This window comes from Kosakonia arachidis (assembly GCF_900116535.1).
GTDB lineage: Bacteria > Pseudomonadota > Gammaproteobacteria > Enterobacterales > Enterobacteriaceae > Kosakonia > Kosakonia arachidis.
Genome location: NZ_FPAU01000005.1, coordinates 57,487 through 115,157, shown reverse-complemented (window position 1 = coordinate 115,157; position 57,671 = coordinate 57,487). Strand labels below are relative to the sequence as shown.

55 protein-coding genes and 1 tRNA gene (1 of these 56 running past the window's edge) are annotated in these 57,671 nt (G+C 54.0%); 32 read left to right on the top strand and 24 right to left on the bottom strand.

Annotation, left to right across the window (positions count from 1 at the left end; translation table 11 throughout):
* From coaBC to slmA, 3 genes are all read left to right on the top strand, one after another.
* Positions 1-73: the final stretch of a bifunctional phosphopantothenoylcysteine decarboxylase/phosphopantothenate--cysteine ligase CoaBC gene (gene coaBC, locus BM427_RS18645; protein WP_090124030.1), read on the top strand. Its footprint begins 1,142 nt before the window's first position; only the last 73 of its 1,215 coding nucleotides appear in the window; the start codon falls outside the window, past its left edge; the stop codon is at positions 71-73.
* Positions 51-509: a dUTP diphosphatase gene (dut, locus tag BM427_RS18640; protein WP_167518547.1), complete on the top strand. Its 459-nt coding sequence runs from the start codon at positions 51-53 to the stop codon at positions 507-509. Before coaBC ends, dut begins: the two co-directional genes overlap by 23 nt.
* Before the next feature lie 124 nt (positions 510-633).
* Entirely contained in the window at positions 634-1,230 is a 597-nt protein-coding gene (gene slmA, locus BM427_RS18635) for a nucleoid occlusion factor SlmA (RefSeq protein ID WP_090124027.1), read from the top strand.
* A 204-nt stretch (positions 1,231-1,434) separates the two neighbouring features.
* Here the strand turns inward: slmA and pyrE are convergent, their stop codons facing one another.
* Together pyrE and rph are read right to left on the bottom strand one after the other, a co-directional pair.
* On the bottom strand, positions 1,435-2,076 hold the full coding sequence (pyrE, locus tag BM427_RS18630; protein ID WP_090124023.1) for an orotate phosphoribosyltransferase: 642 nt from the start codon (positions 2,074-2,076) through the stop codon (positions 1,435-1,437).
* A gap of 149 nt (positions 2,077-2,225) precedes the next feature.
* Positions 2,226-2,942, bottom strand: coding sequence for a ribonuclease PH (rph, locus tag BM427_RS18625; protein WP_090124020.1), 717 nt, complete (start codon positions 2,940-2,942; stop codon positions 2,226-2,228).
* A 122-nt stretch (positions 2,943-3,064) separates the two neighbouring features.
* Between rph and BM427_RS18615 the strand changes: the two genes are divergently transcribed.
* Positions 3,065-3,928, top strand: a complete 864-nt coding sequence (locus BM427_RS18615; RefSeq protein WP_090124017.1) for a YicC/YloC family endoribonuclease — start codon at positions 3,065-3,067, stop codon at positions 3,926-3,928.
* A 133-nt stretch (positions 3,929-4,061) separates the two neighbouring features.
* Here the strand turns inward: BM427_RS18615 and ligB are convergent, their stop codons facing one another.
* Positions 4,062-5,795 carry an NAD-dependent DNA ligase LigB gene (gene ligB, locus BM427_RS18610; RefSeq protein ID WP_090124014.1) on the bottom strand — a complete coding sequence of 578 codons (1,734 nt, stop codon included), beginning with the start codon at positions 5,793-5,795 and terminating at the stop codon, positions 4,062-4,064.
* A gap of 252 nt (positions 5,796-6,047) precedes the next feature.
* Here ligB and gmk point away from each other — a divergent pair, with 252 nt between their 5' ends.
* From gmk to BM427_RS18575, 7 genes are all read left to right on the top strand, one after another.
* Positions 6,048-6,671, top strand: a complete 624-nt coding sequence (gene gmk, locus BM427_RS18605) for a guanylate kinase (RefSeq protein ID WP_090124011.1) — start codon at positions 6,048-6,050, stop codon at positions 6,669-6,671.
* 54 nt (positions 6,672-6,725) lie between these two features.
* Positions 6,726-7,001: a DNA-directed RNA polymerase subunit omega gene (rpoZ, locus tag BM427_RS18600; protein ID WP_007369481.1), complete on the top strand. Its 276-nt coding sequence runs from the start codon at positions 6,726-6,728 to the stop codon at positions 6,999-7,001.
* An 18-nt stretch (positions 7,002-7,019) separates the two neighbouring features.
* On the top strand, positions 7,020-9,140 hold the full coding sequence (gene spoT / locus BM427_RS18595) for a bifunctional GTP diphosphokinase/guanosine-3',5'-bis pyrophosphate 3'-pyrophosphohydrolase (RefSeq protein WP_090124008.1): 2,121 nt from the start codon (positions 7,020-7,022) through the stop codon (positions 9,138-9,140).
* A gap of 4 nt (positions 9,141-9,144) precedes the next feature.
* Positions 9,145-9,834 (top strand): tRNA (guanosine(18)-2'-O)-methyltransferase TrmH, encoded by a 690-nt coding sequence (gene trmH / locus BM427_RS18590; RefSeq protein ID WP_090124006.1) that lies wholly within the window; start codon positions 9,145-9,147, stop codon positions 9,832-9,834.
* Positions 9,835-9,837: 3 nt separating this feature from the next.
* Positions 9,838-11,919: an ATP-dependent DNA helicase RecG gene (gene recG, locus BM427_RS18585; protein WP_090124003.1), complete on the top strand. Its 2,082-nt coding sequence runs from the start codon at positions 9,838-9,840 to the stop codon at positions 11,917-11,919.
* A 124-nt stretch (positions 11,920-12,043) separates the two neighbouring features.
* Positions 12,044-13,429: a nucleobase:cation symporter-2 family protein gene (locus BM427_RS18580; protein ID WP_090124002.1), complete on the top strand. Its 1,386-nt coding sequence runs from the start codon at positions 12,044-12,046 to the stop codon at positions 13,427-13,429.
* 120 nt (positions 13,430-13,549) lie between these two features.
* Positions 13,550-15,262 (top strand): AsmA family protein, encoded by a 1,713-nt coding sequence (locus BM427_RS18575; protein ID WP_090124000.1) that lies wholly within the window; start codon positions 13,550-13,552, stop codon positions 15,260-15,262.
* A 64-nt stretch (positions 15,263-15,326) separates the two neighbouring features.
* Here BM427_RS18575 and yicI read toward each other — a convergent pair whose 3' ends face one another.
* Both yicI and BM427_RS18565 read right to left on the bottom strand, forming a co-directional pair.
* Positions 15,327-17,645: an alpha-xylosidase gene (yicI, locus tag BM427_RS18570; RefSeq protein ID WP_090123999.1), complete on the bottom strand. Its 2,319-nt coding sequence runs from the start codon at positions 17,643-17,645 to the stop codon at positions 15,327-15,329.
* A 10-nt stretch (positions 17,646-17,655) separates the two neighbouring features.
* Positions 17,656-19,047: a glycoside-pentoside-hexuronide family transporter gene (locus BM427_RS18565; protein ID WP_090123997.1), complete on the bottom strand. Its 1,392-nt coding sequence runs from the start codon at positions 19,045-19,047 to the stop codon at positions 17,656-17,658.
* A gap of 289 nt (positions 19,048-19,336) precedes the next feature.
* Here BM427_RS18565 and BM427_RS18560 point away from each other — a divergent pair.
* Positions 19,337-19,431, top strand: a tRNA-Sec gene (locus tag BM427_RS18560).
* A gap of 31 nt (positions 19,432-19,462) precedes the next feature.
* Here BM427_RS18560 and BM427_RS18555 read toward each other — a convergent pair.
* Positions 19,463-20,245, bottom strand: coding sequence for a toll/interleukin-1 receptor domain-containing protein (locus BM427_RS18555; protein WP_090123996.1), 783 nt, complete (start codon positions 20,243-20,245; stop codon positions 19,463-19,465).
* 32 nt (positions 20,246-20,277) lie between these two features.
* Positions 20,278-20,469, bottom strand: coding sequence for a toxin-antitoxin system HicB family antitoxin (locus BM427_RS18550; RefSeq protein ID WP_090123994.1), 192 nt, complete (start codon positions 20,467-20,469; stop codon positions 20,278-20,280).
* A gap of 133 nt (positions 20,470-20,602) precedes the next feature.
* On the opposite strand from BM427_RS18550, the gene BM427_RS18545 reads away from it, so the two are divergent.
* A complete protein-coding gene (locus BM427_RS18545; RefSeq protein ID WP_090123993.1) occupies positions 20,603-20,911 on the top strand; it encodes a SymE family type I addiction module toxin in 309 nt (102 codons plus the stop codon).
* A 185-nt stretch (positions 20,912-21,096) separates the two neighbouring features.
* On the opposite strand, the gene cbrC is transcribed toward BM427_RS18545, so the two are convergent.
* Positions 21,097-21,684, bottom strand: a complete 588-nt coding sequence (gene cbrC, locus BM427_RS18540; RefSeq protein ID WP_090123991.1) for a PF03691 family colicin E2 tolerance protein CbrC — start codon at positions 21,682-21,684, stop codon at positions 21,097-21,099.
* Between the two features lie 296 nt (positions 21,685-21,980).
* On the bottom strand, positions 21,981-22,646 hold the full coding sequence (gene yieH, locus BM427_RS18535) for a 6-phosphogluconate phosphatase (protein ID WP_090123990.1): 666 nt from the start codon (positions 22,644-22,646) through the stop codon (positions 21,981-21,983).
* A 168-nt stretch (positions 22,647-22,814) separates the two neighbouring features.
* Here yieH and BM427_RS18530 point away from each other — a divergent pair, with 168 nt between their 5' ends.
* Entirely contained in the window at positions 22,815-24,152 is a 1,338-nt protein-coding gene (locus BM427_RS18530) for an NCS2 family permease (RefSeq protein WP_090123988.1), read from the top strand.
* A gap of 36 nt (positions 24,153-24,188) precedes the next feature.
* Here the strand turns inward: BM427_RS18530 and BM427_RS18525 are convergent, their stop codons facing one another.
* From BM427_RS18525 to rpmH, 7 genes are all read right to left on the bottom strand, one after another.
* A complete protein-coding gene (locus BM427_RS18525; RefSeq protein ID WP_090123986.1) occupies positions 24,189-24,755 on the bottom strand; it encodes an NADPH-dependent FMN reductase in 567 nt (188 codons plus the stop codon).
* Positions 24,756-24,775: 20 nt separating this feature from the next.
* Complete coding sequence (locus BM427_RS18520; RefSeq protein ID WP_090123985.1) at positions 24,776-25,516, bottom strand: 4'-phosphopantetheinyl transferase family protein; 741 nt, start codon at positions 25,514-25,516, stop codon at positions 24,776-24,778.
* 212 nt (positions 25,517-25,728) lie between these two features.
* Positions 25,729-27,093, bottom strand: a complete 1,365-nt coding sequence (gene mnmE / locus BM427_RS18515) for a tRNA uridine-5-carboxymethylaminomethyl(34) synthesis GTPase MnmE (RefSeq protein WP_090123983.1) — start codon at positions 27,091-27,093, stop codon at positions 25,729-25,731.
* A gap of 102 nt (positions 27,094-27,195) precedes the next feature.
* A complete protein-coding gene (yidC, locus tag BM427_RS18510) occupies positions 27,196-28,842 on the bottom strand; it encodes a membrane protein insertase YidC (RefSeq protein WP_090123981.1) in 1,647 nt (548 codons plus the stop codon).
* A gap of 2 nt (positions 28,843-28,844) precedes the next feature.
* Positions 28,845-29,102: a membrane protein insertion efficiency factor YidD gene (yidD, locus tag BM427_RS18505; protein WP_071531959.1), complete on the bottom strand. Its 258-nt coding sequence runs from the start codon at positions 29,100-29,102 to the stop codon at positions 28,845-28,847.
* Entirely contained in the window at positions 29,066-29,425 is a 360-nt protein-coding gene (gene rnpA, locus BM427_RS18500; RefSeq protein ID WP_035886831.1) for a ribonuclease P protein component, read from the bottom strand. The genes yidD and rnpA overlap by 37 nt, the downstream gene beginning before the upstream one ends.
* 14 nt (positions 29,426-29,439) lie before the next feature.
* Complete coding sequence (rpmH, locus tag BM427_RS18495; RefSeq protein WP_000831330.1) at positions 29,440-29,580, bottom strand: 50S ribosomal protein L34; 141 nt, start codon at positions 29,578-29,580, stop codon at positions 29,440-29,442.
* 604 nt (positions 29,581-30,184) lie between these two features.
* Between rpmH and dnaA the strand changes: the two genes are divergently transcribed.
* From dnaA to BM427_RS18460, 6 genes are all read left to right on the top strand, one after another.
* Positions 30,185-31,582, top strand: a complete 1,398-nt coding sequence (gene dnaA, locus BM427_RS18485) for a chromosomal replication initiator protein DnaA (RefSeq protein ID WP_090123977.1) — start codon at positions 30,185-30,187, stop codon at positions 31,580-31,582.
* A gap of 4 nt (positions 31,583-31,586) precedes the next feature.
* Complete coding sequence (dnaN, locus tag BM427_RS18480; protein ID WP_090123975.1) at positions 31,587-32,687, top strand: DNA polymerase III subunit beta; 1,101 nt, start codon at positions 31,587-31,589, stop codon at positions 32,685-32,687.
* A gap of 152 nt (positions 32,688-32,839) precedes the next feature.
* The gene (recF, locus tag BM427_RS18475; protein ID WP_090123973.1) at positions 32,840-33,913 is read left to right on the top strand and encodes a DNA replication/repair protein RecF; all 1,074 of its coding nucleotides are present in this window, start codon (positions 32,840-32,842) and stop codon (positions 33,911-33,913) included.
* 28 nt (positions 33,914-33,941) lie between these two features.
* Complete coding sequence (gene gyrB, locus BM427_RS18470) at positions 33,942-36,356, top strand: DNA topoisomerase (ATP-hydrolyzing) subunit B (protein ID WP_090123971.1); 2,415 nt, start codon at positions 33,942-33,944, stop codon at positions 36,354-36,356.
* A gap of 223 nt (positions 36,357-36,579) precedes the next feature.
* The gene (yidA, locus tag BM427_RS18465; RefSeq protein ID WP_090123970.1) at positions 36,580-37,392 is read left to right on the top strand and encodes a sugar-phosphatase; all 813 of its coding nucleotides are present in this window, start codon (positions 36,580-36,582) and stop codon (positions 37,390-37,392) included.
* A 117-nt stretch (positions 37,393-37,509) separates the two neighbouring features.
* Positions 37,510-38,736 carry a YidR family protein gene (locus BM427_RS18460; RefSeq protein WP_090123968.1) on the top strand — a complete coding sequence of 409 codons (1,227 nt, stop codon included), beginning with the start codon at positions 37,510-37,512 and terminating at the stop codon, positions 38,734-38,736.
* 1 nt (position 38,737) lies between these two features.
* On the opposite strand, the gene BM427_RS18455 is transcribed toward BM427_RS18460, so the two are convergent.
* Positions 38,738-39,067, bottom strand: coding sequence for a YceK/YidQ family lipoprotein (locus BM427_RS18455; RefSeq protein WP_090123967.1), 330 nt, complete (start codon positions 39,065-39,067; stop codon positions 38,738-38,740).
* A gap of 310 nt (positions 39,068-39,377) precedes the next feature.
* Here BM427_RS18455 and ibpA point away from each other — a divergent pair, with 310 nt between their 5' ends.
* Together ibpA and ibpB are read left to right on the top strand one after the other, a co-directional pair.
* Entirely contained in the window at positions 39,378-39,791 is a 414-nt protein-coding gene (gene ibpA, locus BM427_RS18450) for a small heat shock chaperone IbpA (RefSeq protein WP_090123965.1), read from the top strand.
* 111 nt (positions 39,792-39,902) lie between these two features.
* Positions 39,903-40,331, top strand: coding sequence for a small heat shock chaperone IbpB (ibpB, locus tag BM427_RS18445; RefSeq protein WP_007369405.1), 429 nt, complete (start codon positions 39,903-39,905; stop codon positions 40,329-40,331).
* A 41-nt stretch (positions 40,332-40,372) separates the two neighbouring features.
* On the opposite strand, the gene oxlT is transcribed toward ibpB, so the two are convergent.
* Entirely contained in the window at positions 40,373-41,635 is a 1,263-nt protein-coding gene (oxlT, locus tag BM427_RS18440) for an oxalate/formate MFS antiporter (protein WP_090124400.1), read from the bottom strand.
* 270 nt (positions 41,636-41,905) lie between these two features.
* Here oxlT and BM427_RS18435 point away from each other — a divergent pair, with 270 nt between their 5' ends.
* From BM427_RS18435 to BM427_RS18420, 4 genes are all read left to right on the top strand, one after another.
* The gene (locus BM427_RS18435) at positions 41,906-43,567 is read left to right on the top strand and encodes a putative transporter (RefSeq protein ID WP_090123964.1); all 1,662 of its coding nucleotides are present in this window, start codon (positions 41,906-41,908) and stop codon (positions 43,565-43,567) included.
* A 257-nt stretch (positions 43,568-43,824) separates the two neighbouring features.
* On the top strand, positions 43,825-44,172 hold the full coding sequence (locus BM427_RS18430; RefSeq protein ID WP_090123962.1) for a YidH family protein: 348 nt from the start codon (positions 43,825-43,827) through the stop codon (positions 44,170-44,172).
* Positions 44,162-44,512, top strand: coding sequence for a DUF202 domain-containing protein (locus BM427_RS18425; protein WP_090123961.1), 351 nt, complete (start codon positions 44,162-44,164; stop codon positions 44,510-44,512). The genes BM427_RS18430 and BM427_RS18425 overlap by 11 nt, the downstream gene beginning before the upstream one ends.
* Before the next feature lie 10 nt (positions 44,513-44,522).
* Positions 44,523-45,644: an anaerobic sulfatase maturase gene (locus BM427_RS18420; protein WP_167518546.1), complete on the top strand. Its 1,122-nt coding sequence runs from the start codon at positions 44,523-44,525 to the stop codon at positions 45,642-45,644.
* Between the two features lies 1 nt (position 45,645).
* Here BM427_RS18420 and dsdA read toward each other — a convergent pair whose 3' ends face one another.
* Positions 45,646-46,962, bottom strand: coding sequence for a D-serine ammonia-lyase (dsdA, locus tag BM427_RS18415; protein ID WP_090123959.1), 1,317 nt, complete (start codon positions 46,960-46,962; stop codon positions 45,646-45,648).
* A 160-nt stretch (positions 46,963-47,122) separates the two neighbouring features.
* Between dsdA and BM427_RS18410 the strand changes: the two genes are divergently transcribed.
* Positions 47,123-48,211 carry a cellulase family glycosylhydrolase gene (locus BM427_RS18410; protein WP_244316537.1) on the top strand — a complete coding sequence of 363 codons (1,089 nt, stop codon included), beginning with the start codon at positions 47,123-47,125 and terminating at the stop codon, positions 48,209-48,211.
* Here BM427_RS18410 and emrD read toward each other — a convergent pair.
* From emrD to tisB, 3 genes are all read right to left on the bottom strand, one after another.
* Positions 48,114-49,298, bottom strand: coding sequence for a multidrug efflux MFS transporter EmrD (gene emrD / locus BM427_RS18405; RefSeq protein WP_090123956.1), 1,185 nt, complete (start codon positions 49,296-49,298; stop codon positions 48,114-48,116). The two genes, BM427_RS18410 and emrD, sit on opposite strands and share 98 nt — an antisense overlap.
* 177 nt (positions 49,299-49,475) lie before the next feature.
* The gene (locus BM427_RS18400; RefSeq protein WP_090124394.1) at positions 49,476-50,309 is read right to left on the bottom strand and encodes a DMT family transporter; all 834 of its coding nucleotides are present in this window, start codon (positions 50,307-50,309) and stop codon (positions 49,476-49,478) included.
* Between the two features lie 119 nt (positions 50,310-50,428).
* Positions 50,429-50,518 (bottom strand): type I toxin-antitoxin system toxin TisB, encoded by a 90-nt coding sequence (tisB, locus tag BM427_RS18395; RefSeq protein ID WP_064562565.1) that lies wholly within the window; start codon positions 50,516-50,518, stop codon positions 50,429-50,431.
* A gap of 512 nt (positions 50,519-51,030) precedes the next feature.
* On the opposite strand from tisB, the gene ivbL reads away from it, so the two are divergent.
* From ivbL to nepI, 5 genes are all read left to right on the top strand, one after another.
* Positions 51,031-51,129 (top strand): ilvB operon leader peptide IvbL, encoded by a 99-nt coding sequence (gene ivbL, locus BM427_RS25490; protein ID WP_139109736.1) that lies wholly within the window; start codon positions 51,031-51,033, stop codon positions 51,127-51,129.
* A 103-nt stretch (positions 51,130-51,232) separates the two neighbouring features.
* Positions 51,233-52,921 (top strand): acetolactate synthase large subunit, encoded by a 1,689-nt coding sequence (gene ilvB, locus BM427_RS18385; protein WP_090123954.1) that lies wholly within the window; start codon positions 51,233-51,235, stop codon positions 52,919-52,921.
* A gap of 3 nt (positions 52,922-52,924) precedes the next feature.
* Positions 52,925-53,209, top strand: coding sequence for an acetolactate synthase small subunit (gene ilvN / locus BM427_RS18380; RefSeq protein WP_064562571.1), 285 nt, complete (start codon positions 52,925-52,927; stop codon positions 53,207-53,209).
* 126 nt (positions 53,210-53,335) lie between these two features.
* Positions 53,336-53,788, top strand: a complete 453-nt coding sequence (locus BM427_RS18375; protein WP_090123952.1) for a DUF1198 domain-containing protein — start codon at positions 53,336-53,338, stop codon at positions 53,786-53,788.
* Between the two features lie 100 nt (positions 53,789-53,888).
* Positions 53,889-55,073 (top strand): purine ribonucleoside efflux pump NepI, encoded by a 1,185-nt coding sequence (gene nepI, locus BM427_RS18370; RefSeq protein WP_090123951.1) that lies wholly within the window; start codon positions 53,889-53,891, stop codon positions 55,071-55,073.
* Positions 55,074-55,173: 100 nt separating this feature from the next.
* Here the strand turns inward: nepI and BM427_RS18365 are convergent, their stop codons facing one another.
* Both BM427_RS18365 and BM427_RS18360 read right to left on the bottom strand, forming a co-directional pair.
* Positions 55,174-56,088 (bottom strand): EamA family transporter, encoded by a 915-nt coding sequence (locus tag BM427_RS18365; RefSeq protein ID WP_090123950.1) that lies wholly within the window; start codon positions 56,086-56,088, stop codon positions 55,174-55,176.
* 109 nt (positions 56,089-56,197) lie between these two features.
* Positions 56,198-57,577, bottom strand: a complete 1,380-nt coding sequence (locus tag BM427_RS18360; RefSeq protein ID WP_090123948.1) for a carbohydrate porin — start codon at positions 57,575-57,577, stop codon at positions 56,198-56,200.
* Between the last annotated feature and the right edge of the window lie 94 nt (positions 57,578-57,671).

Sequence of the window (57,671 nt, the reverse complement as noted above, 5' to 3'; positions counted from 1 at the left end):
ACGCAAAGAACTTCTGGGACACCAATTACTGGACGAGATCGTTACCCTTTATGATGAAAAAAATCGACGTTAAGATTCTGGACCCGCGTGTCGGCAAGCAATTTCCGCTACCGACTTATGCCACCTCCGGCTCCGCCGGACTTGACCTGCGCGCCTGTCTCGACGACGCCGTAGAGCTGGCGCCAGGCGCAACAACGTTGCTGCCAACCGGTCTGGCAATCCATATTGCCGATCCGTCGCTCGCTGCGGTTATCCTGCCGCGTTCAGGACTGGGGCATAAGCATGGCGTGGTGCTGGGTAATCTGGTTGGTCTGATTGACTCGGATTATCAGGGGCAACTAATGGTTTCCGTCTGGAACCGCGGCCAAGACCGCTTCACTATTGTTCCGGGCGAGCGCATCGCGCAAATGGTGTTTGTGCCGGTTGTTCAGGCAGAATTTAATCTGGTGGAAGAGTTCGACGCGACTGAACGCGGCGAAGGCGGCTTTGGCCATTCCGGGCGTCAGTAAACCGCTCTATTTAACGCATCACACGGCGAAATAACGCGATAACATCACCGCAAACGCACATTGTTTGCGGTCGCCGTGTGGTCGCTCGCCTGACAAGTGTTTATTTTCAGGGGTATTTTAGAACATGGCAGAAAAACAAACTGCGAAAAGGAATCGTCGCGAGGAAATACTTCAGTCTCTGGCGCTGATGCTGGAATCCAGCGATGGAAGCCAGCGTATTACTACCGCGAAACTGGCTGCTTCCGTTGGCGTTTCCGAAGCCGCACTGTACCGTCATTTCCCCAGTAAAACGCGCATGTTTGATAGCCTGATAGAGTTTATCGAGGATAGCCTGATCAGCCGCATCAACCTGATTTTAAAGGATGAGAAAGACACTACCACACGCCTGCGCCTGATTGTGCAGCTAATCCTCGGCTTCGGCGAGCGTAACCCTGGCTTAACGCGCATTATAACTGGCCACGCGCTGATGTTTGAGCAGGATCGCCTGCAAGGGCGCATTAACCAGCTATTCGAACGTATTGAAGCGCAACTGCGCCAAGTCCTGCGCGAACGCAAAATGCGTGAAGGCGAGGCCTATGCCACTGACGAAACGCTGCTGGCAAGCCAGCTGCTGGCGTTTTGTGAAGGGATGTTGTCGCGCTATGTGCGCAGTGAATTTAAATACAGCCCAACCGACGATTTTGACGCTCGCTGGCCACTGCTTGCCGCACAATTGCAATAATCTCTTTTTATGCAGCCTTTGTGGCTGCATTCTCACTTTCCGGCAATCTGTGAAACGGCGATAACCGACAGCATTGACGAAAAACCGCTGAACTCGCCTGTTTATGGCCTTTAGCACTTCAGTTTATTCACTCTATGTGAACACGCAGAGCACAAAACGGTGATGACCCACGCCCGGCAGGGCGTTTCCTGCCGGGCATTAAGGTTACACGCCGTACTGTTCGCGATATGCGCGAACCGCAGCCAGGTGATCGGCCATCTCCGGCTTCTCTTCCAGATATGCAATCAAATCTTTCAGTGTGATAATTGAAATCACTTTGCAGCCGTAATCACGTTCCACTTCCTGAATCGCGGAGATATCAGCGCGGCCGCGCTCCTGACGATCCAGCGAAATCAGCACGCCAGCTAGCGTCGCGCCGTTGGCCTGGATAATTTCCATCGACTCGCGGATAGCAGTGCCCGCTGTGATGACGTCATCCACCAGCATCACACGGCCCTGTAACACGCTGCCGACCAGATTGCCGCCTTCACCGTGATCTTTCGCTTCTTTACGGTTAAAGCAGTACGGCACATCGCGTTCATGATGCTCCGCAAGCGCCACTGCGGTGGTAGTTGCAATCGGAATACCCTTATAAGCCGGGCCAAACAGCAGGTCGAAATCAATCCCGGAATCCACCAACGCTTCGGCGTAAAAACGGCCTAACAGAGCCAGATCACGCCCGGTATTAAACAGCCCGGCGTTGAAGAAATAGGGGCTTTTACGCCCGGATTTCAGCGTGAATTCGCCAAACTTCAGTACCTGCTTATTAAGCGCAAATTCAATAAACTGACGCTGATACGCTTTCATGGATTCGCTCCTCATCTCACTTTTCAATTTACAGATTACGCAAAATAGTTCGCGTAGCATCGCGAAGGCAACCAGAGACTGCGGCCAACAAAGAGGCTGCGTGAAGTATGACGCGCAAAAAAAAGGCGACTCTCAGTCGCCCTTAATAATTAATTCGCCAGCGACGCTTTCTGCGTCGCAATAATCGATTCGATTCCCCCTCTGGCCAGCGCCAGCAGGGTCAGTAACTCTTCATGGGAGAACGGTTCGCCTTCCGCCGTGCCCTGAACTTCAATCATGCGGCCATCTTCGGTCATCACCACGTTCATGTCGGTCCCGGCGGCGGAATCTTCCACATACTCAAGATCGCACACGGCCTCGCCGTTAACGATACCCACGGATACGGCGGCAACCATGCCTTTCATCGGGTTGGTTTTCAATTTCCCTGCCGCAACCAGTTTGTTCAGCGCATCCGCAAGCGCCACACAAGCACCGGTAATAGAAGCGGTACGGGTGCCGCCATCGGCCTGGAGTACGTCGCAGTCGAGCGTAATAGTGAATTCACCCAACGCGTTCAGATCAACCGCTGCACGCAGCGCACGGGCAATCAGGCGCTGGATTTCCATGGTGCGACCACCCTGTTTGCCTTTTGCGGCTTCACGCGCGTTGCGAGTATGGGTGGAACGCGGCAGCATGCCATATTCAGCGGTGATCCAACCCTGTCCCTGGCCTTTCAGGAAACGCGGTACGCCTTCTTCAATAGAGGCGGTGCACAGCACTTTGGTATCACCAAATTCAACCAGCACGGAACCTTCAGCGTGTTTTGTATAGTTACGGGTCAGGGTGACGGGACGTACCTGAGTGGCGCTACGGCCTGCTGGACGCATGATGATTTCTCCGGCTATTCGAATGTGGCTGCGCATTATACTGGCTTACCGTGGTTATTCCTATCCTGATAAGTCCACGAAAGCTATAATCCCCGCATCTCTCTTTAAAAACGGGAACGTCTATGATCCGCAGTATGACCGCCTACGCCCGGCGTGAAATCAAGGGTGAATGGGGCTCTGCCTCCTGGGAACTGCGCTCGGTAAACCAGCGTTATCTGGAAACTTACTTCCGCCTGCCGGAACAATTCCGCAGCCTTGAACCAGTTGTCCGTGAACGTCTTCGTACCCGTCTGACTCGCGGCAAAGTGGAATGCAACCTGCGTTTTGAACCCGATTCCAGCGCACAAGCGGAACTGATCCTCAACGAGAAACTGGCTAAACAGCTGGTATCTGCCGCCAACTGGGTCAAATTGCAGAGTGACGAAGGGGAAATTAATCCGGTCGATATCCTGCGCTGGCCTGGCGTGATGGCCGCGCAAGAACAGGATTTGGATGCCATTGCGGCACAAGTTCTCGCAGCGCTTGACGGTGCGCTGGATGACTTTATCGTCGCCCGTGAAACCGAAGGCCAGGCACTGAAAGTGCTCATTGAGCAGCGTCTGGAAGGCGTGAGTACCGAAGTCGCCAAAGTGCGCGCCCATATGCCAGAAATCCTGCAATGGCAGCGCGAGCGGCTGGTTGCTAAGCTCGAAGAGGCGCAGGTGCAACTGGAGAATAATCGCCTTGAGCAGGAACTGGTGATGATGGCGCAGCGTATCGATGTGGCCGAAGAGCTGGATCGGCTCGAAGCGCATGTAAAAGAGACCTACAATATTTTGAAGAAAAAAGAGGCCGTGGGTCGTCGCCTCGACTTTATGATGCAGGAGTTCAATCGTGAGTCGAATACACTGGCATCCAAATCGATTAATGCTGAAGTCACCAATTCCGCTATCGAGCTGAAAGTGTTGATTGAGCAGATGCGCGAGCAGATTCAGAATATCGAGTAGAGAACTCAGCTGTTTGATATATTTAATAACGCCCTGAAAAACGGGCGTTTTAGTAAAAATAATCTTTGAAGTGTGCCTGTAAGTATCCCGCTTAACCGGACCATTCATTTTCAGAAATCTTCCGACATACTGATTATGTTCCGGTGAAAAGATCGCTATGCGTAAAGCCGGATTCACCGACCACGGTAAATCCTTGTACCTTCTGTTTCGCCAGCCAGTCCGCCAGAGATGTAACTTCAGGCAGACTCAACCAACGCCGTATCTGACGGGCACGCTCGGCCCCCACGCCTGGCAACGCAAGCCATTCTTGTTCCGTCTTATCAACAAGTTCTTGCCAGAGGCTGATGCCCTGCGCATTTAATGCGGCCTTAGGTAAAGGGATGCCTAACGCATTAACCCAACGGATAAAAGGATATTGGCGTACCACGTTAAAACGATGCCAAAGCTTTAGCCCGCGAGCGGGAGAAATACCGGGCGTCGCCTGCAGTTGCTCCTTTGTTAATGCCAACCAGGAAAAGAGATGTTCGAAATGATGTGTCTGATGCAACATCCGCCAACCACTTTCTCCCAGCCCCTCGATCCCCAGTGCATTTGCAGAACTTAACCAAACCAGTCGCGCAATAAACTGTTCATGGCACTCTGCCGTGGTATAAAAACAGCTGTGCGATGAAAAAAGCGGTGCCGGTGGAACCGGTTTTTCGCGAACAAGGCTACGCCAAACCACGCGGTTAAGACGGGGAATACCCTGCCCGGCAAGGCTCACGGAAACCTGATCGCCTGGCGCAATATCCAGTTCATGCCAGCGTCGGACGGAACCAATATTTACCCTCTGGATGCGTTTATCATCCAGTTGCACAGGTTCAAGCTGTGCAACGACGGCAATTTTTCCGGTACGTCCAATGGCAAACTGAATGTTTTTTACGCTGGCGACTTCCTCTACCGGATCATATTTCCATGCCGCCACCCAGCTACCGTGCCCTGGCAGCCACGCCTTGCCCTGAGGTTCATCCCCCGAACGCACGACGATACCATCTGTCACGAAAGGCAAGGGGGAGGTAAACCAGCGGGCACGTATACGTTCCACATCCTGAACAGTATTGACTGGCACGCTGTAATCAAGCACCTCGTTAAATCCGCTCTTGCTCAGCACAACCAGCCGTTGTGCCAGCGTTGCCGGACCATCCGGCCAGGCCCAGACAAAGAAACCCATTTCCCGAAGCAGGTCTGAAGCGTCACGGCGCATCATCGCACCCGCAACCCTGGCTCGGGCATTTAAGCCGCCTGACTGTTTCTGGATATGGTTTTCACGATGCAGAAAGAGTTCGCCCTGCAAAATGCTGTTTGCCAGCTCACCGCTAACATTGTTGGGAATCGCCGGGATCGCGAGAGCTTTTGCCGTCCAGTCCTCACCCGCCAGCCCATTTCCTCGGCTGATAGCCTGTACCAGCTTGCCCTGGCGATAGACCAGCGTGAGCGCTACGCCATCCACTTTTGGCTGTACCCAGAGATCTTTTTTCCCTGACATCCACTGTTGCAACGCCTGCTTATTCGCCAGTTTTCGCACCCCGGTATGCGCAACCGGATGAGTGGTATTACCGCCAGGTGGTATTGATGAATTGGCGGATATTTCGAGCGAAAAGCAGCGCTGCCAATAGGCGAGCCGGGTGTTGAGCCTATCGTAAACATCGTCACTGACGTCGCTTGCTCCCGATTTCCAGTACGCCTCATTCCACTGCGCGAGCTGCTGCTGCAAACGGCTCACTTCCTCCTGCGCCCGCGAAGGCGACCAGACAGGGCAAGTTGCAAAGCTGAATATGCTCCATAGCAACAGACAAATTGCAGCTCCGGCTCTTCTCCACATAAACATTTCTCCCTCTTGATAGCGCAATCGTTATAACGCCAGAAAGGAACCGCTTTCGATCAATAAACAGAACGGTTGCGAGGCGGGTTCCGGAGATTCGCTACGGCGGTGAAAATTTGCAAACAAAACAGGAAAGCGGGCCGCAAAATGCCATACTGAGAGGGAAAAAGTGTGACAAATGCTACGTCACATAGCGCTGATGTGTATAATAGGCACGTATGTAAGTTTCCTTTCGCAATTCACATACAAAAGACTCTCATGGCTCAAGGCACGCTATATATTGTTTCCGCCCCCAGCGGCGCGGGTAAATCAAGCCTCATCCAGGCTTTGCTGAAAACCCAACCGTTATACGACACTCAGGTTTCTGTTTCGCACACCACGCGCGCACCTCGACCTGGTGAAGTGCATGGCGAGCACTATTTCTTTGTTACTCATGACGAATTTAAAGCCATGATTGATGATGACGCGTTTCTTGAGCATGCCGAAGTATTTGGCAACTTTTACGGCACTTCCCGCGCAGCCATTGAGCAAGTACTGTCGACCGGCGTGGATGTGTTCCTGGATATCGACTGGCAAGGTGCGCAGCAAATTCGCCGCCGCATGCCGCAGGCGCGCAGCATATTTATACTGCCGCCATCAAAGCTGGAGCTGGATCGCCGCCTGCGTGGACGCGGTCAGGACAGCGAAGAGGTAATTGCAAAGCGGATGGCGCAGGCCGTTGCGGAAATGAGCCATTACGCAGAATATGATTACCTGATTGTGAATGATGATTTCGATACCGCTCTGGGCGATCTGAAAACCATTATTCGCGCCGAACGCCTGCGTATGAGCCGCCAGAAGCAGCGACATGACGCTTTAATCAGCAAACTATTGGCAGACTGAGCCTGGTTTCAGTATCATGCCCAGTCATTTCTTCACCTGTGGAGCATTTTAAGTATGGCACGCGTAACTGTTCAGGACGCTGTAGAGAAAGTAGGTAACCGTTTTGACCTGGTGCTGGTCGCCGCGCGTCGCGCTCGTCAGATGCAGGTTGGCGGTAAAGATCCGTTAGTACCGGAAGAAAACGATAAAACCACCGTTATCGCGCTGCGCGAAATCGAAGAAGGTCTGATCAACAACCAGATCCTCGACGTGCGTGAGCGGCAGGAGCAGCAAGAGCAGGAAGCCGCAGAACTGCAGGCCGTTACCGCCATTGCTGAAGGTCGTCGTTAATTAACCTGCAGGTCACCCTTGTATCTGTTTGAAAGCCTGAATCAACTGATTCAAAACTATCTGCCTGAAGATCAAATCAAACGTCTCAGGCAGGCGTATCTCGTTGCACGTGACGCTCACGAGGGCCAGACACGTTCAAGCGGTGAACCCTATATCACGCACCCGGTAGCGGTGGCCTGTATTCTGGCCGAGATGAAACTCGACTACGAAACGTTGATGGCTGCGCTGCTGCATGACGTGATTGAAGATACCCCGGCCACTTACCAGGATATGGAACAACTGTTTGGCAAAACTGTTGCCGAGCTGGTGGAAGGGGTATCCAAACTTGATAAGCTCAAGTTTCAGGACAAAAAAGAAGCGCAGGCCGAAAACTTTCGCAAGATGATCATGGCGATGGTGCAGGATATCCGCGTCATTCTGATCAAACTGGCCGACCGCACACATAACATGCGTACACTGGGATCGCTTCGCCCGGACAAGCGCCGTCGCATCGCCCGTGAAACCCTCGAAATCTATAGCCCACTGGCACACCGTTTAGGTATTCACCACATCAAAACCGAGCTGGAAGAGCTGGGTTTCGAAGCGTTATACCCGAACCGTTATCGCGTGATTAAAGAAGTGGTGAAAGCCGCGCGCGGCAACCGCAAAGAGATGATCCAAAAAATCCTCTCGGAAATCGAAGGGCGTTTACAGGAAGCGGGCATTCCCTGCCGTGTCAGCGGACGTGAAAAGCACCTCTATTCCATCTATTGCAAGATGGTGATGAAGGAGCAACGCTTTCACTCCATCATGGATATTTACGCTTTCCGCGTTATCGTTCATGACCTGGATACCTGCTACCGCGTACTGGGCCAGATGCACAGCCTGTACAAACCGCGTCCCGGCCGCGTGAAAGATTACATCGCCATTCCGAAGGCGAACGGCTATCAATCCCTGCACACCTCGATGATTGGTCCGCATGGTGTACCAGTAGAGGTGCAGATCCGTACTGAAGATATGGATCAAATGGCGGAAATGGGGGTTGCAGCGCACTGGGCCTATAAAGAGCACGGTGAGAGCAGCACTACCGCGCAAATCCGCGCCCAGCGCTGGATGCAAAGTCTGCTGGAGCTGCAACAAAGCGCCGGTAGCTCATTTGAATTTATCGAGAGCGTTAAATCTGATCTCTTCCCCGATGAGATTTATGTTTTCACCCCGGAAGGCCGCATTGTCGAGTTGCCTGCGGGTGCGACGCCGGTGGATTTTGCCTATGCGGTACACACAGATATCGGCCATGCCTGCGTCGGCGCACGCGTTGACCGCCAGCCGTATCCGCTGTCGCAATCACTCGCCAGTGGCCAGACGGTAGAGATTATTACCGCGCCAGGCGCCCGCCCGAATGCCGCCTGGCTGAACTTTGTCGTCAGTTCAAAAGCCCGCGCGAAAATCCGTCAGATGCTGAAAAACCTCAAGCGTGACGACTCGGTAAGCCTCGGTCGCCGCCTGCTAAATCATGCGCTGGGCGGTAGTCGCAAGCTGGCCGAAATCCCGCAGGAACATATTCAGCGTGAGCTTGAGCGGATGAAGCTGGCGACGCTTGACGATCTTTTGGCTGAAATCGGCCTTGGTAACGCCATGAGCGTCGTGGTCGCGAAAAACCTGCAACAAGGGGAAGCGGTGCAAGCCGCGCCAACGCCGTCCAGTTCCAGCAGCAACGGTCATTTGCCGATTAAAGGCGCAGATGGCGTGCTGATCACCTTTGCCAAATGTTGCCGTCCAATCCCTGGCGACCCGATTGTCGCCCACGTCAGTCCGGGGAAAGGGCTGGTTATCCACCATGAGTCCTGTCGTAATATCCGTAGCTACCAGAAAGAGCCCGAGAAGTTTATGGCTGTGGAGTGGGATAAAGAGACCGCGCAGGAATTTATTACCGAAATCAAGGTGGATATGTTCAACCATCAAGGAGCGCTGGCCAACCTCACGGCGGCAATTAACACGGCCTCATCCAACATTCAGAGCCTGAATACGGAAGAGAAAGATGGCCGCGTGTACAGTGCTTTCATCCGACTGACGGCGCGCGATCGCGTCCATCTGGCGAATATCATGCGTAAAATCCGCGTGATGCCGGATGTGATAAAAGTCACCCGCAACCGAAACTAATTGTATGAATTCTCAACGTTATGCGCGTATTCGCGAAATGCTCGCCAGACGTCAGCCCGATCTGACAGTTTGCATGGAGCAGGTTCACAAGCCTCATAACGTCTCTGCCATTATCCGCACCGCAGACGCGGTCGGTGTGCATGAAGTCCACGCAGTCTGGCCGGGCAACCGCATGCGCACCATGGCCTCCGCCGCCGCTGGCAGTAATAGCTGGGTGGAAGTGAAAACACACCGTACTATTGGCGATGTTGTCGGTGTGCTGAAAGCGCGCGGCATGCAGGTGCTTGCCACGCATCTGTCGGACAAAGCGGTCGACTTTCGTGAGATCGACTACACGCGCCCGACCTGCATTCTGATGGGCCAGGAGAAAACCGGGATCACCCAGGAAGCCTTGGATCTGGCGGATCAGGACATCATCATTCCGATGATCGGCATGGTGCAATCACTCAACGTTTCCGTGGCCTCAGCATTAATTCTGTATGAAGCGCAGCGTCAGAGGCAAAACGCCGGTATGTACCAACGCGAAAACAGCATGCTGCCGGATGAAGAGCAGCAGCGCCTGCTGTTTGAAGGGGGCTACCCGGTACTGGCGAAAGTCGCAAAACGCAAAGGGCTGCCTTACCCGCACGTCAATTCGGAAGGTCAAATCGAAGCAGACCCCACGTGGTGGGCCACTATGCAGGCGGCAGGGTAACCGATGAAAGGTAAGCTGCTCGACACGGTGCCCTTAAGTTCGCTGACCGGCGTCGGCGCGGCACAGAGCAGCAAACTGGCGAAAATCGGCTTGCACACTGTGCAGGATCTGCTGCTTCATCTGCCGCTGCGTTACGAAGATCGCACCCAGCTTTACCCCATTGCTGACCTGCTGCCGGGCATCTACGCCACGGTGGAAGGCGAAGTGCTGAACTGCAATATCACTTTCGGCGGCCGTCGGATGATGACCTGCCAGATCAGCGACGGTTCCGGCATCCTCACTATGCGCTTTTTCAACTTCAACGCGGCGATGAAAAACAGCCTCACCGCAGGCCGCCGTGTACTGGCCTACGGCGAAGCAAAGCGCGGGAAGTATGGTGCGGAGATGATCCATCCGGAATACCGCCTACAGGGCGATCTCAGCACTCCCGCATTGCAAGAAACGCTTACGCCGGTTTACCCCACAACCGAAGGGATTAAGCAGGCGACATTGCGCAAACTGACCGACCAGGCGCTGGAACTGCTGGCGACCTGCGCCATCAGCGAACTGCTGCCGCCTGAGCTGGCACAGGGCATGATGAGCCTGCCGGAAGCGCTGCACACGCTGCATCGCCCGCCGCCGTCATTGCAGCTGGCCGAACTTGAAGCGGGTACACATCCAGCGCAGCGTCGTTTGATCCTTGAAGAATTACTGGCGCATAACCTGAGTATGCTGGCATTGCGCGCCGGGGCTCAGCGCTATCATGCGCAGCCGCTCGTTGCCAAAGATGAACTGAAGCATGGCCTGCTGGCATTGCTACCGTTTAAACCAACCGGCGCACAGGCGCGGGTCGTGGCAGAGATCGAGCGCGATATGACGCTGGATATCCCGATGATGCGCCTGGTACAGGGGGATGTCGGCTCCGGTAAAACGCTGGTTGCCGCACTGGCCGCGTTACGGGCAATTGCCAACGGTAAACAGGTGGCAATGATGGCTCCGACCGAACTGCTGGCTGAGCAGCACGCCAACAATTTCCGCAACTGGTTTGCGCCACTCGGTATCGAAGTAGGCTGGCTGGCGGGAAAACAAAAAGGGAAAGCGCGGCAGGCACAGCAGGATGCTATTGCTAATGGCGAAGTGCAAATGGTGGTCGGCACGCACGCTATTTTCCAGGAGCAGGTGCAGTTTAACGGCCTCGCGTTGGTGATTATTGATGAGCAACACCGCTTCGGCGTGCACCAGCGTCTGGCGCTGTGGGAGAAAGGCCAGCAGCAGGGTTTCCATCCGCACCAGTTAATCATGACCGCCACCCCGATTCCGCGCACGCTGGCGATGACTGCCTACGCCGACCTTGATACGTCGGTTATCGACGAGCTGCCACCGGGCCGCACACCGGTAACCACCGTCGCCATCCCGGATACGCGCCGCAATGATATTATCGATCGCGTGCGCAACGCCTGCATCGACGAAGGCCGCCAGGCATACTGGGTGTGCACACTGATTGAAGAGTCCGATTTACTGGAAGCGCAGGCGGCGGAAGCCACCTGGGAAGAGCTGAAGCTCGCGCTGCCAGAGCTGAATGTCGGGCTGGTGCATGGACGCATGAAGCCAGCGGAAAAGCAGGCAGTCATGCAGGCGTTCAAACAGGGTGAGTTGCATCTGCTTATCGCCACCACGGTCATTGAAGTCGGTGTGGATGTACCCAACTCCAGCCTGATGATTATCGAAAACCCGGAGCGTCTCGGTCTCGCGCAACTCCACCAGCTACGTGGGCGCGTGGGGCGTGGCGCGGTAGCGTCGCACTGCGTTTTGCTCTACAAATCCCCACTTTCAAAGACAGCGCAAAAACGCTTACAGGTGCTGCGCGACAGCAACGACGGTTTTGTTATTGCGCAAAAGGATCTGGAAATTCGCGGCCCCGGCGAGCTGCTCGGAACCCGCCAGACCGGTAATGCGGAATTCAAAGTCGCTGACCTGCTGCGCGACCAGGCGATGATCCCAGAAGTTCAGCGCGTCGCCCGCCATATTCACGAGCGTTATCCGCAGCTTGCAGAGGCATTGATCGAACGCTGGATGCCGGAAACAGAACGCTACTCCAACGCCTGAGTTTCAGGACCTTAGTCGATAGACAGAACATCCCTTATAAAAGTGTGATTTTAACATGGCAACCGTTTGCTTTTACCAAACAGTCCGATAAAATCAGCGCTTTTCCATCAGGGGATTGTCTGAGATGTCCTTAAATACCATCGAGTCCGAAAGTGCGCAACCGGTTGCGCAGACTCAACCCAGCGAGCTGATCTATCGCCTTGAAGACCGACCGCCGCTGGCGCAAACCCTGTTTGCCGCGCTGCAACACCTGCTGGCGATGTTTGTTGGCGTGATTACGCCCGGTCTGCTGATCTGCCAGGCTCTGGGGTTACCGGCTCAGGACACTCAGCACATCATCAGCATGTCGCTGTTCGCCTCTGGCGTCGCTTCCATCATTCAGATTAAAGCCTGGGGTCCGGTGGGTTCCGGTCTGCTGTCAATTCAGGGCACCAGTTTCAACTTCGTTGCGCCGTTGATTATGGGCGGCACGGCGCTGAAAACCGGCGGTGCGGATGTGCCAACCATGATGGCTGCGCTGTTCGGCACCCTGATGCTGGCAAGCTGTACCGAAATGGTTATCTCGCGCATTCTGCCGCTGGCACGTCGCATTATTACCCCGCTGGTCTCCGGTGTGGTGGTGATGATTATCGGCCTCTCGCTGATCCAGGTTGGCCTGACTTCCGTCGGCGGTGGTTTTGCCGCGATGGGCAACCACACTTTCGGCGCGCCAAAAAACCTGCTGCTGGCGGGCGTGGTGCTGGCAATTATTATTCTGCTCAACCGTCAGCGTAACCCGTACTTGCGTATTGCTTCTCTGGTGATCGCCATGGCGGTCGGTTATGTGCTGGCGCTGTTTATGGGCATGCTGCCGGAATATAGCGCACCCGCGAATGCCTTTATGGTGCCAACACCACTTTATTACGGCCTGAGCATTGACTGGAACCTGCTGCTGCCGCTGATGCTGGTGTTTATGATCACCTCACTGGAAACCATCGGCGATATCACCGCTACCTCTGACGTTTCCGAACAGCCCGTCGCCGGCCCGCTGTACATGAAACGCCTGAAAGGCGGTGTACTGGCGAACGGCATCAACTCGTTTGTTTCGGCGGTATTCAACACGTTCCCTAATTCCTGCTTTGGCCAGAACAACGGCGTCATTCAGTTGACTGGCGTTGCCAGCCGCTATATCGGTTTCTTCGTGGCGCTGATGCTGGTTGTGCTGGGCCTGTTCCCTGCAGTCAGCGCTTTCGTTCAGCAGTTACCTGAGCCAGTGCTGGGCGGCGCAACGCTGGTGATGTTCGGTACAATAGCCGCTTCCGGCGTGCGTATTGTCTCCCGCGAGCCCCTGAACCGCCGCGCAATTATGATTATTGCACTGTCGCTGGCCGTGGGCCTTGGCGTTTCCCAGCAGCCGCAGATCCTGCAATTCGCGCCGGACTGGCTGAAAAATCTGCTCTCCTCCGGTATCGCCGCAGGTGGTATCACCGCAATTGTATTGAATCTGATTTTTCCGTCAGAGAAAAACTGATCGCGCCACGGCAGCCGGGCTTACCGGCTGCCGCTGTCATCTCCTTTCATCATTCCGCCCTTGAGCATTGCGCATAAATCGTGCATAACTGCCTGATTGACACTTCGGGGATGGAAGATCATGAAATTTCTTGGAAAGCTGCTATTCGTTGTCGTTATCGCCCTGCTACTGGCGATAGTGGCCGCCTGGTTCCTGCTGCAAACGCGCTGGGGCGCGACTCAGGTCAGCAACTGGGTGAATAACAACAGCGACTATCACCTCACCTTTGACGTGATAGAACATCGCTTCTCCTCACCTTCCCATGTGTTACTGAAAAACGTCAGTTTCGGTCGCAAAGGCAACCCGGCGACGCTGGTTGCAAAAACGGTGGATATTGGCCTGAGCAGCCGCCAGTTGACCGATCCGCTGCACGCTGACACTATTTTGTTGCAGGATGGCACGCTCAATTTCTCCCCTTCTGCCGCGCCGCTTCCCTTCCAGGCCGATCGCCTGCAACTCAATAATATGGCGTTCAATAGCCCGACCACGGGCTGGGATCTGAGCGCGCAACGGGTGATGGGCGGCGTCTCGCCCTGGCAGCCGGTAGCCGGCAATGTGTTGGGTAGTAAAACACAAATCCAGATGAGCGCCGGTTCGCTGACGCTAAACGGCGTCCCGGCCAGCAACGTGCTTATTCAGGGCAGTATCGACAAAGATGTTGTTACCCTGACAACTATCGGCGCGGACATGGCGCGCGGCTCACTGACTGGCGATGCGAAGCGCACTGCCGATGGCGGCTGGGTGGTGAATAACCTGCGCCTGAACGATATTCGCCTGCAAAGTGATAAAACCCTGCTCGATTTCTTCAACCCGCTAACCACGCTGCCATCATTACAGATTGGCCGTGTCGATGTGACGGACGCGCGTTTACAGGGGCCGGGCTGGGCGGTTACCGATCTCGATCTGAGCCTGAGCAATTTAACGCTGATTAAAGGCGACTGGCAAAGCGACGATGGCAGGTTGTCGATGAACGCCAGCGAATTTATTTACGGTTCTCTGCACCTGTTCGACCCGATCCTGAATGCCAACTTCTCTGCGCAGGGAATTGCACTACAACAGTTCACCTCGCGCTGGGAAAACGGCATGGTGCGAACCTCCGGTAACTGGTATCGCACAGGTCATGCGCTGGTGCTCGACGACGCCGCGTTCGCCGGGCTGGAGTACACGCTGCCGGAAAACTGGAAACAACTGTGGATGGACGATCTGCCGCCGTGGCTGAACACGGTCACGCTGAAAAAATTCAGCGCCAGCCGCAACCTGGTGATTGATATCGATCCGATGTTCCCGTGGCAGCTCACCGCACTGGATGGTTATGGCGACAACCTGCAACTGGTGCGCGAAGGAAAATGGGGTATATGGGGCGGTAGCGCTAAACTGAATGCCGCTGCGGCAACATTCAACCGCGTCGACGTGCGCCGCCCGTCGCTAGCGCTGAATGCCAACAGCAACATGGTCAATATTACCGAGCTGAGTGCTTTCACCGACAAGGGGTTGCTGGAGGCTAAAGCCGTGGTCTCACAAACGCCGGATCGCAGCGTCAATGTCAGCCTGAACGGACGCGGCGTACCGCTGAATATGCTCCAGGAGTGGGGCTGGCCAGCGTTACCCATTAGCGGCGATGGAAACCTGCAACTGACCGCCAGCGGCAGTGTACGTGCCGATGCGCCGCTGAAGCCCAGCGTCAACGGGGAGTTATCTGCGGTGAACGAACAGAAACAGCAGGTAAAACAGATCATGCACGGCGGTGTGGTTTCGGGCGGTGTGGTTGCACCACCGGCTGAACCAGCACCCTAAGGCCTGGCCAGCAACAACATCCCTCGGGGGAATTGCATGCCGGGCTGCCGCCCGGCAACGTCCTTCAAAGCGTAATATGCACTTCATTACCCTGTGGTGTAATTACCACGCCCAGTTCACTGCCGGACTGCGCTGCACCCTGTACACCAGCAATCTGCGCGATATTGCGCAGGCACAGTGTCCAGTTACATCCTGTACCGTCAGCCAGCAGCGTAATCACACCATTTGCACGTTTCGCCTGCAGACGGAAAATCACTATGCCGCTGGCATCCGGTACTTCGCACAATGCTTCGTGCCCGTCATCCAGAGCGAAAAGCTGGAATACTGTGCCCTCATGCCAGGCATAATCCGGGCGCTGATCGTTATTGCCCAGCGCCAGCAGTGTGTTGTCGCGCACGTAAACCGGCAGGCTCATAAAGCCGTGGCGCTGTTTATGCCAGCGGTTGCCTACCAGCTCGTCGTTATGCCACAAGTGCGTCCAGCGACCTTCCGGCAGGTAAAATTGTACATCACCCGCTTCGCTGAACACTGGCGCAATGAGCAATGCATCACCGAGCATATACTGCCTGTCGAGATAGTCGCAGGCTGGATCCTCCGGGAAGGCCAGCACCATGGCACGCATCATCGGCACGCCAGATTCATGTGCCTGCGCAGCCTGGCGATAAAGGTACGGCATCAGGCGACATTTCAACTGTGTGAAATGGCGCACCACATCGCAGGACTCTTCATCGTACGCCCACGGCACGCGGTAGGATTTGCTACCGTGCAGACGGCTGTGGCTCGAGAATAACCCGAACGCGCACCAGCGTTTGTAGACATGCGCTGGCGCAGTATTTTCGAAGCCGCCAATATCGTGGCTCCAGAACCCAAAACCAGAAAGTCCAATGGATAACCCACCGCGCAGGCTTTCGGCCATCGATTCGTAGTTGGCGTAGCAGTCGCCGCCCCAATGAACCGGAAACTGTTGCGCACCCACGGAAGCCGAGCGGGCAAACAGCACCGCTTCCTGCTCGCCGACTGTCTCTTTCAGGACGTTCCACACCAGTTCGTTGTAGATGTACGCATAATGGTTGTGCATCTTCTGCGGGCTCGCGCCGTTATGCCACGCCACATCGGTCGGAATGCGTTCGCCGAAGTCAGTTTTGAAGCAGTCCACGCCCATCGCCACCAGATCTTTGAGCTTATTGGCATACCACTGGCAGGCTTGCGGGTTGGTAAAGTCATAAATCGCCAGCCCCGGCTGCCATTTGTCCCACTGCCACAGCGAGCCATCCGGGCGTTTCAGCAGGTAGCCCTTCTCTTTCAATTCGTGGAAGACCGGTGATTTCTGCCCGATGTAGGGGTTGATCCAGACACAGATTTTCAGCCCGCGCGCTTTTAGCCGCTTCATCATGCCCGCCGGATCCGGGAAGGTTAGCGGGTCCCATTCGAAATCGCACCACTGGAAGGCCTTCATCCAGAAGCAGTCAAAATGGAACACATGCAGCGGCAACTGGCGTTCGGCCATGCCATCGATAAAGCTGTTCACCGTCGTTTCGTCGTAATTGGTGGTGAACGAGGTGGTCAGCCACAGGCCAAATGACCATGCAGGTGGCAGCGCCGGGCGACCGGTGAAGCGGGTATAGCGATCCAGTACCGCCTGCGGCGTCGGACCGTCGATAACGAAATACTCCAGGTATTCGCCCTCAACGCTGAACTGTACTTTGGAGACCTTCTCTGAACCGATTTCAAACTCCACGGCTTCCGGGTGATTAACCAGCACGCCATAACCGCGATTGGTCAGGTAGAAGGGGATATTTTTGTACGACTGCTCGGTGCTGGTGCCACCATCACGGTTCCAGGTTTCCACCATCTGGCCGTTGCGCACCAGCGCGGTAAAGCGCTCACCGAGACCATATACCGTTTCGCCTACGCCGAGATCCAGACGCTCGAACAGGTAGTTGCGCCCACGGTTGCTATCCTGCACATAGCCGTTATTTTTCAACTGGCTGCCGGTGATGCGCTCACCGTCGCGCAGAAAATCGATCGCCCAGTTATCGCCTTTTCCCACGCGAACGCGAAGCGAGCCGCTTTGCAACTCGGCAAAGGCTTCCGTGTTGTTTATCTCCACATTAACGTTTTGCTCAACGTTAAGTGGGAAGTGCGGGCCGTTATCCAGCGCGCCCTGAAAGTGCTCAATGCGTACGCCGATAATCCCTTCCTGCGGCGAGAAAAAGCGCAGCGTAAATAAAGGCGTATCCAGTTGCCAGGTGCGTTCACGCACGTCACGCGGGGCGGCATAGACCACCATCTCATTGCCCTGCTGTTCAACCTCAAATACCTGAACCGGTTGAATTACCGTCAACCCCGGCTGGATAAGCCAGTTGCCATCACTAATTTTCATCTGTCACTCCTTACAGTAATTCTTCCCGGGCAGAAACATGACCCACAACCTGATCGCCGCGATGCTCGCCACGCGCCAGTTGCGCCATGATCGATTTCAGGAACGGGGTTTTCAGCGTGTAAAAACGTTTGGCGATCACGGCGCTGAGCAGATAACAGAGCGCCGGAACCAGCGTGAACAGGGCAATAATGATACTGATGGTGGTGCTGTTCTGGCTCTGTGCTGCGGCATTGTAACCACCACCGGCCAGCGCCCAGCCAATCAACGCACCGCCTAATGCGAGGCCGAGCTTCAGCACAAACAGCGTACCGGCAAAGCTGATGCCGGTAAGGCGCTTGCCGTTGCACCATTCTCCGTAATCGACGGTGTCGGACATCATCACCCACTGGATTGGTGTCACCAGTTGGTGCAGCACGCCGATGACAAAAATAAAGATAAACATAGTGACACTGGCCTGGATTGGCACGAAAAACATAGCGATGCTGAGCACGGTGAGCGCGGCATTGGCCCACCAGAAGATAGTGACTTTGCATTTCCAGTCGGTCAGCGGTTTCGCCAGCGCGCTGCCAATCAGATTGCCGACGCAGTAGGTGGTGAGAAACACGGTAAAGATGGTGGCATCGCCCATTATCCAGGTGACGTAATACATCATCGCGCCACCGCGCACGCAGACGGCGAGGATATTGAGAATGGTCAGCAAACCGACGATGCGCCACTGGTCGTTCTGCCAGATGTCACGCAGATCTTCACGCATTGAGGTGGTGCTCGGCGGTGCCTGGATACGCTCTTTGGTGGTGAAGAAACAGAATGCCAGCATCATAAAGGCAACCACCGAGAGCACCGCAATCCCGCCCTGGAAACCGGCGACTTTATCTTCGCCGCCCATTAATTTCACCAGCGGCATCATCAGCACTGTGGAGAGCATTCCGCCTGCGGTGGCCAGCACGAAGCGCCAGGATTGCAGCGAGATGCGCTGTGTTGGGTCATTGGTGATAACGCCGCCGAGCGCGCAATAAGGGATATTAACCACGGTGTAAAGCAGGGTGAGTAACGTATAAGTTACAGCGGCATAAATCATTTTGCCGCTCATACTGAGATCCGGCGTGCTGTAGGCCAACACGCAGACCACGCCAAACGGCAGTGCGCCGAAGATGATCCACGGGCGGAATTTCCCCCAACGGCTGCGCGTGCGATCGGCAAGCAGCCCCATACACGGGTCAGAAATGGCATCTAACGCGCGCGCCAGCAGGAACATGGTGCCGACAAACCCGGCGGGAATACCGAAGATATCGGTATAGAAAAACATCATGTACAACATCACGTTATCGAAGACGATATGGCTGGCGGCATCGCCCATCCCGTAGCCAATTTTTTCTTTCACGGAAATAATCTGACTGTCCATTTATGTTTCCTTTACGCGTGAAAAGTGCACAGAGAGCGGTTTCACACGTTGTAAACGATTGGTTTTCAGCCGGGTATTGCGATTTCTTGTTATCAATTTACGTTTATTCTTTTCTGTGATCGCACCCCTTTTCGCCGGAGCGAAGCGGCTAAGCGATGGAAAAGATAAGGATTTATCTTAAACAGCCGATTTTACTGGCAGCACAATGAGAAAAATTCTGATGAGGGTATGTGGTAAATGACTGAAAGTAGCTATAATGCGCCCCGCCTCCATGTAGCAATGCAGGCGCGGAAGATCGTCATCTCCGGTGAGGTGGCTGGACTTCAAATCCAGTTGGGGCCGCCAGCGGTCCCGGGCAGGTTCGACTCCTGTGATCTTCCGCCAAAGTTGCCTAAACCATATCGTTGAATGCAGGTCATTTTTTATTTGATAGATATCTCAATGCATTTATCAAGTCATGCAATCCTTGATTAAAATCAGTTCTAAAATCGGCATATTTTCTTGTTTTTAAAAGGTCAGGAATAACACAATCTTGGTATAAAAGAGGAAGAACATTTACATTACCACTTTCTATTTCAGACCAATATTTTATCTGCCATTCGCGTTCTACCCATTTTGAATTTACAGAATTCTCAGATAAAATCACGATAATAAAATCGGCATCATGCAAACCTGAGGAGATTTTTTCAGGAATAGATTCTCCAACACTAATTTCCCATTCATCTAACCATGGGACAAATCCATTCGCTTCTAGATCCATACATAGTTTTTTAGCAAAAGGCTTATCAAAAGATGAATGTGAAATGAAAATCTTGGAACCAGTTTGTTTTCTCTCATATCGTTGTTCGACAAGTTTTTCTAAAAGATATGTCTCTACTAAATGTAACTCAGACAAATACTCTGTTAAATCCCCTTGCACAGATTGTCTTAATTCAAATAGTGCGCAAAGGCGATAAAGCTCATCTTTTCGACTCATTAAATCATTTATCGTCACATGCTCTAAAAAATAATGTGGAATATAACAGTGGGTTGGAGAAACAAAGAAATTACCAAAATAGACTATTGCATAATATCCGTCTTCTTCAACATCATCATATTCTTTTTCTACAAATGCATCATCATCATAATAAACAATCTTTCCTTTAAATTGACCACCTGTTATTTTCACAACACCATAATCGCCTTCTCCAATTACCATAAATACTCCACTAAATATTTTAACTAATTAAGTCACCCTTTTGGAGATATCCCCTTAGCCCGCAAAGCCTCCCTCGCCAGCTCTTTTAACCAACTGGCGAGGCTTACCCCTTCTTCTGCTGCTACAGCATCGAGCTGTTCCTTCAACGCCGGATCAATACGCATTTTGAACTGGGGTGACTGACCACCGCCTTTCGGTTTTTTCTCGCGTGATATGGTTGACATGGGGCCACCTATTTAACTATTCTCACCTTATAGGAGGCCACCTAAAAGCAATCCTTCCTATCATTGCGACGCCCCGAAAGTGCAGGAACACAACCGGAGCGTCTAACCATCCCCAACTATCAAGGAGTTGATAATGGCTGATCCGCATTCTACCCCAGACTTCACGCCCACCGGAACCGAGCACAGTGTAATTGTGCGCTATCGCCCGAATCAGGGCGACACCAGTACACCGTGCATTACTCTTTCCGGCAAATGGCTTCGCGATGCCGGGTTTGATACCGGGCAACATTTGCTGGTGAAGGTGATGCAGGGCTGCATCGTATTAATCAAACACAGCGAGAAGGAAGAGTGGCTGGCAAGCGAACTGGATAAAACCCGCAGACAGCTCAGGGAAGTGAAAAGCGTTATGAAAAACGCCTATCTGCAATCAAAGCCTAACTGAGCGCCCTTTCACTCTCTTCATGGTGGCTGCGCTAATGAAATGCAGTATGAGTATCAGGCATACTGCATCGCTTATTCAGCAATCAGAACGGCAAATGAACGCTTAACCCCATTTCCGCAGGTGAATTTATCGTGTTAGCGTTCGAGTCATTCCGATCTCTGTTGTTCCTTATTCCATGGCGTTGCTCAGGAAAAATCCGCCCATAGCCGAAGCTTGCCGCAATGTAAGCAACGGAAGAGATATCCCTGGCAGTCGCCGCCGTCGAGCAAGTGTTCCGGTAATTTCTCATAATCCATGCCGAAGGCATCGCAATCAGCCCGAATATCCGCGAACTGATCGAGTTTGTCGGCAATATCTTGCCAGCCGACGTAGCCGATAAATGCGCAGAAATCATTACAATGCGCCAGCCAGTACTCCTGCTGCCAGCCACAATAGCCCGGTGTTCTCTGTGTCAGCTCCTGCAAACTGGCTTCCGGCCACGGATTTTTGAAACCGGTAAATTCACCCTCGTTATCAAACAGGCTTTCCACACCTTCAATGCTGGACTTATCGTGAAAGCTGCCGCTAAATTTTTGCGCGGCGGAGCCATCCGCTATGCACCATGGGCAAAGGGTATCGACATCTGCGATGGTGTAAAACGGGTTGGTGTAATACACGTCCGTTAGCTGTTCACAGCAAGCGCAATTCACCGTTTTTCTTTGTGAAAAGACGCCCGTATCCAGGGGCTGAGGGTGGTACTTAAATACCGGGAGAGAACGGTTGGTCTGAGCCATAAAAACATCCTGTTTAGTGGTTTATACCCGTCATACTTCAAGTTGCATGTGCGTTGGCTTTTTTATTCGGCTCATCCCTGAGCCTTACCCCTTCGGGGCCGCTGCTTACAGCGTTCAAATCTGCTCCCGGCAGATTTGTCGCTCACCCCCGTCACTTACTGAAGTAAGCTCCTGGGGATTACTGAGAGACATCCTGTCTCTCACCGGAGGCCAACCTTCGGTTGGGCAAATTCGTTCCCGACGAATTTGTCGCTGCGTCGCCGCCTTCCTGCAACTCGAATTATTTAGGGTATAGATTAACGCGTAACATGCCACCCACGCGCACGCCAGAGTTCCGGCAGTTGCGCTAAATCAGTGAACATCGTCACTTTAGGGTGATCAATGGGTTTGTTATGCGGATCGGCACAGAAGTAATAGACTTCCATCCCTGCAGCGATCCCTGATTGTGCCCCAGCAGAGGAATCGTCCACCAGAATACAGTTCGCAGGATCAACATTCAGCGCTCTGGCTGCATGGTACATTAACGCCGGATCGGGCTTCCAGCGCTGGATGTCATAACCGCTAAACAGTTTTTCAGGAAAGTGATGTAGCATGCCTAATTTACCCAATGAGTGTTGCATTTTGCTGACCGGGCCATTAGAAACCACACACATCGGTACACTCACGACGTCCAGCAATGCGTTCGCCCCGGCAATCACCTCCAGTTCACTGTCGAACAGGCGCGCCACTTCCCCACGATAAATGGGCTCAAGCTCCTCTTTCGCCAGGCTTACACCTCGCTCCTCGGCGATGACATCGATAATTTCGTATAATTTCATACCTTTAAAGCGTTTGAAGACCTCTTCCAGATCCAGCGTGATGCCAAACGCTTTAAACATATGCACATAGGCGCGGGAACAAATCACTTCACTATCGACCAGGGTGCCGTCACAGTCGAAAAATATTGCATCAATGTGGGACATGCCATTTCCTGTTATTGCGAGTTTAACGTTTACTTAACGCAGATAGCGAAACGCAATCGTTGCCGTATAAGTAAATTCAATGAAAAAAAATGTGTGATAACCGTCAATATTGTCTCATTTTGGTATAGGATAGCGACGATTTTTCCCTCCTAATTCCGGAAATTGATAATGAGCCAACAACACACTACTCAGGCCTCAAACCAGGGGTTGCTTGACCGCGTGTTTAAACTACGCGAGCACGGCACATCGGCGCGCACCGAAGTGATCGCCGGTTTCACGACGTTTTTGACGATGGTGTATATCGTTTTTGTTAACCCCCAGATTCTGGGCGTCGCCGGAATGGATACCAGCGCAGTATTTGTGACCACTTGCCTGATCGCTGCATTCGGCAGCATCCTGATGGGGCTGGTAGCTAACCTTCCGGTTGCGCTGGCACCAGCAATGGGTCTGAACGCCTTCTTTGCGTTTGTGGTTGTTGGTGCTATGGGGCTTTCCTGGCAGATCGGCATGGGCGCAATCTTCTGGGGAGCGGTGGGCCTGCTGCTGCTGACTTTGTTCCGTGTCCGTTACTGGATGATCGCCAATATTCCGGTCAGTCTGCGTGTGGGTATCACCAGCGGTATCGGGCTATTTATTGGCATGATGGGGCTGAAAAATGCCGGTGTAATTGTGCCGAACAAAGAGACGCTGGTGAGCATCGGTAACCTGACTTCCCACAGCGTTCTGCTGGGCGTTCTTGGTTTCTTCATCATCGCTATTCTGGCGTCACGCAACATTCACGCCGCTGTGCTGGTGTCGATTGTTGTCACCACTCTGCTGGGTTGGCTGCTGGGTGATGTACAGTATCACGGTATTGTTTCTGCGCCGCCGAGTGTGACAAGCGTTGTTGGTAATGTGGATCTGGCCGGTTCCTTTAATATTGGCCTGGCGGGTGTGATCTTCTCATTTATGCTGGTGAACCTGTTTGACTCCTCCGGTACGCTGATTGGCGTGACCGATAAAGCTGGCCTGGTGGATGAAAGTGGTAAGTTCCCGCGCATGAAGCAGGCGCTGTTTGTCGACAGTATCTCTTCGGTGGCTGGCGCTTTTATCGGCACCTCTTCTGTTACCGCGTATATCGAGTCTTCTTCCGGTGTTTCTGTTGGCGGCCGTACCGGTTTGACGGCGGTTGTGGTTGGCCTGCTGTTCCTGTTGGTGATCTTCCTGTCGCCATTAGCGGGTATGGTTCCGGGCTATGCTGCGGCGGGTGCGCTGATCTATGTGGGCGTGCTGATGACGTCCAGCCTGGCGCGTGTGAACTGGCATGATCTGACAGAAGCCGTGCCAGCGTTTATCACTGCGGTAATGATGCCGTTCAGCTTCTCGATTACCGAAGGTATCGCGCTGGGCTTTATCTCTTACTGCGTGATGAAAATCGGTACTGGTCGCCTGCGCGATCTCAGCCCGTGCGTGATTGTGGTTGCGGTGCTGTTCCTGCTGAAAATCGTCTTTATCGACGCGCACTAATGCTTTTCCCCTCTCGCGCTGCGGGAGGGGTTTCCATTACGGCTTAACGCGCTGAATATACTCGCCGAAAGCCGTAAGCTGGCCAGTCAGATGGTCAAGCGTGCTTTGATCAACCACTTCTCCCGTCTGCTGATCAACCTTGCTTTGAATCACCCCGCCCATAAACTCCGGTTTGTTCATGACCATTGCATCAAGAAACACCAGGATCTGGCGCAAATGATACTGGCAACGCGCACCGCCAATCACGCCCATTGAGCTGGTCTGAATCAGCACCGGCTTACCCGCCAGCGGCTGTTCTGGTACGCGGGACAGCCAGTCAATTGCATTCTTCAGGCCGCCCGGTACCGAGTAGTTATATTCCGGCGTCACAATCACCACGCCGTCAGCCGCACGGATGTGTTCGGCAAGCTCCCGCACACTTTCCGGGAAACCTTCTTCTTGTTGAATATCGGCATCGTACAGCGGGATATTGGCAATCGAAGGTAGCGGCGTAATGTCCATGCCCGCTGGCGCAAGCTTGGGCAATGTGCGTGCGACCATGGCATTAAAAGAGCCTTTACGCAGGCTACCGAGCAGGGTAACAACCTTAAGTTCAACAGACATGATGACTCCTTATCATGGAATTAATTTAGGATCAGGGTTTTCTCTGCGGGCAAGCTGGTGAAACGCATTAACCTGGAAGCGGGATCGTTGGCGCGCGTTTGTACATCGGAGAGATAACGCCACCCTGTACGGCTATCGAATTCCCATATTTTCAGGCTTTCGATGGCAGGTGATACCGCTACAGACCAGATCAGCACATCTTCTGCATCACACATCACTTCAACACGCGTTAGCGGCATCAGGCGCAGACGTCCGGATCCCGGCAACAGTTGCAACAGACCTTGATCGTCATGCATTTGATGGATCAATTTCATTGCACTCTGGCGCAGCGTCACAAGTTGAGTTTGTGCTTCATTAGGATCGTTTTGGTTATTGATCCACAGTAGCTCATTATTGCTGAAAGGGGGCTTCTGCGCGCGCATACTGTGAAAACTGCGCGCGCGTTGCAACTCCATATCCAGACCGCAAACGCCTTCCGTCGTAATGGCGACGCCCACCAAATTCCCGGCATAGGCCAGCGAAAAGTGCGGCAGACTAACGTCGGCAAACGTCGGCTTGCCACTGGATTCAATGACTATCTCTGGCAGCTCGCTGGTGCCATACAACATAAACATCATTTCAGCGAGTAATGCACGGGAAGCAAGAAAACGTGTGCGGCGATACTCAGGGAGCTGGCGAGCCGTATCGTGATAGGACAGCGGTAGTCGGGTGGAGACAAGATGCCCATCGGAAATTATCCCTCGTGCAAAATGCGTAGCCATTTTTCTCTCCGTGATAATGGTCTGAATCGAATCGAATCGAATCGAATCGAATCGATAGTGAATATTATCGCCCATGGTTTATAGGTTTTAATGTGTAAATGGGCATCTGAAAAGTCCTGATGGAGATATTTACACTTTGTTTGCTGAATCCAGCACGTTACGAGAAGTCGTCGTTATAACAGAAGCGGCCATTTTTAGGCCGTTCTGTACGATTACTTACCAATACAAAAGCTGGAGAAGATGCGGCCCAGCAAATCATCGGAGGTAAACTCACCGGTGATCTCGCTCAGGTTCTGCTGGGCGAGGCGCAGCTCTTCGGCCAGCAACTCACCAGCCCAGGCTCCCAGTAGTTGTGCTTTACCCTGTTGCAGGTGCTCTGCGGCGGCTTCGAGCGCCTGTAAGTGCCGGCGACGCGCCAGGAAACCGCCTTCCATACTGGTATCAAACCCCATACTTTGCTTGAGATGCTGACGCAGCACGTCAACGCCTTCGCCGGTGCGCGCGGAGAGACGCACAAGTGAGTGATTGTTCACATCGCTGATACCCAGCGGTTCGCCGGTAACATCCGCTTTATTGCGGACCACGGTAATAGGTAATCTTGCGGGTAAACGGGCAATAAAGTCCGGCCAGATTTCTGCCGGATCAACCGCATTAGTGGTGGTGCCATCAACCATAAACAGCACGCGGTCGGCCTGCTCGATCTCCTGCCAGGCGCGTTCGATACCGATACGCTCCACTTCGTCGCTAGCTTCGCGCAAACCGGCGGTATCGATAATGTGCAGCGGCATACCGTCGATATGTATGTGCTCGCGCAATACGTCGCGCGTGGTACCTGCAATATCAGTCACAATAGCAGCTTCACGTCCGGCCAGCGCGTTCAACAGGCTCGATTTCCCGGCGTTTGGGCGACCAGCAATGACCACCTTCATCCCTTCACGCAGCAGGCTTCCCTGATGCGCTTCAGCGCGTACCGCGTCCAGATCGGCAATAACGTCGTTCAACTGCGCTTCAATTTTGCCGTCTGAAAGGAAGTCGATCTCTTCATCCGGGAAGTCGATAGCCGCTTCTACATAGATGCGCAGGTGAGTAAGTGCTTCCACAAGGTGGTTAACACGGGCGGAGAAAGCCCCCTGCAACGAGTTCAGCGCAGAGCGCGCAGCCTGCTCAGAACTGGCATCAATTAAATCGGCAATCGCTTCAGCCTGCGCAAGATCGAGCTTATCGTTAAGGAATGCACGCTCGGAGAACTCACCAGGCCGGGCAATTCGCAGCCCAGGTAAGGTCAGTATGCGTTTTAACAGCAGGTCGAGAATAACCGGGCCACCGTGCCCCTGTAGCTCCAGTACATCTTCACCGGTAAAGGAGTTCGGGCCAGGGAACCACAGCGCAATGCCTTGATCCAGCGCGCTGCCATCGACGTCCTGGAACGGTAGATAGTCGGCATAACGCGGTTTAGGTAGCTTGCCCAGCACCGCCTGCGCAACGTCTCGTGCTTTTACGCCCGAAATGCGAAGGATGCCCACGCCGCCGCGTCCCGGTGGGGTTGCCTGTGCGACGATAGTGTCGTTATGGCTCATGGTATGTTTTCCGAAATCTCAAAATAAAAAAGGCGGTCAACTGACCGCCCTTTGTTTGTTGTTCCTTTTGCCGGGTGGCGCTTCGCTTACCCGGCCAGTGTATCAGGAGCTTTTCTTCTGGCGGCTATGCAGACCGCGCTTCTCCAGACCACGATAAATCAGCTGCTGCTGAATGATGGTCACCAGGTTGCTGACAATATAGTACAGCACCAGACCTGACGGGAACCACAGGAAGAACACCGTGAAGATGACCGGCATAAAGGTCATGATCTTCTGCTGCATCGGATCGGTCACAGTGGTCGGCGACATCTTCTGGATGAAGAACATCGTTACGCCCATCAGGATCGGCAGGATGTAGTACGGGTCCTGTGCAGACAGGTCATGGATCCACAGTGCGAACGGCGCATGACGCAGTTCAATGGAACCCATCAGCATGTAATACAGCGCCAGGAAGATAGGCATCTGAATAACCAGCGGGAAGCAACCGCCCAGCGGGTTCACTTTCTCCGCTTTGTACAGCGCCATCATCTCCTGACTCATACGCTGCTTGTCGTCACCCAGACGCTCGCGCATGGCCTGAATCTTCGGTTGCAGCATGCGCATTTTCGCCATGGAGGTGTACTGCGCTTTGGTCAGCGGGTACATGATGCCACGAACGATAAAGGTGATTGCGATGATGGAGAAGCCCCAGTTACCCAGGAAGCTGTGGATCCACTTCAGCAGTTTGAACAGCGGCTGAGAAATAAACCACAACCAACCGTAATCCACAGTCAGATCCAGGTGCGGTGCCACAGCAGCCATTTTGTCCTGAATTTCTGGACCAACCCACAGGGTGCTGTTCAGCGCAGTAGTTTGACCCGGCTGCACCAGTACCGGCTGGGATTTATAACCGATAGCGGCTACGCCATTGCCCAGATTGCTGGTATAGAAGTTATTGGCGCCTTCACTACGCGGGATCCACGCGGTAGCGAAATACTGTTGCAGCATCGCAACCCAGCCGCCATTGGAGCTGACATTCAGGTTTTCGTTATCGGCGATGTTGTCGAATTTGTATTTCTCATACTTCGCGTCAGGTGTGGAATACGCCGCACCGCGGAAGGTATGCAGCGCAAAGTTGCTGCTGCCAGTATCGCGGTGAGAAGGCAGATTGATGGATTGTTTCAACTGACCAAACGTTGCCACTTCTAACGGTTTAGTACCGGCGTTTTGTACGCTATAGCCTACGTTCACCGAATATTCGCCGCGTTTCAGCGTGAAGGTTTTGGTGAAGGTATTGCCAGCCGCGTCGGTGTAAGTCAGCGGAATCGCCAGTTCATTCTGGCCATCAGCCAGCACAAACGCATCTTTTTCTACGTTATACAGGGGACGCGGGCCGTTAACCGGGTTATCCGGGCCGTCACGACCGGTCAGGCCGCTTTGCGCCTGATAAATAAACTGCGGCGTAGTTTCCAGTAACTGGAACGGCTCATTGGAGCCCAACTCTTTCGGGTATGTCGGAAGCAGTGCCTGTTCAACATCACCACCACGGGTGTTGATGGTCAGCTCAAGCACATCGGTTTTCACCGTGATCAGTTTCCCCTGGCCACTGGCTGGTACGCCCTGGTCGGCTGCGCTACCCGCTGCGGTGGTCGTAGTCTGCGTGGTCTGCTGTTGCGCTGGAGGAGGATTTTTATCCTTCTCCCACGTTTGCCAGATCATGAAAGACACGAACAACAAAGCGATGACAAAAAGATTGCGTTGCGAATCCATCGTTAGTGTTCTCTGGTTTTAGAAGGTCCTGGCGGGACGGGATCGTCGCCACCCGGGTGTAAAGGGTGGCATTTTAATACGCGTTTCATTGTCAACCAACTGCCTTTTAACATACCAAACCTGCGCAATGCCTCAATTCCATATTGCGAACAGGTGGGGGTGAAACGGCAGTGCGGCCCAAGTAGCGGACTAATCAGGCGTTGATAGACCCTAATCAGGGCTATCAGGACCCGTGAGCCAGGCGACAATGGCGGCGCCATAATTTTTCCAACGCTTCCGAGAGAGCACGGTTATCGAGGTCGGCAACCCCCTTCTTCGCCACCACCACGAAATCCATTGCTGGCAATTCATGCTGGCGTAAACGGAAACTTTCACGCGTCAGACGTTTAATCCGATTGCGTTCATGGGCGCGTTTAACATTTTTCTTGGCGACGGTCAGACCGATACGGGGATGCCCCAGCGAATTCAGGCGGCCGAGGATGGTGATTTGCGGCGTGCCAGCCCGTTGTGGCTGCTGGAAGACGAAAGTGAAATGAGTGGGAGTTAACAAACGTAACTCCCTGGGAAAAGCGAGCTTAACCACTCAGGGGTTAGCTTTTACTTGGAAACGGTCAGACGTGCGCGGCCTTTAGCGCGACGACGAGCCAGAACCTGGCGACCATTTTTAGTAGCCATACGAGCACGGAAGCCGTGAGAACGGTTGCGCTTCAGTACAGACGGTTGAAAAGTGCGTTTCATGGCGGTTTCTACCTAAACTTGAATAAATTCATTGACTTTTGCGTATGCCTGAACGGATATCGAACGACAGGCGCGTAAGCCATGGGTAATTAAAGAGGCCGGATTGTAATAATTGTACACTCCAGAGTCAATTCTCTTTCCTTATAGCGCACGTATTTTTGCACATCATAGCGCAAAAAATAAGCTGTATTCGACGACTGAAAACGAGCAAGACGCGCCGGAGGCAGAATTATACGGGGCAAACGGCAAAGCGCAAGGATCCTCAAGGATCTTCATTAGATCGTTTAAGCAATAAATCATCATTACTCATTAAATTTTCCAATATGCGGACTAAAACGTCCCGCACGCCTGCGAGGATCGATTACACTTAGCCGATTCCAAATTGCCCTGTGGATAAATCATAAAGAATCTGTGAGAAACAGAAGATCTCTGCGGCGGTTTACGCTATGATCCGCGGTCCCGATCGCGATCCAGGATCGTTCTTAGGGCACAAACCGTAGATAGCGGTTCGCACGTCACCCGATTGGGTCTTATCGATGTGCGTCAAAAAACTTTAATGTTTCTGTCTTTTTATTTATCGATTTTCGTTCGAGTGGAGTCCGCCGTGTCACTTTCGCTTTGGCAGCAATGTCTTGCCCGATTGCAGGATGAGTTACCAGCCACAGAATTTAGTATGTGGATACGCCCGTTGCAGGCGGAACTGAGCGATAACACGCTGGCACTGTACGCGCCAAACCGTTTTGTGCTCGATTGGGTAAGAGATAAATATCTTAATAATATCAACGGGCTGCTCAATGAATTCTGCGGTGCGGATGCCCCGCAACTGCGTTTTGAGGTGGGTTCCCGTCCGGTCACTCAGTCGTTGAGAGAGCCTGCAACCATTTCGGCGCCCGCACAGGCGGCCCAGGTTATTGTCCAACGCGCAGCGCCAGCGGTGCGTCAAGGCTGGGACAATGTTCCTGCGCCGGCAGAGCCAACCTACCGTTCTAACGTTAATGTGAAACATACCTTTGATAACTTCGTCGAAGGTAAATCCAACCAGCTTGCTCGCGCGGCGGCTCGCCAGGTTGCGGATAACCCCGGTGGCGCCTATAACCCGCTGTTTTTATATGGCGGTACAGGTCTGGGTAAAACGCATCTGCTGCATGCAGTGGGTAACGGCATTGTGGCGCGAAAGCCGAATGCCAAAGTGGTGTATATGCACTCCGAGCGCTTTGTCCAGGATATGGTAAAAGCCCTGCAAAACAATGCGATCGAAGAGTTTAAACGTTACTACCGCTCTGTTGATGCCCTGCTGATTGACGATATTCAATTCTTTGCCAATAAAGAACGATCCCAGGAAGAGTTTTTCCACACCTTTAACGCACTGCTGGAAGGCAATCAGCAGATCATCCTCACATCGGATCGCTATCCGAAAGAGATCAATGGCGTCGAGGATCGTTTAAAGTCTCGCTTTGGCTGGGGCTTAACGGTAGCGATCGAGCCGCCGGAACTGGAAACCCGCGTCGCGATCCTGATGAAAAAAGCAGATGAAAACGACATTCGTCTGCCTGGCGAAGTGGCCTTCTTTATTGCCAAGCGACTGCGCTCGAACGTGCGTGAGCTGGAAGGAGCGCTGAACCGCGTGATTGCCAATGCCAACTTCACTGGCCGCGCGATCACCATCGATTTTGTCCGTGAAGCGTTGCGCGATCTGCTGGCGCTACAGGAAAAGCTGGTCACCATCGATAATATTCAAAAGACAGTGGCCGAGTACTATAAGATCAAGGTTGCGGATCTTCTCTCCAAGCGTCGATCCCGTTCGGTAGCCCGTCCGCGCCAGATGGCGATGGCGCTGGCAAAGGAGCTGACTAACCATAGCCTGCCGGAAATCGGTGATGCTTTTGGGGGTCGCGACCATACTACCGTGTTGCATGCCTGCCGTAAGATTGAGCAGTTGCGTGAAGAAAGCCATGATATCAAAGAAGATTTTTCCAATTTAATCAGAACATTATCTTCGTGACGCTATGAAATTTACCGTTGAACGTGAACATTTATTAAAGCCGCTGCAACAGGTTAGCGGCCCATTGGGCGGTCGCCCGACGTTACCTATTCTCGGTAATCTGCTGCTTCAGGTTACTGAAGGCGCATTGTCGCTGACTGGCACCGATCTTGAAATGGAGATGGTAGCCCGCGTTGTGCTGGTTCAGCCGCATGAACAGGGCGCAACCACAGTGCCGGCGCGTAAATTCTTCGACATCTGTCGCGGTCTGCCGGAGGGTGCGGAAATCGCCGTGCAGCTGGAAGGTGAGCGTATGCTGATCCGTTCCGGGCGCAGCCGTTTCTCGCTGTCCACATTACCCGCTGCGGACTTCCCGAATTTGGACGACTGGCAAAGCGAAGTGGAGTTCACGCTGCCGCAGGCCACGATGAAGCGTCTGATAGAGGCGACACAGTTCTCTATGGCGCATCAGGACGTACGTTACTATTTAAACGGCATGCTGTTTGAAACCGAAGGCGAAGAGCTGCGTACCGTGGCCACTGACGGCCACCGTCTGGCGGTCTGTTCGATGCCGATTGGTGAATCGCTGCCGAACCATTCGGTGATCGTGCCGCGTAAAGGCGTGATTGAGTTGATGCGTATGCTTGATGGTGGCGATACGCCGCTGCGTGTACAGATTGGCAGCAATAATATTCGCGCGCACGTCGGTGATTTCATCTTCACTTCCAAACTGGTTGACGGGCGTTTTCCGGATTATCGTCGCGTATTGCCGAAGAACCCGGACAAAACGCTGGAAGCGGGTTGCGATTCGCTCAAGCAGGCGTTTGCCCGCGCGGCGATCCTCTCCAACGAGAAGTTCCGTGGTGTGCGTCTGTATGTGAGTGAGAACCAGATCAAAATCACCGCCAACAACCCGGAGCAGGAAGAAGCCGAAGAGTTTCTCGACGTCACCTACGCTGGCAGCGAAATGGAAATCGGTTTTAACGTCAGCTATGTGCTGGACGTATTGAATGCGCTGAAGTGTGAGAATGTGCGTATTCTGCTGACGGATTCAGTTTCCAGTGTGCAGATTGAAGATGCGGCCAGTCAAAGTGCAGCCTATGTGGTTATGCCAATGCGCTTGTAGTGAGTAATGAGTAAAGGGGCTGGTTTACTTGCCATTTCGCCTCCCGGCAGTGCTCGAAATGCTCACGTACTTCGTGTACGCTCCGCTTTCTGCGCGCTGGCGGTAGACGAACTGGCTGCGACACTCACGCCCCTGGACTGAAGTACTGAACTATGTCTCTGACGCGATTACTGATCAAAGATTTCCGTAATATCGAGAATGCGGATCTCGCGTTATCTCCCGGCTTTAATTTCCTCGTCGGTGCCAACGGCAGCGGTAAAACCAGCGTGCTGGAAGCCATTTACACGCTCGGTCATGGCCGGGCGTTTCGCAGTTTGCAAATCGGTCGTGTGATTCGTCATGAGCAAGAATCCTTTGTTTTACATGGGCGATTACAGGGCGAAGAGCGCGAAACCTCGATTGGTTTGACCAAAGATAAGCTCGGTGACAGTAAGGTGCGCATTGACGGTACCGACGGTCACAAAGTGGCTGAACTGGCCCTGTTGATGCCGATGCAGCTCATCACCCCTGAAGGGTTTACTTTGCTTAACGGCGGCCCCAAATATCGAAGAGCGTTCGTTGATTGGGGTTGTTTTCACAATGAGAGCGGTTTTTTTACCGCCTGGAGCAATCTCAAGCGCCTGCTTAAGCAGCGCAACGCCGCATTGCGCCAGGTAAACCACTATGCGCAGCTTCGTCCGTGGGACAAAGAACTGATCCCGCTGGCGGATCAGCTAAGCCGCTGGCGTGCCGAATACAGTGCCGCCATTGCGGAAGATATGGCAGACACCTGCCGCCAGTTTTTACCGGAGTTCTCCCTCACTTTTTCATTTCAGCGCGGGTGGGAAAAGGAGACCAATTACAGTGAGGTGCTGGAGCGCAATTTTGAGCGCGACCGCATGCTGACTTACACCGCTCACGGCCCGCATAAAGCGGATTTCCGCATCAGGGCGGACGGTGCGCCGGTTGAAGATACGCTGTCGCGTGGGCAGTTAAAACTCCTGATGTGCGCGCTGCGTCTGGCGCAGGGGGAGTTTTTAACGCGTGAAAGCGGACGACGCTGTTTATACCTGATAGATGATTTTGCCTCTGAACTTGATGATGAGAAGCGTGGTTTGTTAGCCAGTCGGTTAAAAGCCACACAGTCACAGGTTTTTGTCAGCGCGATCAGCGCCGAGCACGTAATGGACATGTCGGACAAAAATTCGAAGATGTTCACCGTGGAAAAGGGTAAAATAACTGATTAACCCAAGACAAAATGAGCGAGAAACGTTGATGTCGAATTCTTATGACTCCTCCAGTATCAAAGTCCTGAAAGGGCTGGATGCGGTGCGTAAGCGCCCTGGTATGTATATCGGCGATACGGATGACGGCACCGGTCTGCACCATATGGTATTCGAGGTGGTAGATAACGCTATCGACGAAGCGCTCGCAGGGTACTGTAAAGACATTGTCGTCACCATCCACAGCGATAACTCTGTCTCTGTTCAGGATGATGGCCGTGGTATCCCGACGGGTATTCACGAGGAAGAGGGCGTTTCCGCAGCGGAAGTGATCATGACCGTTCTGCACGCAGGCGGTAAGTTCGACGACAACTCCTATAAAGTTTCCGGGGGTCTGCACGGTGTCGGTGTTTCCGTGGTTAACGCCCTGTCGCAGAAACTGGAGCTGGTGATCCAGCGTGACAACAAAGTCCATCGTCAGATTTATCAGCACGGTGTGCCGCAGGCTCCGCTGGCGGTCACCGGTGAAACCGACTCGACCGGTACGATGGTGCGTTTCTGGCCAAGCTATGAAACCTTCACCAACGTTATCGAATTCGAATATGAAATTCTGGCGAAACGCTTGCGTGAATTGTCCTTCCTCAACTCTGGCGTTTCTATTCGTCTGCGCGACAAGCGCGACGGCAAAGAAGACCATTTCCATTACGAAGGTGGCATCAGGGCGTTTGTTGAATATCTCAACAAGAATAAAACGCCGATCCATCCGAATATCTTCTATTTCTCCACTGAAAAAGACGGTATTGGCGTGGAAGTGGCATTGCAGTGGAACGACGGCTTCCAGGAAAACATCTACTGCTTTACCAACAACATTCCGCAGCGCGACGGCGGTACGCACCTTGCAGGCTTCCGCGCGGCGATGACCCGTACGTTGAATGCCTACATGGATAAAGAGGGCTACAGCAAGAAAGCCAAAGTCAGCGCCACCGGCGATGACGCCCGAGAAGGCCTGATCGCTGTAGTTTCAGTAAAAGTGCCGGATCCGAAATTCTCCTCACAGACCAAAGACAAACTGGTCTCTTCTGAGGTGAAAACCGCGGTAGAGCAGCAGATGAATGAACTGCTGAGCGAATACCTGCTGGAAAATCCATCCGACGCGAAAATCGTGGTTGGCAAGATTATTGATGCAGCGCGCGCCCGTGAAGCTGCGCGTAAAGCCCGTGAAATGACCCGCCGTAAAGGCGCGCTGGATCTGGCCGGTCTGCCGGGCAAACTGGCGGATTGCCAGGAACGTGACCCGGCGCTGTCCGAACTCTACTTAGTGGAAGGGGACTCGGCGGGCGGTTCTGCGAAGCAGGGTCGTAACCGTAAGAACCAGGCGATTCTGCCGCTGAAAGGTAAGATCCTCAACGTTGAGAAAGCACGCTTCGACAAGATGCTCTCTTCGCAGGAAGTGGCAACGCTCATCACCGCGCTGGGCTGCGGTATTGGCCGCGACGAATACAACCCGGACAAACTGCGCTATCACAGCATCATCATCATGACCGATGCGGACGTCGATGGCTCGCACATCCGTACGCTATTGTTGACCTTCTTCTACCGTCAGATGCCGGAAATCGTTGAGCGTGGCCATGTCTACATCGCGCAGCCACCGCTGTACAAAGTGAAGAAAGGCAAACAGGAACAATACATTAAAGATGACGATGCGATGGATCAGTATCAAATCTCCATCGCGCTGGACGGCGCAACGCTGCACACCAACGCCAGCGCACCAGCCCTGGCAGGTGAAGCGCTGGAGAAACTGGTTGCTGAGTATAACGCAGTACAGAAAATGATCGGCCGTATGGAACGTCGTTTCCCGCGTACGCTGTTGAAAGCGCTGGTCTATCAGCCGACGCTGACGGAAGCCGATCTTCCCGACGAACAGAAAGTGACCCGTTGGGTGAACACTCTGGTTACTGAGCTAAATGAGAACGAACAGCACGGTAGCCAGTGGAAGTTTGATGTGCGTGAAAACAGCGCTCTGAGCCACTTTGAGCCGATCATTCGCGTGCGTACGCACGGCGTCGATACCGACTATCCGCTGGATCATGAGTTTGTGACCGGTGGCGAATACCGCCGTCTGTGCGCGCTGGGTGAAAAACTGCGCGGCCTGATTGAAGATGACGCCTTTATCGAACGTGGCGATCGCCGCCAGCCAGTCTCCAGTTTTGAGCAGGCGCTGGACTGGCTGGTGAAAGAGTCCCGTCGCGGTCTCGCTATCCAGCGTTATAAAGGTCTGGGCGAGATGAACCCGGATCAGTTGTGGGAAACTACCATGGATCCGGAAAGCCGTCGCATGCTGCGCGTGACCGTGAAAGATGCCATCGCGGCTGACCAGTTGTTCACTACACTGATGGGTGATGCCGTTGAGCCGCGTCGTGCGTTTATCGAAGAGAACGCCCTTAAAGCGGCAAATATCGATATTTAACGGCTCACAGGCCGAATTGTAGGCCGGGTGAACGCAGTGCCACCCGGCAAAGCGCCTGATGATGGCACTTCGCTTATCAGGCCTACAGGCCAAATTCTCCGTTTTAAAACTCAAAAGGGGAATCCAGGTCCCCCTTTCTATCCCCCTTTTCTCCCGCCCATCTGCTGTTTTTTGAGCGGAATCGCGTTAGCATGAGTCCTGAAAAATCTCATCAGGGGATCTCATGGCTATAAAACTTATTGCAATCGATATGGACGGCACACTGCTGCTGCCGAATCACACCATTTCTCCCGCCGTTAAAAATGCTATCGCCGCTGCGCGCCAGCGCGGTATTAATGTGGTGCTGACAACAGGCCGACCTTATGCAGGCGTTCACAGTTACATGAAAGAACTGCATATGGAGCGGGAAGGTGATTATTGCATCACCTACAATGGCGCTTTGGTACAGAACGCCAGTGATGGCAGCGCAGTGGCACAAACGACATTGAGTTATGATGATTACCGCTATCTGGAGAAACTCTCCCGCGAAGTCGGTTCCCATTTCCACGCCCTTGATCGCAATACGCTTTACACCGCAAACCGGGACATCAGCTCCTACACGGTACACGAATCTTACGTAGCAACGATTCCGTTGGTGTTCTGCGAGGCGGAAAAGATGGATCCCGCAACGCAGTTTCTCAAAGTCATGATGATTGATGAGCCAGTGATCCTCGATCAGGCGATTGCCCGTATCCCGCAGGAAGTGAAAGAGAAGTATACCGTGCTGAAAAGTGCGCCGTACTACCTCGAAATTCTGGACAAACGTGTCAATAAAGGCACCGGTGTGAAATCTCTTGCCGAGGCGCTGAATATCAAGCAGGACGAGATTATGGCGATTGGCGATCAGGAAAACGACATCGCGATGATCGAGTATGCCGGAATGGGTGTGGCGATGGATAACGCCATTCCGTCGGTGAAAGCGATCGCGAACTTTGTCACCAAATCCAACCTTGAAGACGGCGTGGCTTATGTCATTGAGAAGTTTGCCCTAAACTAAGCGATTCTCGCAGGCGGGGAAACCATGCCCTTGCCTGTGTGTCTCCCGGAATCGTAGTCATTTCCTCACCGATCCATTACTCTGAAGCGCTTACTCCGCTTTCGGGTTTATCCGCTAATGAAACAACTCACCTTCGCTGCGCGTCACCATCAACTGACCAATATTCATAGCTGGACACCAGATAGCCAGTGGCTGGTTTTCGATGTCAGACCTTCCGGCGCGTCGTTTACCGGGAAAACCATTGAGCGTGTTAACGTATACAGCGGTGAGGTTGAAGTGCTCTACACCGCAAGGGAAGGCGCGCATGTCGGCGTGGTAACCGTCAGCCCGCAGGCGGAAAAATATGTTTTTATCCATGGCCCGGAAAACCCTGACGGCAACTGGCAGTATGATTTTCATCATCGCCGGGGCGTTATTACGGAAAAAGGCGTGACATGGAATCTGGATGCGATGGATATCACCGCACCTTACACACCGGGCGCGCTGCGCGGTGGCACACACGTGCATGTGTTCAGCCCGAACGGTGAAAACGTCAGCTTTACCTATAACGACCACGTTATGCATGCGCTTTCTCCGGCAAAAGATCTGCGCAATGTCGGCGTTGCGGTGCCGTTTGGCCCGGTAACGCCGCCCTGCACGCATCCACGTGAATATGGCGGCAGCCACTGGTGTGTACTGATCAGCCGCACAACATCTACACCGGTTCCAGGCAGCGACGATATCAATCGTGCTTACGAAGAGGGGTGGGTCGGCAGCGACAGGCTGGCGTTTATCGGCGATACGCTTTCCACTGGCGGTGAAAAAGTGCCGGAGCTGTTTATCGTCGTGCTGCCTGGCGATGAACAAGGCTGGAAAACCGCAGGTGATGCGCCACTGATGGGTAGCGAACAAACCCTGCCCGCACCGCCAAAAGGCGTGGTGCAAAAACGTCTGACATTCACTCACCAACGCCGTTATCCGGGCTTAGTGAACATGCCGCGTCACTGGGTGCGCAGCAATCCACAGGCCACACAGATTGCGTTTTTGATGCGTGATGAGCACGGTATTGTGCAGTTGTGGTTAATAAGCCCGGACGGCGGTGAACCGCGGCAGTTAACCTTTACCGCAGCTGGTATCCAGTCGGCGTTTAACTGGCATCCCTCTGGCAATGCGCTGGGATTTGTACTGGAAAACCGCATTGCGCTATGCGATGCCGGGCGCGGCGATATCACCTTTTTGACACCCGATCGCGAAAACCCTCCTTCTGCCGATGCCGTGGTGTTTTCACCAGACGGGAAGCTGATCGCCTGGATGGAAGAAGTAGAAGGTTTCCGCCAGCTATGGATGACGGAAACCAGACTGTAAATCAGGGCGCCGGCATGGACGCTGGCGGGATCGCCGAGTCGGTCGCCAGGCTTGCCTGTTCGCTCTTTTCAACCCGCGATTTGATGGAATCATCCTTGCGGAAGAGATCCCACGGCAGCAGCAAGGTGTCCATGATGGCGGTAAAAGGCATATCCAGCACCACCAGCGACTTGGTACCAATGCCGGTGTCATCATCAGCAAGCATGGCCGAACTGGCGCGCGTTCCAGGATAAACCCCTTCTTTGCCGCCTGTATGCGACATAACACTTGAGCAACCTGACAACATCATTCCGTAGAGCAAAGCAGAAACTATAAGCGTTGTTTTCATCATCGATTAATCATCGTTGTTTGTAGTTTGAATGCTACTCAGGCGGTTATAGCCTCCCTTTTGGGAAAGAGATAGCATTCGGGTTCCGCTCTGTGGCGGTACTCGCACTTTGTCCTTTTGTGCTGTGATCCCAGTCTATGCATTGTGTCAGAAAGTGCAAAAAAAGTCGGTATTTTGCCCTTGAAATCAGCCCCGTCAGCCACATTTTAGGAATGTAACCACAAAACACGCCGGAAGGGTGTTGGTCTACGGTAACGGCCTGTCCCTTGAGGAAGGCATGGAAAAATCTCGCTGATTTCAGGAGCTTTTAAGTATGCGTAATTTCGATCTCTCCCCGCTTTATCGTTCGGCTATTGGTTTTGACCGTCTTTTTAATCTGCTGGAAAACAACCAGAACCAGAGCAATGGCGGTTACCCTCCGTACAACGTTGAATTAGTGGATGAAAACCACTACCGCATCGCCATTGCTGTGGCCGGTTTCGCTGAGAGCGAACTGGACATTACCGCACAGGACAACCTGCTGGTGGTGAAAGGCTCCCACAGTGACGAGCAAAAAGAGCGGACTTATCTCTATCAGGGCATTGCCGAGCGCAACTTCGAACGCAAATTCCAGCTGGCGGAAAATATTCACATCAATGGTGCCAACCTGGTAAACGGCCTGCTCTATATCGATCTGGAACGCGTGATCCCGGAAGAGAAAAAACCGCGTCGCATCGAAATTAACTAATTGCTCCAGGCCGCCGCTGGCGGCCCGGTTCCGACATGCCCGCCGACAGGGGGCATATGTGAGCCATTGCGCTCGCAGGTATTCACTCGCTTCTTAGAAGGAGAAACACTCATGCGTAACTATGATTTATCCCCGATTTTTCGTCAGTGGATTGGCTTCGACAAACTGGCTAACGCCCTGCAAAGCACCACTGAACAGCAGTCTTTCCCTCCTTACAACATTGAGAAAGGCGACGATAACCACTACCGCATCACCCTTGCGCTGGCCGGTTTCCGCCAGGAAGAACTGGATATTCAGCTGGAAAATAGCCGCCTGACCATTAAAGGCACGCCGGAAAAACCGGCCAACGAGCCGAAATGGTTGCATCAGGGGCTGGTAATACAGCCGTTCAGCCTGAGCTTTACGCTGGCAGACTTTATGGAAGTCTCTGGCGCGACCTTTGCCAACGGTTTGTTGCATATCGATCTTCTGCGCAATGTACCGGAAAGCGCGGCGCCGCAGCGGATTGCCATCAGCAATCGCCCGGCGTTAAATAGCTAACGGCGGCAGAACAAAAGGCTCCGCACGCGGAGCCTTTATTGTTATGCGCGAACGCGTTGCAAAAAGCGTTGCCGCAAGGGTTTGAGCACAAAAAAGGCCAGCAACGCGCAGAGAATATCAAGCGTGATGGCACAGCCAAACACCAGATTCCAGCTCCCCGTTTGCTGATACATCAGCGCTGCCAGCGGCCCGCCAAAGATTGAACCAATCCCTTGCGAAATATAGAGCCAACCGTAGTTCGCCGTCGCATGCTGCGTGCCGAAGGTATCGGTGAGCGTGGCGGGGAAAAGTGAAAAAATTTCGCCCCAGCCGAAAAAAACCACCCCGGAGAGCAGAACAAACAGTAGCGGATCGTCTTTGCACAACAACCACAGCGCCATCGCACAGCCTTCCAGGCCAAAAGCGATAAACATCATATTTTCTCGACCAATGCGATCAGAAATATAACCGCACACCGGGCGTGTCAGCCCGTTCATAAAGCGGTCGATGGTCATCGCCAGCGGCAGTGCCGCCACGCCCATTACGGTCACCGCGGTAATACCAAAATCTTCGGCGAAAATCGCCATCTGGGACGTGACCATCAGCCCGGATGTGGACAGCATGGTCATCATCACAAACATCAGCCAGAACAGCGGTTTGCGTAGCATCTCTCCAGGAGAAAAACTCTTATCACTCATCGCCAGGCTGCTGTTGATCTCTTGCGTGTTGAGCGTTTGCGGCGCACGTAGTCCCTGGCTGGCAATAAAACCAATGACCGCCATTACCAGCCCGAACTGCCAGAGCGTGTTTTCCAGTCCTTTCGTGGCCAGCGATTGAGTGACCGGAAAGGTGGTCAGAATCGCGCCCATGCCATAGCCCGCCGCCACCATCCCTGTGGCAAATCCGCGTTTTTCCGGGAACCAGCGCACCATCAACCCCACCACGCCGACATAAACAATCCCGGTGCCAAGGCCGCCCAGCACGCCGTAATAGAGATAAAGTTCGCTCAGGCTGCTGATGGTTGAGGTCAGCATCCAGCTTGTGCCGCTCAGCACGGTACCAATCGCAATTAACCGGCGTGGGCCAAACTTATCGATCAATCGACCCTGAAAAGGCGAGAAGAAGGTTTGCAAAATGATCAACAGGGAAAAGGTGAGCTGAATTTCAGCCAGCGGAACGTTCAGCTTTGCCATAAAGGGGCGCGTAAACAGCGCCCAGACATATTGCGGGCTGGAGATGGAGATCATACACAGCAAGCCCAGCGCTAACTGGGTCCACTTTTTCTGACGGGTAACCACTACGTGAGTTAGTGTTGTATTCGTCATGCTGCCCCCTTTTTTAACAAAAGTGGGCTTTTGCATTAACCATGCCATAACCTGTTGTACCTGACATCCCCGGAATGCTTAGCAAGCGCACGTTTTTTCCTGCTTGTACCTTTAAAAGGGGGGGTTCGTTCAGGGCAACGGTTTTCTGCTGGTGCAATCTTCGCCACATTCTGAGGCAAAGAAATTCCGTACATTATGTAGGGTATAACCCATAAAGTGATTACGGGTTCTGCCAAACTCCTTGCAGTCATCATGTACAGGGAAAAGATCATGAGTGATATCGCATTAACAGTAAGCGTACTGGCGCTGGTAGCCGTTGTCGGGTTGTGGATCGGCAACGTGAAGATTCGTGGCGTGGGTTTAGGTATTGGCGGTGTGCTGTTTGGCGGGATAATTGTCGGCCACATTTTGGATAAACTGGGTATCACTATAAGCGGTCAGATACTGCTTTTTGTGCAGGAATTTGGCCTGATCCTGTTTGTTTATACCATCGGCATCCAGGTGGGGCCGGGGTTCTTCGCTTCTTTACGCGTTTCTGGCCTGCGTCTGAATCTGTTCGCTGTTTTAATCGTTGTTCTCGGCGGTCTTGTCACCACTATTCTGTATAAACTGTTTGCTATTCCACTGCCGGTGGTGCTGGGGATTTTTTCCGGTGCGGTTACCAATACGCCAGCGCTTGGCGCGGGGCAGCAAATCCTGCGTGATTTAGGCATTCCAGGCCCGCAACTCGACCAGATGGGGATGAGCTACGCCATGGCGTATCCATTTGGTATTTGCGGTATTTTGTTCACTATGTGGCTGCTGCGCGTGTTGTTTCGCGTTAATGTCGATGAAGAGGCACTACAGCACGACGCAACGCTCAGCCATGGCACTTCGCCGATCCGTACAATCAATATCCGCGTGGAAAACCCTAATCTCAATAATATGGCGATTCAGGACGTTCCCATTCTTAGCAGCGATAAAATCATCTGCTCGCGTCTCAAACGGAATGATTTACTGATGGTGCCTTCTCCGGTCACGCTGATTCAGTCCGGAGATTTGTTGCATCTGGTGGGGCTACCGCACGATCTGCATAACGCTCAGTTGGTGATAGGCAAAGAAGTTGATACCTCTTTGTCGACGCGCGGCACAGATTTGCGCGTCGAACGCGTAGTGGTGACCAACGAAAAAGTACTGGGAAAAAAAATCCGCGATCTGCACTTCAAGGAGAGCTACGACGTCGTGATTTCACGCCTGAACCGCGCCGGTGTGGAGCTGGTAGCCAGTAGCGATGCCAGCCTGCAATTTGGCGATATCCTTAATCTTGTCGGGCGTCCGGCAGCTATTGAGGCGGTGGCTAACGAGGTCGGCAATGCGCAGCACAAGTTGCAGCAGGTACAAATGCTGCCGGTGTTTATTGGCATTGGGCTTGGTGTTCTGCTGGGATCGGTGCCGTTGTATATACCGGGGTTTCCGGCGGCACTGAAGCTGGGTCTTGCGGGCGGGCCGCTGATTATGGCACTGATCCTTGGGCGAATTGGCACGATCGGCAAGTTGTACTGGTTTATGCCGCCCAGCGCGAACCTGGCGCTGCGTGAGCTGGGAATTGTGCTGTTCCTGTCGGTGGTGGGGCTGAAATCCGGCGGCGACTTTATCGCCACGCTGACCCAGGGCGATGGGGTGAAATGGATGTGGTATGGCATCTTTATCACCGCCATTCCGCTGATCACCGTCGGTTTGCTGGCGCGAATGCTGACGAAGATGAATTATCTGACCCTCTGCGGCATGCTGGCCGGGTCGATGACCGATCCGCCGGCGCTGGCGTTTGCCAACAGCCTGCATGCCACCAGCGGCGCAGCGGCGCTCTCGTATGCGACGGTTTATCCGTTGGTAATGTTTTTACGTATTATCACCCCACAGCTTCTGGCGGTGCTGTTCTGGGGGATGGGTTAATAGCGTCCCGGTATGAATACGACACAGATAGTGATCCACCTGATACTCGCTGGCGTTGCGGAACATGACTGAGTAGTTAAGAAATTCGCCGCCGCTGCATTAATTCTCCTCCGTCAGGGTGCCGGTTTTCCGTTGCGCGAAAGAGTCGAAAAGCGTCAGTTTATCCGCTACTTTGAAGACCTGGCCGGTTCAGTTTTCCCTTTACCGCGGCAAGAGGGCACAACACTGGCAGGATTATCAACGTGGAAGGAGAACAGATGAAAATTTCCCGCGTCGGTGAAGCGCCAGACTACCGCTTCTCGCTGGCGAATGAGCGCACTTTTCTTGCGTGGATCCGCACCGCACTGGGGTTTCTCGCAGCGGGCGTCGGGCTGGACCAGTTGGCGCCGCAGTTCGCCACGCCGCTGATCCGTGAAGTGCTGGCGCTGCTGCTGTGTCTCTTCTCCGGCGCGCTGGCACTCTATGGCTATCTGCGCTGGCTGCGCAATGAAAAAGCAATGCGCCTGAAAGAAGATCTGCCTTATACACGCATGTTGATGGCGATAAGCGTGTCACTGCTGGCGGTTGCAGTGGTAGTAATGGTGCTGGTGTTTTATGCCGGATAACCGCAAAGCCCGGCGGGAAACAGATCCTGGTCTGCAACCAGAACGGACATCACTGGCATGGTTACGCACGCTGTTCGGTTACGGTGCGCTGATGGCGTTGGCCGTCAGGCATAATTGGCAACATTCGGGCATGCCTTTCTGGATCTCGCTCATCATTCTGGCACTGGCAGCGTTACTGCTCTGGCGCTATACCCATAAACGTATCTTAATGGATGTCAATAAAAGCGATTTCGCCTTGCCCGGCGCAACACGTGACAAATTATTGATCTCCCTCGCAGTGCTTTCCCTCGCATTACTGTTTGCTGTAACGCATATCCGTCAGCTTATTCTTATCTTGTGAGGATGTTTGCATGCCAGGCTGCTACGTTATGGCTAAGCCCGCCAGTTCACGCTGCAACCTTAACTGCCGCTACTGTTTTTACCTCGAAAAACCGCAGCAAAATGTTATGGATGACACCACGCTGGAGGCGTTTATTCGCCAGCAAATCGCCGCCCAGCCGAGCGAAAGCGTGCAGTTTGCCTGGCAGGGAGGCGATCCAACGCTCTGCGGGCTGGCGTTCTTCCAGCGCGTTATCGCACTGCAAAAAAAGCACGCCAATGGCAAACATATCGAAAATGCCTTCCAGACGAACAGCATTTTGCTGGATGAGGACTGGTGCCGTTTTTTTCACGACAACGGCTGGCTGGTGAGGATTTCCATCGATGGTCCGGCGGATCTGCATGATGCTTACCGAGTGAACCGCAGCGATAAACCATCACATGCGAAAGTGCTTAATGCCATTGCGACGCTGGCGAAACACCAGGTCAAATACAACCTGCTGTGCGTCGTCAATCATCTCAATAGTCAGCAGCCGCAGCGCCTGTATCGCTATTTACGCGCGCTCGGTACACCGTTTTTGCAGTTTATTCCGCTGGTGGAACTGGATGCGCAGGGGCGCTTGTCTGCCGAATCGGTCAAGGGCGAAGCCTGGGGAAACTTTCTTACCGCAGTATTTGACTTGTGGGCGCGTCAAGATATTGGCCGCGTTTACGTGCAGTTATTTGACTCCACGCTCGGCGTCTGGAGCGGCTATCCGGCGCAAATGTGCAGCTTTGGCGAGACCTGCGGCCACGATTTTGCGCTGGAGGCGAACGGCGATCTCTACCAGTGCGATCACTATGTCTCGCCGGATTACCGGCTGGGTAATCTGCATCAGATTCCGATTAAAACACTCAACGCCAGCGAAGAAGCAGCCGCTTTCGGGCAGAGTAAAAAAACCTGCCTCAGCGAAGTTTGCCTGCGTTGTGACGTGCTGCGTTTTTGCCAGGGTGATTGCCCGAAGCACCGCATCGTCGAGGGAAGAAGCGCGCTGTGTCACGGCTATTACCACTTCTTTAGCCACAGCGCGCCGCATATGCGCGTGATGCGAGATCTGCTGCGCCAACGGCGCTCCCCTGTCGAACTGATGGCCTGGCTGCGCCGGAGCGGCTGATTTAGCGGGCTTTCGCCAGATAGTGCGCCATCTCATCGGCGGGTACCATGCCACCGCCGGTGGCCCACACCAGGTGGGTGGCCTGCATCAGTTGTTGCGGGCTAAAGCCGTGCAGCTGATGATAGCCACTGTCGTTGCAAATTCGCTGCGGCCCGGACATTCCTGCCAGCGCCGATGGCTCCAGTTGAACGCCCTCTTCCTGCGCCAGCCAGCCGAGTTGCTGGTAAAGCGTGTTGTCATCAACGGTGTAGAAGCCGTCCAGCAGGCGCTCCATTGCCCGTCCGACAAAGCCGGAAGCACGCCCGACCGCCAGGCCATCGGCCGCTGTCTGGTTATCAATCCCCAAATCCTGCACCGCAATGCCGTCATGTAGCCCGGTATACACGCCCAGCAACATACAAGGAGAATGCGTGGGTTCGGCAAAAATGCAGTGTACCGCATCGCCGAACGCCAGCTTCAGACCAAAGGCGACGCCGCCAGGCCCGCCACCCACGCCGCACGGCAGATAGACAAACAGCGGATGCGCGTTATCCACCACTTTGCCAAGCCGTGTGAACTGATCTTTCAGACGCTGTCCGGCGACGGCATAGCCCAGAAAGAGGGTTCGGGAGTTCTCATCATCAATAAAAAAGCAGCTCGCATCCGCCGCCGCCGCTTTGCGCCCCTGCTCGACGGCTACGCCGTAATCTTCGGCATACTCCACCACATTCACGCCGTGGCGGCGCAGCAACGCTTTTTTCCATACGCGGGCATCGGCTGACATATGCACCGTGACGCGAAAACCGAGTCGCGCGCTGATAATCCCGATCGATAACCCAAGATTTCCCGTCGAGCCAACAGCGATGCTGTACTGACTGAAGAAACGGGCAAACTCAGGCGACAGCAGTTTGCTGTAATTGTCATCCGTCGCCAGTAATCCGGCGGTGAAAGCCAGTTTTTCCGCGTGGGTTAGCACTTCATAAATGCCACCGCGCGCTTTAATGGAACCGGAAATCGGCAAATGGCTGTCTTTTTTCAGCCACAGCTCGCCGGTAATATCCGGACCGAGGCGGCGCTGCATTGTCGGGATCGGAACCACGTCAGATTCAATCATGCCGCGGCTTGCCGCCGTTTCCGGGAAAGCCTGAGCGATAAACGGCGCAAAACGGGCAAGCCGCGCGTGGGCATCGTTAACATCCTGTTGTGTCAGGCCAACATGCGGCAAAGCCCGTGCAACAGAGGTACTATTAGGATTAAACCACTGCGTTTCTTTCAGCGCGATCAACTGCTCTATAAGCGGAAACTGCTGGATGAGTTTCTGAATGTCGGCGTTTTTCATCGGTTCGTTTTCGTAAAAATCGGAGCGTTAAAGAAAACAGGAATTGGTCAGCGGCGCAAGTGGGCCGCAGTTTTGAGAATTTATTACGTTTTGCTGCTACACGTGTAAACGCAAGCATGCTAAATACATGTATTCATCCCTGATTTTCACAAGGTCAACTGTGTTAAAGCCACTGATTGCAGTTGTTATGCTGTTGGCGGGAACCGCTGTGTTTGCCGCTGATACTCCGCTGACGGCGGCGCAATATGCGCAAAAGCTGGGGGTGGGGATGGATGTCGACTGGGCGCGTACCGATCGTGGTATCCGCGAGTTCGACCCGCTGATCGTGCGTGATTTCTACGACGCCGGTATCCGTCATGTGCGCATTCGCGTTGCAGATAACATGACGGAGGCGCGCCTGATCCACCTGCGTAAACTGGTGGAGGCCTGCGAACAGTATGGGATGATCCCGGTGATTGCCTATCAGGCAGACAGCTTCAAAGCCGATCCTGACGCCAAAAACGAAGCGCAGCTGGTGGCATGGTGGTCAACGGTAGCGAACTTTTTCGGTACCGGGCACCCGACGCTCGGTTTTGATGTGATTTATGAACCGGCTGAGAAACTTAACCGTGATTTACCCGCATTAAATCGCGCCTATGAAAATGTCGTGCGCACCCTGCATGATATCGACGCTCAACGCATGATTTTTATTGCCCCGCGTCTGCGCGCCGCGCCAGAAGATCTCTCCTCGCTGAAGCTGCCGCCGCACAGCCAGAACTATCTGTTAGCCGAGTGGCACATTTTCCCGTGGGGGCCACAGAAAAATAGCGGTAAATATCCGTGGACATCGGGCACGGCGGCGGAAAAAGCCGCCATCCGCGCGCGGATCAATACAGCGGTGCGCTGGCAGCAGAAATCCGGGCATGCCAGTTGGGTTGGCGGCTGGGCGGTAGGCGAATCCATTAAAAATGCACCCACCGAATCGCAAATGGCTTTTGCCCATTTTATGGCTTGCGAACTCAGTAAGGTGAAAATTCCCTATGCGATCAATACCGATACGCAATTTTATGATGGGGAAGAAGGCGCATGGCGACCAGGGCCGGAGCCGTTACTGAAAATGATGATTGCGCCGGAGTGCGATAAGCCCGATGCAAAGCCGGGCCATCATGAAGTTAAATCACCGGTTCATGGCGAGAAAAGCGCGTCGCCAGCGGCAGCCAGCACAACAGAATTAAAAGCCCGGCCAGCGTCATCAGCATCCCAAGGCTAAACTGGCCGTTCTGCGGCAGTTGTGAAGAGAGCCATGCCAGGCCGCCGGAGCCGATGTTCTGCAACCCGCCAACCAACGCGCCCGCAGTGCCCGCCAGAAACGGGAATGGCTCCATCGCACCGCTGGTCGCCAGCGGGAACAGCATCCCGGCGCCGAAGAAAAACAGCGCAGCGGGCACGACCAGTGTCCAGATATTCATCACCCCGACAATACCCGGGATCCACATCATCAGACCGGCCGTCACGCAGCAGATCACTGCCTGCCACATCAACGATGTAAAGCGCTTGTTTTGCCGCCCGGCAAACCAGGCACCGAAAAAGGCCGCTGGCACCGGCAGAATAAACAGGACACTGACCATCATGCTGTTCAGACCCAGCACGCCGCCCATCAACACACCCGAGCTGGCTTCAAAGACTGCAATCCCGGACAGACCGCCAATCAACATCAGCAGGTAACAATTAAATGCGCCATTGCCGAACAGGGTTTTATAGCTGGCCAGCAGGCGGAGGCGCGGCGCGTCTTTTGGCCGGGTTTCCGGCATCCAGCGCGCCATACTCCAGGTGACGACCAGGCACAGCACCAGCAGAAAAATAAAACAGGCGCGCCAGTTAAACAGCGTATTCAGCACGCCACCAATCAGCGGTGCAAGCAGCGGACTAACCAAAATCCCCATATTCAACAAACTGTTGGCGTGACGCAGTTCCGTTCCGGCATACAGATCGCGCGGCAGCGTTCGCGCCATCACGCCACCCACGCCAGTGCCGATGCCCTGTAAGGCGCTGGCCAGAATTAACATCGACAGGTTGTGCGTGGTAATAGCGATCAGCGTCGCCAGCAAAAAGATGCCCATCCCGGCAAGGATCACCGGGCGGCGACCGACTCTGTCCGCCAGCGGGCCATAGAAGAGTTGGGATACGCCGTAAGTCAGCAGATATGCTGCCATGACGCTTTGCACCGCGCCTTCGCGAACATTCAGGGTGAGCGCCATATCCGCTATCGCCGGGATATAGATGGTTTGCGCCATCTGCCCGACAGTCACCAGAAGTACCAGCATCAATAACAAATTGACGTTTCTCTGCCTTTTCATGTCGATGATTACTTTTAAAAAATGAAGAATTAAAGAATATATGGCTGCAATAGAGCCTTAATGCCGGAGAAATCTAGCACAACCAGATGACAGAACCACAATGACCCGGTGCAAAAGCAGGAAGGTGACAGGCAGGTTTTATAGACAACATTCGGCAACTTTTGTTGCCAGCGAACTTCAGGAAAGGCGCAGCAGTATCGCGCCAGCGGCAATGCCACAGGCAGCAACAATCCGTAGTCCGGCAACCTGCTCTTTGAGAAGAACAAACGCAATCAGCGCGCCGAACAGAATCGAGGTTTCGCGCAGCGCAGCGACGACCGCCAGCGGCGCTTGCGTCATCGCCCACAGCGCCAGGCCGTAAGACCCCATGGTGCCAATGCCGCCGGGAATGCCTTTTTTCCAGCTGGCGAGCAGATAAGGTGTCACCTCTCGCCGCCGCACCAGCATCGCCCAGAACAACAGGCAAAAACCGTTAAGGAAAAAAGTCCATAATGTATAGCCCAGCGCAGAACCGGCAAGGCGAACGCCGGTGCCATCGACCAGCGTGTAACCCGCGATAAACCCTGAATTAATAAGCGCCAGCCAGATCCCTTTGCGTGCCTGCATGCGTCCGTTAAACGCCATCGCCAGTATCGACAGGCAGATCACGGCAATACCGCCCCACGCCACGCCAGAAAGTGAATCGCCAAGGATCAACACGCTAATAAGCGCCACCAGCAACGGTGCGGTGCCACGCATCAGCGGATAGGTCTGGCTCATATCCGAAACCTGGTAAGTTTTCGCCACCAGCACCGTGTAAACCACCTGCAACGCACACGAGACGGCGAGGTAAGGCACGCTGGCGAGCGTCGGCTGTGGCGAGAAAGGTAATAAAATTAGCGCGATCAGCGCGGCAGAACCGCTTACGGCAATCGCCGAATAGAGTTTGTCACTGCCGGATTTCACGATGGCATTCCAGCTGGCATGAAGCAGAGCTGCAAACAGCAAAATGCAGAAAACGGATAGTGTCATGGTGGCCTGGGCGAGTGAGTTGTCACCAAAATGTAACATGCCTCCCGCAGCGGATACCAGATTAACGATGTTAAAGAGGGGCGGTTGCCCGCCCCTCTTTGGTGCGGCTTGAACCTAAATTAACGCAGGAATTTCAGGACAGCTTCAAGCAGTTGCAGCAAAGCAACAATGAGTTTCAGGATCAGAATAAACAGTTCCATTCCGCTCATACGCGTCTCCTCTGGTTCAGGAGCACCGGCTGGCTTACCTTTCCGCTGCCTGTTGTCAGCCGTGTTGTTGGCGTAACGCAGTGTGCTCGCTTAGGGGTTAAGGCGCTGACGGCACCACCCGTTTCAGCCAGGACTTGTTTGCGCCGTAGAGGTGCGGCCCCTGCACACTGATTAGCAAGGTCAGTATATATTAATACTGTTTATATATACAGCATTTGTTGGACGAAATTTTGAGCTTGATCCATACTCAATGCGGGAGAAAACGCCTGAAAATTGCACGACTGCCTGTTTCCGCGTATAGTTCCCCTGTTGACGTAACGTAGTGTGTTTGCGGCCACCAACCGCAAAAACTGCATGAAAACCTCGCTCCGGCGAGGTTTTTTGTTTTCAGCGGCTGCATAACCAAACGTGATACACCGCACAGTTTTCTGCGGGTGCGTAAAAAGCAGTTGTCGGCGACGAAATCCTGTGTTTGTATAAATCCTGTTAATTACATGACAGACAGGTCCCTAATGAACGCTTCCACAATGTCGATGAGCCTACTAAAAACCGCGCATAACGCCGCGGTGGTCGTCGTGCGTGTGGTGGTGGTCGTCGGCAATGCGCCGTAGGGTCCGGAACAACACACGATTCCAAAACCCCGCCGGCGCAAACCGGCGGGGTTTTTCGTTTAACGCCCTCCGGAAAGCTGGCTCAGAAGAAAAGGACTGGAGCATGGCAAGTTCGGGCAGCACATCACAACCCACGCGCTACACTGGCGCGCAACTGATTGTTCATTTACTGGAACGACAGGGCATCACCACGGTAACCGGTATTCCTGGCGGTACGGTTCTGCCACTGTACGACGCGCTCAGCCAGAGCAAACAGATTCGCCATGTGCTGGCGCGCCACGAGCAGGGCGCAGGTTTTATTGCGCAGGGTATGGCGCGTACACAAGGCCTGCCGGCGGTCTGTCTGGCCTGTAGCGGGCCGGGTGCGACCAACCTGGTGACCGCCATCGCCGATGCGCGTCTCGACTCCATCCCGCTGGTTTGCATTACCGGCCAAGTACCCGCCTCGATGATCGGTACCGATGCGTTCCAGGAAGTAGACACTTACGGCATCTCTATCCCCATCACAAAACACAACTACCTGGTGCGTGACATCGCCGAACTGCCGCAGGTGATCTGCGATGCGTTTCGCATTGCACAGTCTGGCCGCCCTGGCCCGGTGTGGATAGATATTCCTAAAGATGTGCAGACGGCAGAAATCACCCTGAGCGAACTGCCGGAACCTGGCTACAAAACCCCAGCCCCGGCCTGGAATGCGCAGGCGGTGCGCGAAGCCGCGGAGATGATCAATGCCGCACAGCGCCCGGTGCTTTATCTCGGCGGTGGAGTAATCAATGCGCCGCAGCAGATTCGTCATCTGGCGGAGAAAGCCAATCTGCCGACCACCATGACGCTGATGGCGCTCGGCATGCTGCCGAAGCAACACCCGCTGTCGCTGGGCATGCTGGGGATGCACGGCGCACGCAGCACCAACTTTATCCTGCAAGAAGCGGATTTACTGGTGGTGCTGGGGGCGCGTTTTGATGACCGGGCAATTGGGAAAACAGAGCAGTTCTGCCCGAATGCCAAAATTATCCATGTTGATATCGACCGCGCGGAGCTTGGCAAAGTGAAGCAGGCGCATGTGGCGATCCAGGGTGATGTCGGCGAGGTGCTTGACGCGATGCTCCCGTACATTGAGGCGCACTCCCGCCACACCTGGCGTAACACGGTTGAGCAACTGCAACACGAATTTCCGGGTGCCATTCCGCAGGGCGGTGATCCGCTGAGCCACTACGGTCTAATCAACGCCGTTGCAGCTTGCGTAGACGATAACGCCATTATTACAACCGATGTGGGCCAGCATCAGATGTGGACGGCGCAGGCCTACCCGCTTAATCGTCCGCGTCAGTGGCTGACTTCCGGCGGTCTGGGCACCATGGGGTTTGGGCTCCCTGCTGCTATTGGCGCTGCGCTGGCGAACCCGGATCGCAAAGTTATCTGCTTCTCTGGCGACGGCAGCCTGATGATGAATATTCAGGAAATGGCCACGGCCGCAGAGAATAACCTCGATGTGAAGATCGTGTTAATGAACAACGAAGCGTTGGGGCTGGTTCACCAGCAGCAGAGCCTGTTCTATAAATCTGGCGTGTTTGCGGCAACCTATCCTGGGATGATTAATTTTATGCAGATTGCCGCAGGTTTCGGCCTGCAAACGTGTGATTTAAACGCCGTCGCCGATCCGCAGGCCGCGTTGCTGGGGATCATCTCTCGCCCTGGCCCGGCATTGATCCATGTCCGTATCGACCCGCAAGAGAAAGTTTATCCGATGGTGCCGCCGGGTGCGGCAAATACCGAAATGGTGGGGGAATAAGCCATGCAAACAACTGATAACGTCATTCTAGAACTCACCGTGCGTAACCATCCGGGCGTCATGACGCATGTTTGCGGGTTATTTGCGCGGCGAGCGTTCAACGTGGAAGGTATTCTCTGTTTACCGCTACAAAACGGCGAACAGAGCCGTATCTGGCTACAGGTTGCTAACGACCAGCGGCTGGAGCAAATGATAAGCCAGATCGACAAACTGGAAGATGTGGTGCAAATCATCCGCCACCAGAGCGATCCGGGCGTGTTTAACAAACTGGGACAGTTCTTCGAATAAGTGCGCTATCTATGCGAAGCGCCCGGTAAGCCGATAGTTAGCTGTCGGCTTACGGCTGTCTTTACGGCTGTGCGTCAGGGGGAATTTCCCCGTATGATAAGCCTCTTTTACGCACCGGGAGCAAGTATGATTTGGTTGATGTTGGCAACGCTGGTGGTTGTTTTTGTGATTGGCTTCAGAGTGTTAACCTCTGATTCCCGGCGGGCGATCCGCCGTCTCACTGACCGGCTTAACATTCAACCTGTTCCGGTGGAATCGATGATGGATCAGATGGGCAAAACGGCGGGCAATGAGTACTTAAGTTACCTGGCGCGCCCGGATGAAGCACATCTGCAAAATGCGGCGCAGGTGCTACTGATCTGGCAGGTTTCCATCGTCGATGGCAGTGAGCAGAACCTGCAATACTGGCACCGGCTGATGCAAAAAGCGCGACTTGCCGCACCGATAACTGATGCGCAGGTGCGCCTGGCACTCGGTTTTTTACGCGAACTGGAGCCAGATGCCCTCGAACTGAACAACTTCCAGTTACGTTATAACGCCCAGTTTATCCCTCAAGGGGGCGTCCACTGGCTGCACTGATCTGCCCCTCATAAAATGAGTTGCCGAATTGTTAATTGCGTCACAGATGATGAATGTTACACTGCGCGACCTTCACGACGAATAACTAAGCAGGTGGTAAATGAGTGAGCAAACGGTGGCGCAATCTCCGGTGGACGCGGTAACCCGTCCTAACTGGTCAGCCGTTTTCGCGGTGGCTTTTTGCGTTGCCTGTCTGATCACCGTAGAGTTTTTACCGGTGAGTCTGCTGACGCCAATGGCGCTGGATTTAGGTGTTTCCGAAGGCGTCGCCGGGCAAACCGTCACAGTAACCGCGTTCGTGGCCATGTTCGCCAGCCTGTTTATTACCACGGTGATCCGCGCCGCCGACAGGCGCTATGTGGTGATCGCCTTTGCCGTGCTGCTGACCCTCTCCTGCCTACTGGTCTCCTTTGCCAATAACTTTACGCTGCTGCTGGCTGGGCGCGCTTGTCTGGGGCTGGCACTCGGCGGTTTCTGGGCGATGTCGGCTTCGCTGACCATACGTCTGGTGCCGATGCGTACAGTGCCGAAAGCGTTGTCGGTGATTTTTGGCGCGGTGTCGATTGCGTTAGTGATCGCCGCGCCGCTGGGCAGTTTCCTCGGCGGCATTATCGGCTGGCGTAATGTCTTTAACGGCGCGGCACTGATGGGTGCGGTCTGCATTCTCTGGGTGTGGCGAGCGCTGCCGTCGCTGCCGGGCAAAACCGAACATCACGAGAACATGTTTGGCCTGCTGAGACGCCCTGGTGTGCTGGCAGGCATGATCGCCATCTTTATGGTCTTCGCTGGGCAGTTCTCGTTTTTTACCTATATTCGCCCGGTATATATGAATTTGGCCGGCTTTAGCGTCGATGGCTTAACGCTGGTGCTGCTGAGCTTTGGTATTGCCAGCTTTGTCGGGACGTCCTTCTCTTCCGCGGTGATGAAGCGTTCGGTCAAAATGGCGCTCACCCTTGCACCGCTGACACTGGCTGTTAGCGCGCTGGTGTTGATTTTGTGGGGCAGCGATAAAATCGTTGCCGCAGGGATCGCCATCACCTGGGGGCTGGGTTTTGCGCTGGTGCCGGTGGGCTGGTCAACCTGGATCACCCGCACCCTTGCCGATCAGGCGGAAAAAGCCGGTTCCATTCAGGTAGCGGTGATTCAGCTTGCCAACACCTGCGGCGCGGCGATTGGCGGTTTTGCGCTGGACCATTATGGGTTGCTGTCGCCGCTGCTGCTCTCTGGCACCCTGATGCTGCTAACGGCGCTACTGGTGGCAACAAAAGTAAAAGTGAAAGCGTAAACGCCGTCATTCGCCGGGTGGCGCTGTGTTTACCCGGCCATGAACGCTCGCATATTGCACAACGCGTAGGCTCAATAAGCGTAGCCGCCATCGGGTAACGTTATGCAGAAGCGCTGGCGAGCCGCATTTTGCGGCGCGAATCCCAGGCGATCAGCAGTACCGACGAGACAATGAGCAGCGTGCCAAGCCAGTCCGGCAATGAGAAAGCAACGCCGAGCAGCACCACCGAGAGTAGTGCACTGCTCAGCGGTTCAGCGCAGCTCAGAATGCTGGCCTTCGAGCCGCCAATCATCTGCGCGCCTTTCAGGTAGAGACTAAAGGTGAGTGCCGTTCCGATCACCACCAGATAGAAGAACGCCATCAGCAGGTGTCCATCCACCGCCACACTTTCCCCCTGCCCGCCAAAAAACGGCGTCAGCATCAACCCCGCCAGCAACATACTCCAGCCGACAATCGGCAGCGTGCCATACCGGGCGATCAACGCTGAGGGATAAGTGGTGTAGAACGCGGCGGAAAACGCCGAAGCGATCCCCCACAGCAGCGCCTGGGGAGAGATAGACAGCGACGTCAGGTTACCGTGCGTCACCAGCAGGAAAGTGCCCGTCAGCGAGGTGAAAATCGCCGCAACAACCGGCGGGGTGGGGCGTGCTTTACGCACCAGAGCCAGCCACGTCACGATAATGGTCGGCGACAAAAATTGCAGCACTGTGGCGGTAGCCGCGTTGGACTTTTCGATGGTCAGCAAAAAGGTCAGTTGCACGGTCAGCGCGCCAACCAGTGAGAAGATCAGCAGGCTGATGGCGTCTTTACGTTTTTTCAGGATGGCGAAAATTTTATCGCCGTGCACAAAAGAGAGCGTAAGCAAAATGATGCCGGTAAACAGCAGGCGCGTCATGGTTAACCACGGTGACGGGATATGGCTTTTCTCCATGATGTACTGCGCGCAAACCCCGGAACTGCCCCATAACACCGCGGCGGCCAGTACATAAAGCATCCCTTGTTTTGTGGAACCCATCTTTTAACCCAACTCTGTCATGCTAATTGCTTATTGATAAGGTGCGCATCATAACACATGTACAGAGATTAACCGGAGGCGGCTGAGGGTGACCGCCTCCGGTTTTACATCAGAACCAGGCTTCCCACATCGCGCCGACGTTAAACGAATCGAGTGTACTGTCGTCGGTGCCATTGACTCGCGCGGTACGTTTGTTATCGACTTCACCGCCGGTCACGTAGAAGCGCAGCATCGGGCGGAATTCCGGCCCCATCGCAATCGAGATGTTCTGCGACAGCGTCAGTTTCCAGCCGTGGTTATCGCCGCCCTTGTCATAATCAACGCGCTGATAACCGGCTTCCAGCCAGGTTGAATGGACATCGTTCCACCAGTGCATCGGGCGAATAATTGCACCATAGTTGCGGCGGTTATCCGCTTTGTTGGTGCTGTTATCGTAATCGTGGAAGGCCAGCAGGTATTCCACCTGGGTTTGCTGGCTGAATTTGTAGTTGCCTTCGAAGCTGGCGTAAATCGCCGTCAGATCATCAGTTTTGTTGAATACGCTGTTGTCCGCGTTATCGGAATAACGGGCGATCACTTTGTTCACGCCGTGGTCATTGGTGTGGCTAAGTACCACGCCGCCCTGCCAGGCGCGCTGTCGGTCTTCGCTTTCGATCGCTTTGGAGTCAAAACCGTAGTTGGCATAGATCTCCAGATCGAGTGGGCCGACCTTCATGCCGTGAATTTTCGAGGTGACGGCATAGTTACCCTTATCACCAACGTTCGAACCGCCCGTACAGGTGATGCGTGACGGGTTGGCTTCATCCTCCAGTACTGCCGGGCTACAGGATTCCACGGCGGCCACAGCGGCCACGTCAAACTGCACGCCGCCAATATCGAAGTTTTTCACCCCGGCGCCCTGGCCATCATGGTTCATCCAGAAGTAGTCGTTGATACCCTGCTGCGGACGCTGGTGGAAGTCGCGGCCCGCCCAGAAGTAAGCATTCGGATTCGAGGCCAGCAGGTTGGTTACCCCGGCATAGGCTTTTTTCAGGTTAACTTCGTCACCCCAGTGATCGAACATGACGTTAACGTCCCAGATTGCGCCGTTGTCGCCTTTAAACGCCTTCGAAAGCTGGAATTCACCGCCGTTGCCTTCATTACCCAGACGGCCAATGGCGGAGGCGCCATTATAAGAACCATCGACGCCAACATATTTCTGATCGCCAGACTGGAAGTGCGCGCCGTAGCGGGCATAACCGCTGAATTTCAGGCCGTAAGGAATAGCTTTATCCGGCTCCTGAGCGGTAGTTTGTGGTTCAACAATCACATCCGCTTTTTTATTGATGGCGGCATCCATTTTAGCCTGCCGTTCCGCCAGCGCTTTATCGACCGCTTTGGCGACAATGGCATCGATTTGCTCTTGCGTAAATTCTTGTGCGAAGACGGACCCAGAGCAAACGGTGGCTGCAACCGCCAGCGCCACTGGAAGTATTTTATTTATTCTCATGGTTATCTCAATTTTGTAAGTTATTCGCAGACAATAGTTACCCTGCGCTGGCAGGGTAAAAATATTGCCATCACCAAAAACTAATATTTATTTG

Coding starts and splice junctions, on each gene's coding strand:
- BM427_RS18460 (WP_090123968.1), top strand. CDS start 37,510: ATGAAACAACTCACCTTCGCTGCGCGTCACCATCAACTGACCAATATT.
- BM427_RS18575 (WP_090124000.1), top strand. CDS start 13,550: ATGAAATTTCTTGGAAAGCTGCTATTCGTTGTCGTTATCGCCCTGCTA.
- rpoZ (WP_007369481.1), top strand. CDS start 6,726: ATGGCACGCGTAACTGTTCAGGACGCTGTAGAGAAAGTAGGTAACCGT.
- recF (WP_090123973.1), top strand. CDS start 32,840: ATGTCTCTGACGCGATTACTGATCAAAGATTTCCGTAATATCGAGAAT.
- BM427_RS18530 (WP_090123988.1), top strand. CDS start 22,815: ATGAGCCAACAACACACTACTCAGGCCTCAAACCAGGGGTTGCTTGAC.
- BM427_RS18615 (WP_090124017.1), top strand. CDS start 3,065: ATGATCCGCAGTATGACCGCCTACGCCCGGCGTGAAATCAAGGGTGAA.
- BM427_RS18525 (WP_090123986.1), bottom strand. CDS start 24,755: ATGTCTGTTGAACTTAAGGTTGTTACCCTGCTCGGTAGCCTGCGTAAA.
- BM427_RS18375 (WP_090123952.1), top strand. CDS start 53,336: ATGATTTGGTTGATGTTGGCAACGCTGGTGGTTGTTTTTGTGATTGGC.
- yidD (WP_071531959.1), bottom strand. CDS start 29,102: ATGGCGCCGCCATTGTCGCCTGGCTCACGGGTCCTGATAGCCCTGATT.
- trmH (WP_090124006.1), top strand. CDS start 9,145: ATGAATTCTCAACGTTATGCGCGTATTCGCGAAATGCTCGCCAGACGT.
- rpmH (WP_000831330.1), bottom strand. CDS start 29,580: ATGAAACGCACTTTTCAACCGTCTGTACTGAAGCGCAACCGTTCTCAC.
- dsdA (WP_090123959.1), bottom strand. CDS start 46,962: ATGAAAAACGCCGACATTCAGAAACTCATCCAGCAGTTTCCGCTTATA.
- yidA (WP_090123970.1), top strand. CDS start 36,580: ATGGCTATAAAACTTATTGCAATCGATATGGACGGCACACTGCTGCTG.
- gmk (WP_090124011.1), top strand. CDS start 6,048: ATGGCTCAAGGCACGCTATATATTGTTTCCGCCCCCAGCGGCGCGGGT.
- BM427_RS18365 (WP_090123950.1), bottom strand. CDS start 56,088: ATGGGTTCCACAAAACAAGGGATGCTTTATGTACTGGCCGCCGCGGTG.
- rph (WP_090124020.1), bottom strand. CDS start 2,942: ATGCGTCCAGCAGGCCGTAGCGCCACTCAGGTACGTCCCGTCACCCTG.
- BM427_RS18565 (WP_090123997.1), bottom strand. CDS start 19,047: ATGGACAGTCAGATTATTTCCGTGAAAGAAAAAATTGGCTACGGGATG.
- BM427_RS18430 (WP_090123962.1), top strand. CDS start 43,825: ATGAAAATTTCCCGCGTCGGTGAAGCGCCAGACTACCGCTTCTCGCTG.
- tisB (WP_064562565.1), bottom strand. CDS start 50,518: ATGAGCGGAATGGAACTGTTTATTCTGATCCTGAAACTCATTGTTGCT.
- BM427_RS18550 (WP_090123994.1), bottom strand. CDS start 20,469: ATGTCAACCATATCACGCGAGAAAAAACCGAAAGGCGGTGGTCAGTCA.
- ivbL (WP_139109736.1), top strand. CDS start 51,031: ATGAACGCTTCCACAATGTCGATGAGCCTACTAAAAACCGCGCATAAC.
- BM427_RS18400 (WP_090124394.1), bottom strand. CDS start 50,309: ATGACACTATCCGTTTTCTGCATTTTGCTGTTTGCAGCTCTGCTTCAT.
- yieH (WP_090123990.1), bottom strand. CDS start 22,646: ATGTCCCACATTGATGCAATATTTTTCGACTGTGACGGCACCCTGGTC.
- BM427_RS18580 (WP_090124002.1), top strand. CDS start 12,044: ATGTCCTTAAATACCATCGAGTCCGAAAGTGCGCAACCGGTTGCGCAG.
- emrD (WP_090123956.1), bottom strand. CDS start 49,298: ATGAAAAGGCAGAGAAACGTCAATTTGTTATTGATGCTGGTACTTCTG.
- BM427_RS18420 (WP_167518546.1), top strand. CDS start 44,523: ATGCCAGGCTGCTACGTTATGGCTAAGCCCGCCAGTTCACGCTGCAAC.
- BM427_RS18520 (WP_090123985.1), bottom strand. CDS start 25,516: ATGGCTACGCATTTTGCACGAGGGATAATTTCCGATGGGCATCTTGTC.
- ilvN (WP_064562571.1), top strand. CDS start 52,925: ATGCAAACAACTGATAACGTCATTCTAGAACTCACCGTGCGTAACCAT.
- oxlT (WP_090124400.1), bottom strand. CDS start 41,635: ATGACGAATACAACACTAACTCACGTAGTGGTTACCCGTCAGAAAAAG.
- ibpA (WP_090123965.1), top strand. CDS start 39,378: ATGCGTAATTTCGATCTCTCCCCGCTTTATCGTTCGGCTATTGGTTTT.
- BM427_RS18360 (WP_090123948.1), bottom strand. CDS start 57,577: ATGAGAATAAATAAAATACTTCCAGTGGCGCTGGCGGTTGCAGCCACC.
- cbrC (WP_090123991.1), bottom strand. CDS start 21,684: ATGGCTCAGACCAACCGTTCTCTCCCGGTATTTAAGTACCACCCTCAG.
- BM427_RS18455 (WP_090123967.1), bottom strand. CDS start 39,067: ATGATGAAAACAACGCTTATAGTTTCTGCTTTGCTCTACGGAATGATG.
- dnaN (WP_090123975.1), top strand. CDS start 31,587: ATGAAATTTACCGTTGAACGTGAACATTTATTAAAGCCGCTGCAACAG.
- gyrB (WP_090123971.1), top strand. CDS start 33,942: ATGTCGAATTCTTATGACTCCTCCAGTATCAAAGTCCTGAAAGGGCTG.
- BM427_RS18555 (WP_090123996.1), bottom strand. CDS start 20,245: ATGGTAATTGGAGAAGGCGATTATGGTGTTGTGAAAATAACAGGTGGT.
- pyrE (WP_090124023.1), bottom strand. CDS start 2,076: ATGAAAGCGTATCAGCGTCAGTTTATTGAATTTGCGCTTAATAAGCAG.
- ilvB (WP_090123954.1), top strand. CDS start 51,233: ATGGCAAGTTCGGGCAGCACATCACAACCCACGCGCTACACTGGCGCG.
- ligB (WP_090124014.1), bottom strand. CDS start 5,795: ATGTTTATGTGGAGAAGAGCCGGAGCTGCAATTTGTCTGTTGCTATGG.
- BM427_RS18435 (WP_090123964.1), top strand. CDS start 41,906: ATGAGTGATATCGCATTAACAGTAAGCGTACTGGCGCTGGTAGCCGTT.
- yidC (WP_090123981.1), bottom strand. CDS start 28,842: ATGGATTCGCAACGCAATCTTTTTGTCATCGCTTTGTTGTTCGTGTCT.
- mnmE (WP_090123983.1), bottom strand. CDS start 27,093: ATGAGCCATAACGACACTATCGTCGCACAGGCAACCCCACCGGGACGC.
- slmA (WP_090124027.1), top strand. CDS start 634: ATGGCAGAAAAACAAACTGCGAAAAGGAATCGTCGCGAGGAAATACTT.
- ibpB (WP_007369405.1), top strand. CDS start 39,903: ATGCGTAACTATGATTTATCCCCGATTTTTCGTCAGTGGATTGGCTTC.
- BM427_RS18425 (WP_090123961.1), top strand. CDS start 44,162: ATGCCGGATAACCGCAAAGCCCGGCGGGAAACAGATCCTGGTCTGCAA.
- recG (WP_090124003.1), top strand. CDS start 9,838: ATGAAAGGTAAGCTGCTCGACACGGTGCCCTTAAGTTCGCTGACCGGC.
- nepI (WP_090123951.1), top strand. CDS start 53,889: ATGAGTGAGCAAACGGTGGCGCAATCTCCGGTGGACGCGGTAACCCGT.
- BM427_RS18545 (WP_090123993.1), top strand. CDS start 20,603: ATGGCTGATCCGCATTCTACCCCAGACTTCACGCCCACCGGAACCGAG.
- dut (WP_167518547.1), top strand. CDS start 51: ATGATGAAAAAAATCGACGTTAAGATTCTGGACCCGCGTGTCGGCAAG.
- yicI (WP_090123999.1), bottom strand. CDS start 17,645: ATGAAAATTAGTGATGGCAACTGGCTTATCCAGCCGGGGTTGACGGTA.